Annotated in this window: 50 protein-coding genes and 2 tRNA genes (2 of these 52 running past the window's edge); 35 read left to right on the top strand and 17 right to left on the bottom strand. The window is 62.1% G+C overall.

Annotated features, from left to right (window positions below; genetic code table 11):
* The 4 genes from ACVIHF_RS23485 to ACVIHF_RS23470 form a co-directional block, all read left to right on the top strand.
* Positions 1-106: the 3' end of a TRAP transporter small permease gene (locus tag ACVIHF_RS23485; protein WP_057020631.1), read on the top strand. Its footprint begins 467 nt before the window's first position; the window shows 106 of its 573 coding nt (coding positions 468-573); the start codon falls outside the window, past its left edge; it ends in the stop codon at positions 104-106.
* Positions 106-1,389, top strand: a complete 1,284-nt coding sequence (locus ACVIHF_RS23480) for a TRAP transporter large permease (protein ID WP_168857133.1) — start codon at positions 106-108, stop codon at positions 1,387-1,389. The genes ACVIHF_RS23485 and ACVIHF_RS23480 overlap by 1 nt, the downstream gene beginning before the upstream one ends.
* Before the next feature lie 162 nt (positions 1,390-1,551).
* The gene (locus ACVIHF_RS23475; protein ID WP_028332421.1) at positions 1,552-2,142 is read left to right on the top strand and encodes a Spy/CpxP family protein refolding chaperone; all 591 of its coding nucleotides are present in this window, start codon (positions 1,552-1,554) and stop codon (positions 2,140-2,142) included.
* Between the two features lie 164 nt (positions 2,143-2,306).
* Positions 2,307-2,382, top strand: a tRNA-Lys gene (locus ACVIHF_RS23470).
* A gap of 638 nt (positions 2,383-3,020) precedes the next feature.
* On the opposite strand, the gene ACVIHF_RS23465 is transcribed toward ACVIHF_RS23470, so the two are convergent.
* Positions 3,021-3,254 carry a helix-turn-helix domain-containing protein gene (locus ACVIHF_RS23465; RefSeq protein WP_253589666.1) on the bottom strand — a complete coding sequence of 78 codons (234 nt, stop codon included), beginning with the start codon at positions 3,252-3,254 and terminating at the stop codon, positions 3,021-3,023.
* An 89-nt stretch (positions 3,255-3,343) separates the two neighbouring features.
* Between ACVIHF_RS23465 and ACVIHF_RS23460 the strand changes: the two genes are divergently transcribed.
* The 3 genes from ACVIHF_RS23460 to ACVIHF_RS23450 all read left to right on the top strand — a co-directional run bounded on the left by ACVIHF_RS23460 (position 3,344) and on the right by ACVIHF_RS23450 (position 5,126).
* Positions 3,344-3,619 (top strand): DUF2285 domain-containing protein, encoded by a 276-nt coding sequence (locus ACVIHF_RS23460; RefSeq protein WP_253589667.1) that lies wholly within the window; start codon positions 3,344-3,346, stop codon positions 3,617-3,619.
* Positions 3,620-4,162: 543 nt separating this feature from the next.
* The gene (locus ACVIHF_RS23455; RefSeq protein WP_456780046.1) at positions 4,163-4,798 is read left to right on the top strand and encodes a hypothetical protein; all 636 of its coding nucleotides are present in this window, start codon (positions 4,163-4,165) and stop codon (positions 4,796-4,798) included.
* Positions 4,799-5,036: 238 nt separating this feature from the next.
* Positions 5,037-5,126 (top strand) — tRNA-Ser (locus ACVIHF_RS23450).
* Positions 5,127-5,183: 57 nt separating this feature from the next.
* Here the strand turns inward: ACVIHF_RS23450 and ACVIHF_RS23445 are convergent.
* Positions 5,184-5,423, bottom strand: a complete 240-nt coding sequence (locus ACVIHF_RS23445; RefSeq protein ID WP_456780047.1) for a hypothetical protein — start codon at positions 5,421-5,423, stop codon at positions 5,184-5,186.
* Entirely contained in the window at positions 5,420-5,887 is a 468-nt protein-coding gene (locus tag ACVIHF_RS23440) for a hypothetical protein (protein WP_456780048.1), read from the bottom strand. The genes ACVIHF_RS23445 and ACVIHF_RS23440 overlap by 4 nt, the downstream gene beginning before the upstream one ends.
* A 454-nt stretch (positions 5,888-6,341) precedes the next feature.
* Here ACVIHF_RS23440 and ACVIHF_RS23435 point away from each other — a divergent pair, with 454 nt between their 5' ends.
* From ACVIHF_RS23435 to tenA, 6 genes are all read left to right on the top strand, one after another.
* Positions 6,342-7,382 carry a 2-keto-3-deoxygluconate permease gene (locus ACVIHF_RS23435; RefSeq protein ID WP_225164475.1) on the top strand — a complete coding sequence of 347 codons (1,041 nt, stop codon included), beginning with the start codon at positions 6,342-6,344 and terminating at the stop codon, positions 7,380-7,382.
* A 15-nt stretch (positions 7,383-7,397) separates the two neighbouring features.
* Positions 7,398-8,705, top strand: a complete 1,308-nt coding sequence (locus ACVIHF_RS23430; RefSeq protein WP_456792620.1) for a four-carbon acid sugar kinase family protein — start codon at positions 7,398-7,400, stop codon at positions 8,703-8,705.
* A complete protein-coding gene (gene pdxA / locus ACVIHF_RS23425) occupies positions 8,702-9,700 on the top strand; it encodes a 4-hydroxythreonine-4-phosphate dehydrogenase PdxA (RefSeq protein ID WP_456792619.1) in 999 nt (332 codons plus the stop codon). Before ACVIHF_RS23430 ends, pdxA begins: the two co-directional genes overlap by 4 nt.
* A gap of 151 nt (positions 9,701-9,851) precedes the next feature.
* Positions 9,852-10,619 (top strand): DeoR/GlpR family DNA-binding transcription regulator, encoded by a 768-nt coding sequence (locus ACVIHF_RS23420; RefSeq protein WP_310880616.1) that lies wholly within the window; start codon positions 9,852-9,854, stop codon positions 10,617-10,619.
* 139 nt (positions 10,620-10,758) lie between these two features.
* The gene (locus ACVIHF_RS23415; RefSeq protein ID WP_456780052.1) at positions 10,759-11,541 is read left to right on the top strand and encodes a C13 family peptidase; all 783 of its coding nucleotides are present in this window, start codon (positions 10,759-10,761) and stop codon (positions 11,539-11,541) included.
* A 699-nt stretch (positions 11,542-12,240) separates the two neighbouring features.
* A complete protein-coding gene (tenA, locus tag ACVIHF_RS23410) occupies positions 12,241-12,915 on the top strand; it encodes a thiaminase II (RefSeq protein WP_456794116.1) in 675 nt (224 codons plus the stop codon).
* 573 nt (positions 12,916-13,488) lie between these two features.
* Here tenA and ACVIHF_RS23405 read toward each other — a convergent pair.
* The gene (locus ACVIHF_RS23405; protein WP_456792618.1) at positions 13,489-14,988 is read right to left on the bottom strand and encodes a CoA-acylating methylmalonate-semialdehyde dehydrogenase; all 1,500 of its coding nucleotides are present in this window, start codon (positions 14,986-14,988) and stop codon (positions 13,489-13,491) included.
* A 32-nt stretch (positions 14,989-15,020) separates the two neighbouring features.
* Entirely contained in the window at positions 15,021-16,649 is a 1,629-nt protein-coding gene (locus tag ACVIHF_RS23400; protein ID WP_456792617.1) for a GMC family oxidoreductase, read from the bottom strand.
* Positions 16,650-16,674: 25 nt separating this feature from the next.
* Here ACVIHF_RS23400 and ACVIHF_RS23395 point away from each other — a divergent pair, with 25 nt between their 5' ends.
* The 9 genes from ACVIHF_RS23395 to ACVIHF_RS23355 all read left to right on the top strand — a co-directional run bounded on the left by ACVIHF_RS23395 (position 16,675) and on the right by ACVIHF_RS23355 (position 26,543).
* The gene (locus tag ACVIHF_RS23395) at positions 16,675-17,649 is read left to right on the top strand and encodes a LysR family transcriptional regulator (RefSeq protein WP_456792616.1); all 975 of its coding nucleotides are present in this window, start codon (positions 16,675-16,677) and stop codon (positions 17,647-17,649) included.
* Between the two features lie 196 nt (positions 17,650-17,845).
* Positions 17,846-18,997, top strand: coding sequence for a transporter substrate-binding domain-containing protein (locus ACVIHF_RS23390; protein ID WP_253609930.1), 1,152 nt, complete (start codon positions 17,846-17,848; stop codon positions 18,995-18,997).
* 15 nt (positions 18,998-19,012) lie between these two features.
* A complete protein-coding gene (locus ACVIHF_RS23385) occupies positions 19,013-19,603 on the top strand; it encodes an ANTAR domain-containing response regulator (RefSeq protein WP_092083068.1) in 591 nt (196 codons plus the stop codon).
* Positions 19,604-19,946: 343 nt separating this feature from the next.
* Positions 19,947-21,197, top strand: coding sequence for a transporter substrate-binding domain-containing protein (locus ACVIHF_RS23380; protein ID WP_456792615.1), 1,251 nt, complete (start codon positions 19,947-19,949; stop codon positions 21,195-21,197).
* Between the two features lie 77 nt (positions 21,198-21,274).
* Positions 21,275-22,168, top strand: a complete 894-nt coding sequence (gene urtB, locus ACVIHF_RS23375; RefSeq protein WP_253607646.1) for an urea ABC transporter permease subunit UrtB — start codon at positions 21,275-21,277, stop codon at positions 22,166-22,168.
* 5 nt (positions 22,169-22,173) lie between these two features.
* Positions 22,174-23,331, top strand: a complete 1,158-nt coding sequence (gene urtC / locus ACVIHF_RS23370) for an urea ABC transporter permease subunit UrtC (RefSeq protein ID WP_438073212.1) — start codon at positions 22,174-22,176, stop codon at positions 23,329-23,331.
* 2 nt (positions 23,332-23,333) lie between these two features.
* The gene (gene urtD, locus ACVIHF_RS23365; RefSeq protein ID WP_456792614.1) at positions 23,334-24,083 is read left to right on the top strand and encodes an urea ABC transporter ATP-binding protein UrtD; all 750 of its coding nucleotides are present in this window, start codon (positions 23,334-23,336) and stop codon (positions 24,081-24,083) included.
* Complete coding sequence (gene urtE, locus ACVIHF_RS23360) at positions 24,080-24,778, top strand: urea ABC transporter ATP-binding subunit UrtE (protein ID WP_456792613.1); 699 nt, start codon at positions 24,080-24,082, stop codon at positions 24,776-24,778. The genes urtD and urtE overlap by 4 nt, the downstream gene beginning before the upstream one ends.
* Positions 24,779-24,800: 22 nt before the next feature.
* Positions 24,801-26,543: a nitrilase-related carbon-nitrogen hydrolase gene (locus tag ACVIHF_RS23355; protein WP_456792612.1), complete on the top strand. Its 1,743-nt coding sequence runs from the start codon at positions 24,801-24,803 to the stop codon at positions 26,541-26,543.
* A 310-nt stretch (positions 26,544-26,853) separates the two neighbouring features.
* Here ACVIHF_RS23355 and ACVIHF_RS23350 read toward each other — a convergent pair whose 3' ends face one another.
* From ACVIHF_RS23350 to ACVIHF_RS23335, 4 genes are all read right to left on the bottom strand, one after another.
* Entirely contained in the window at positions 26,854-27,150 is a 297-nt protein-coding gene (locus ACVIHF_RS23350; protein ID WP_456792611.1) for a hypothetical protein, read from the bottom strand.
* Between the two features lie 423 nt (positions 27,151-27,573).
* Positions 27,574-28,572, bottom strand: coding sequence for an SIS domain-containing protein (locus tag ACVIHF_RS23345; RefSeq protein WP_456792610.1), 999 nt, complete (start codon positions 28,570-28,572; stop codon positions 27,574-27,576).
* An 11-nt stretch (positions 28,573-28,583) separates the two neighbouring features.
* Positions 28,584-29,540 (bottom strand): N-acetylmuramic acid 6-phosphate etherase, encoded by a 957-nt coding sequence (locus tag ACVIHF_RS23340; RefSeq protein ID WP_456780060.1) that lies wholly within the window; start codon positions 29,538-29,540, stop codon positions 28,584-28,586.
* A 19-nt stretch (positions 29,541-29,559) separates the two neighbouring features.
* Positions 29,560-30,498, bottom strand: a complete 939-nt coding sequence (locus ACVIHF_RS23335; protein ID WP_076834256.1) for a BadF/BadG/BcrA/BcrD ATPase family protein — start codon at positions 30,496-30,498, stop codon at positions 29,560-29,562.
* Positions 30,499-30,617: 119 nt separating this feature from the next.
* Between ACVIHF_RS23335 and nagA the strand changes: the two genes are divergently transcribed.
* The 4 genes from nagA to ACVIHF_RS23315 all read left to right on the top strand — a co-directional run bounded on the left by nagA (position 30,618) and on the right by ACVIHF_RS23315 (position 36,270).
* Positions 30,618-31,793: an N-acetylglucosamine-6-phosphate deacetylase gene (gene nagA / locus ACVIHF_RS23330; RefSeq protein WP_456780061.1), complete on the top strand. Its 1,176-nt coding sequence runs from the start codon at positions 30,618-30,620 to the stop codon at positions 31,791-31,793.
* Positions 31,794-31,955, top strand: coding sequence for a hypothetical protein (locus ACVIHF_RS23325; protein ID WP_156436543.1), 162 nt, complete (start codon positions 31,794-31,796; stop codon positions 31,953-31,955). It abuts the gene before it with no gap.
* A gap of 301 nt (positions 31,956-32,256) precedes the next feature.
* Entirely contained in the window at positions 32,257-32,682 is a 426-nt protein-coding gene (locus ACVIHF_RS23320) for a YybH family protein (RefSeq protein WP_253607656.1), read from the top strand.
* Between the two features lie 228 nt (positions 32,683-32,910).
* Positions 32,911-36,270 (top strand): adenylate/guanylate cyclase domain-containing protein, encoded by a 3,360-nt coding sequence (locus ACVIHF_RS23315; RefSeq protein WP_456780062.1) that lies wholly within the window; start codon positions 32,911-32,913, stop codon positions 36,268-36,270.
* Between the two features lie 68 nt (positions 36,271-36,338).
* On the opposite strand, the gene ACVIHF_RS23310 is transcribed toward ACVIHF_RS23315, so the two are convergent.
* Both ACVIHF_RS23310 and ACVIHF_RS23305 read right to left on the bottom strand, forming a co-directional pair.
* Positions 36,339-37,649: a patatin-like phospholipase family protein gene (locus ACVIHF_RS23310; protein ID WP_456792609.1), complete on the bottom strand. Its 1,311-nt coding sequence runs from the start codon at positions 37,647-37,649 to the stop codon at positions 36,339-36,341.
* Between the two features lie 917 nt (positions 37,650-38,566).
* Positions 38,567-39,460, bottom strand: coding sequence for a LysR substrate-binding domain-containing protein (locus tag ACVIHF_RS23305; RefSeq protein ID WP_456780064.1), 894 nt, complete (start codon positions 39,458-39,460; stop codon positions 38,567-38,569).
* 169 nt (positions 39,461-39,629) lie between these two features.
* Here ACVIHF_RS23305 and ACVIHF_RS23300 point away from each other — a divergent pair, with 169 nt between their 5' ends.
* Positions 39,630-41,018, top strand: coding sequence for an MFS transporter (locus tag ACVIHF_RS23300; protein ID WP_456792608.1), 1,389 nt, complete (start codon positions 39,630-39,632; stop codon positions 41,016-41,018).
* 52 nt (positions 41,019-41,070) lie between these two features.
* On the top strand, positions 41,071-42,114 hold the full coding sequence (locus tag ACVIHF_RS23295; RefSeq protein ID WP_456792607.1) for a CapA family protein: 1,044 nt from the start codon (positions 41,071-41,073) through the stop codon (positions 42,112-42,114).
* Positions 42,115-42,481: 367 nt separating this feature from the next.
* On the opposite strand, the gene ACVIHF_RS23290 is transcribed toward ACVIHF_RS23295, so the two are convergent.
* From ACVIHF_RS23290 to ACVIHF_RS23280, 3 genes are all read right to left on the bottom strand, one after another.
* A complete protein-coding gene (locus ACVIHF_RS23290; RefSeq protein ID WP_229158476.1) occupies positions 42,482-44,641 on the bottom strand; it encodes a N,N-dimethylformamidase beta subunit family domain-containing protein in 2,160 nt (719 codons plus the stop codon).
* A 177-nt stretch (positions 44,642-44,818) separates the two neighbouring features.
* A complete protein-coding gene (locus ACVIHF_RS23285; protein WP_456792606.1) occupies positions 44,819-45,763 on the bottom strand; it encodes a phosphotransferase enzyme family protein in 945 nt (314 codons plus the stop codon).
* Positions 45,764-45,799: 36 nt separating this feature from the next.
* Positions 45,800-46,609, bottom strand: a complete 810-nt coding sequence (locus ACVIHF_RS23280; RefSeq protein WP_245311788.1) for an HAD-IIA family hydrolase — start codon at positions 46,607-46,609, stop codon at positions 45,800-45,802.
* A 341-nt stretch (positions 46,610-46,950) separates the two neighbouring features.
* Between ACVIHF_RS23280 and ACVIHF_RS23275 the strand changes: the two genes are divergently transcribed.
* The 4 genes from ACVIHF_RS23275 (at position 46,951) to ACVIHF_RS23260 (ending at position 52,337) form a co-directional block, all read left to right on the top strand.
* Positions 46,951-48,513, top strand: coding sequence for an ABC transporter substrate-binding protein (locus tag ACVIHF_RS23275; RefSeq protein WP_092083051.1), 1,563 nt, complete (start codon positions 46,951-46,953; stop codon positions 48,511-48,513).
* A 101-nt stretch (positions 48,514-48,614) separates the two neighbouring features.
* Positions 48,615-49,595 (top strand): ABC transporter permease, encoded by a 981-nt coding sequence (locus ACVIHF_RS23270; RefSeq protein WP_092083050.1) that lies wholly within the window; start codon positions 48,615-48,617, stop codon positions 49,593-49,595.
* Between the two features lie 2 nt (positions 49,596-49,597).
* The gene (locus ACVIHF_RS23265; protein ID WP_456792605.1) at positions 49,598-50,515 is read left to right on the top strand and encodes an ABC transporter permease; all 918 of its coding nucleotides are present in this window, start codon (positions 49,598-49,600) and stop codon (positions 50,513-50,515) included.
* Position 50,516: 1 nt separating this feature from the next.
* Entirely contained in the window at positions 50,517-52,337 is a 1,821-nt protein-coding gene (locus ACVIHF_RS23260) for an ABC transporter ATP-binding protein (RefSeq protein ID WP_229158481.1), read from the top strand.
* A 4-nt stretch (positions 52,338-52,341) separates the two neighbouring features.
* On the opposite strand, the gene ACVIHF_RS23255 is transcribed toward ACVIHF_RS23260, so the two are convergent.
* Positions 52,342-53,748: an amidase gene (locus ACVIHF_RS23255; RefSeq protein ID WP_253607665.1), complete on the bottom strand. Its 1,407-nt coding sequence runs from the start codon at positions 53,746-53,748 to the stop codon at positions 52,342-52,344.
* Between the two features lie 201 nt (positions 53,749-53,949).
* Between ACVIHF_RS23255 and ACVIHF_RS23250 the strand changes: the two genes are divergently transcribed.
* The 3 genes from ACVIHF_RS23250 to ACVIHF_RS23240 are packed head-to-tail and all read left to right on the top strand — an operon-like array spanning position 53,950 to position 55,861.
* The gene (locus ACVIHF_RS23250; protein ID WP_063790183.1) at positions 53,950-54,906 is read left to right on the top strand and encodes a phosphotransferase family protein; all 957 of its coding nucleotides are present in this window, start codon (positions 53,950-53,952) and stop codon (positions 54,904-54,906) included.
* The gene (locus ACVIHF_RS23245; protein ID WP_456792604.1) at positions 54,903-55,694 is read left to right on the top strand and encodes a phosphotransferase; all 792 of its coding nucleotides are present in this window, start codon (positions 54,903-54,905) and stop codon (positions 55,692-55,694) included. The genes ACVIHF_RS23250 and ACVIHF_RS23245 overlap by 4 nt, the downstream gene beginning before the upstream one ends.
* Positions 55,691-55,861: a hypothetical protein gene (locus tag ACVIHF_RS23240; RefSeq protein WP_456792603.1), complete on the top strand. Its 171-nt coding sequence runs from the start codon at positions 55,691-55,693 to the stop codon at positions 55,859-55,861. Before ACVIHF_RS23245 ends, ACVIHF_RS23240 begins: the two co-directional genes overlap by 4 nt.
* A 26-nt stretch (positions 55,862-55,887) precedes the next feature.
* On the opposite strand, the gene ACVIHF_RS23235 is transcribed toward ACVIHF_RS23240, so the two are convergent.
* Together ACVIHF_RS23235 and ACVIHF_RS23230 are read right to left on the bottom strand one after the other, a co-directional pair.
* Positions 55,888-56,679, bottom strand: coding sequence for an inositol monophosphatase family protein (locus ACVIHF_RS23235; RefSeq protein WP_168856097.1), 792 nt, complete (start codon positions 56,677-56,679; stop codon positions 55,888-55,890).
* A gap of 67 nt (positions 56,680-56,746) precedes the next feature.
* On the bottom strand, positions 56,747-57,671 hold the 3' portion of the coding sequence (locus ACVIHF_RS23230) for a helix-turn-helix domain-containing protein (RefSeq protein WP_253607666.1). It continues 107 nt past the right edge of the window; 925 of the gene's 1,032 nt are visible here — the last part of the coding sequence; its start codon lies beyond the right edge, outside the window; the stop codon is at positions 56,747-56,749.

The following is a 57,671-nucleotide window of genomic DNA, read 5'->3' as shown; positions in this document are numbered from 1 at the left end:
GTGCTGGAATTACTGGTGGACCGACGACCTGCCGCACCATGACGCCTCCCATGTCGATGGCGTCGAGACCAGCAAGACCGCGCCCGTCGCGCTTGGAGAAGCGTGATGAGCGCCGCACTTATTTTCGGACTGCTGTTTGCCCTGATGCTGACGGGCATGCCGATCTCGATTTCGCTCGGCCTGACCGTGCTCACCTTCCTGTTCACCATGACCGAGGTGCCGATCGAGAGCGTCGGCCTGAAGCTGTTTTCGGGCCTCGACAATTTCGGCATCATGGCGATCCCGTTCTTCATCCTGGCCGGCACCTTCCTGACCCGCGGCGGCGTCGCGCGGCGCATGATCGCGTTCACGACCTCGCTGGTCGGGCATCTGCCCGGCGGCCTTGGGCTGGCCGGCGTCGCGGCCTGCGCGATGTTCGCGGCGATCTCGGGCTCGAGCGTCGCCACCGTGGTTGCGATCGGCTCGATCATGATGCCGGCGATGGTCGATCACGGCTATCCGAAGCGGTTCGGCGTCGGCGTGATCTCGACCTCGGGCGCTCTCGGCATCCTGGTGCCGCCCTCGATCATCCTGGTGCTCTACGGCGTCTCCACCAACACCTCGATCGGCGCGCTGTTCATGGCCGGCATCGTGCCGGGCGTCGTGCTCGCGCTGATGCTGGCGGCGGTGACTTTCTTCGTCGCGCAGCGCAACGGCTATCCGAAGATGCCGCGCGCGACCATCGGCCAGCAGTTCAAGGCGTTCCGCGAAAGCATCTGGGGCCTGCTGCTGATCGTGATCGTGCTCGGCGGCATCTATGGCGGCATCTTCACGCCGACCGAAGCCGCAGCGGTCGCCGCGACCTACGCCTTCTTCATCACCGTATTCGTCTACAAGGAGCTGAAGCTCTCCGAGGTGCCGAAGGTGCTGCTGCAGGCGGCGAGCATGAGCTCGATGCTGCTCTACATCATCACCAACGCGGTGCTGTTCTCGTTCCTGATGACGCACGAGCAGATCCCGCAGGAGATGGCGGCCTGGATCATCGACAAGAACTTCTCGGTCTGGATGTTCCTGCTCGTCGTCAACATCATCCTGCTGCTCGCCGGCAACGTGATGGATCCGTCGTCGATCCTCCTGATCATGGCGCCGATCCTGTTTCCGCTGGCGACCAAGCTCGGCGTGCACCCGGTGCATCTCGGCATCCTGATGATCGTCAACACCGAGGTCGGGCTGTGCCACCCGCCGGTCGGGCTCAACCTCTACATTGCGAGCAGTATCGCCAAGATGGGCATCAGCGAGATCACCATCTCGGTGTTGCCATGGCTGTGCGCGATGCTGGTGTTCCTCGGCCTGATCACCTACGTGCCGGAGATCTCGCTGTGGCTGCCGCGCTTGCTCGGCATGATCTAGCGCAAACAACAGACATCCAAAGCGCGACCTCGCGCCTTGGATGTTTCTGCGGTGCAATGAAAGCGGATTACATCTTGGTAACAGAGCTCTCTCTGTCCAATCCGTAAGTTGAAGGCGCGGGCGGGCGGCATCATCTTCGAGCAACCTTCAAAGGAGGTTCGTATGAAGAAAGTTCTGCTCGCCGGCATCGCGGCGCTCACGATTGCCGGTTCGACCGCGGTCTATGCCCAGCATCGTCCCTGGTTCCACGGCCATATGCGGATGAGCCCCGAGGATCGGGCCGCCTTCCTCGACGCGCGGATCGCCGCCGTCCACGCCGGGCTGAAGCTCAACGCCGATCAGGAGAAGCTGTGGCCGCCGGTTGAGGCCGCGGTGCGCGACTTCGCGAAGATGCGGCTCGATCGTGCCAATGCGCGGATGGCCGCCGAGAAGACCGATGCGGACAAGTCGCAGAAGCCGGATGATCCGGTCGCCCGCCTGCGCGAGCGCGCCGGCAACATGGCGGCGACCGCGACGTCGCTGACGAAGATCGCCGATGCCGCCGACCCGCTCTACAAGACGCTCGACGACAACCAGAAGCGGCGGCTGAGCATGCTGACCCATATGGAAGGGCGCGGCTTCGGCGCCGAAGGCTGGCGCCGCCACCGCCTAGAGCGCGGCATGGACCGCTGGGAGCGCGGCGGCCGCGGCTTCGATCACGACCGTTTCGACCGCGACGATGGCCCTGATCAGGAGCGCTCCGGCCGGCTCTGAGCGCTGTCCGCCGGCACCCTCGCCAAGTCTATGAAAGGCCGCCGGATTCCGGCGGCCTTTCGGTTGTCAGAAAGTCGGGAAAACTTGCTTGAGCTTGCTGGACATCGGGGAATCGCTTTGCTAAACGACCGCTCTCTTGCGAGGGTCATTTCCGGACAAGTTCCGGGCGCATAGCTCAGTTGGTAGAGCAGCTGACTCTTAATCAGCGGGTCCCAGGTTCGAGCCCTGGTGCGCCCACCAAGGAAAAGGCCTTCTTTTCCAGTACCTTCGCGAGATGGCGGTCGAGACCAAAACGAGTCTCGTGCGACGTTTTTTGTGGACGGCCGTCGCGCGACCGCATTGCTACGCGACTTTCCCTTTGTCTCTGTATCTTCACCCCATTCGATACAGCGCGCAGATCGGATGGTATAGGTCGATAATGTGCTCGTCGTAGAATAGGATATTAGGGCGAGCAAAACGGACAATCTGCTGGCCCGTCGCCGCAGGGTACGGCTTGCTGCAAAACCAGAACCGGACCGTTCGGGTCGGGCGTTCGATTCGCTCCCCCGCTACGCGTTCCCACTGTTTCCTGCCAACCTACGATCTTCCCTGATCCCCCCACGCTTGTGGCAGCACCAGAAGCCACCGTCGCGCTACGCCTTCGCATCTGGTATCAGGCAGGAATATCCTCGTTTGGCGAGGCGCTCGTGGTACATGCCGGCATGGAGCGTGCCGTCTCCCGCCATCACACCTATCGTAGCGCCCACCAGCCCTCGGTCCGCGAGCGCGTCTGCGACGGCGTCCACGATGTGGAGGATCGGTACCGAGGTTCTGACCTTCCGCACATTGTCCGAAGGCGGGACAGCCTAGCCGCGACACGGATGTAGACGTTCGCATGGTCACGCCGCGCCAATGTCAATTTCGAGTTGCTTCAGAATCTTGCTGGGGGTCGTGTCAAGTGCTTTCGCCAAGCGAAAGAGCGTGACGATCGTGGGGGATTTCAGCCCTCGTTCGATCTGACTCACATACGTCCGATGAATAGTCGCCCGATCGGCCAGCTCTTCCTGCGAAAGGCGAGCAGAAAGCCTTAGGCCAGCAATGATTTTTCCGAAGGCCAGATTGGGGCTTTTCACACCCTCACAGTGTTGCCTTGAACACTAAAGGACTACAGACTATAGTATTCAAGCTCGCAGCCTTGGGGGCGCGGCTATTGGAAGGGATTATGCAGGAGACACCGCCGCTCGATCCTGATGTGGCTGACCTGGCTCCCACTGAGCCGGCGCCGACATTCTACGATGAGCAGCACGTTGTGACTTACATTCGCCTTCTGCAGGCCGAGGGTGAGGGGGCGGACTGGCGGGACGTGGCCCGAATCGTCCTACATATCAATCCGGAGCGTGAGGCGGACCGCGCGCACAACGCATACCAGAGCCATCTCTCGCGCGCTAAATGGATGACGGAACGGGGACGTGTCTTACGTGGTGTAGGGTCGAATTAGAAGAAATCCGTCGATTCAAGCGCGGATATAGAAATCGTATCCCCCAGCCAATGTGTGGTGATCCGGAGGCACCACGTGGTGTCAAACTAGGGACTTCCCACTACGCGGTCGTTTGTAACTATTGCGCCGCAATCCTTGTTGGCTGCTGCATATCGGAGGACGCAAAGCCTGAGTTCGACAGGCGGCCCCAGTGACAACCCGCTTCAGATGGTCATTGACGGTTGCGAACAGGTATGCGTCGAATGCCATTGGCACGGCGGTAGCCCTCGCCAGAGCGAGTTCGCGGAGGTCTTCCGAATAGGGTCGCATCATCCATGCTGGCCGCCGTTCCCCAGCGTGGAGTTTGAATCAGAAATCGTCTCTGGGAATCTCGATTCCGGCAAAAGAACATGCTCTAGGCGCGAGCCAATCGCGAGTCGCGTCAGGATCAGCCGAGCAAGTGTCTACCGCGTTGTCGGACGCGAATAAGGATGCGTGGCTGTTAACCACTCTTCTGTGCATCGTGTATGTAGGCGCAAATCTTCAAATCATGAGAGATCAATAATGCAGGTGGGGAAGAACGAGACGCTTGCTGGAGTTCGCTTGATCAAGTTGCGGGACTTTCTCAGGTTTCACGAGGTAAGCTTTCCCGCTGAGGCCATTGGAGAGCAGTTCAAGGTCAATGGCGGCCGGAAGCAGGAAATCGAAGAGGCCCTGGTCAGGGCGGGCTATGTGACACGTCACGAGGAAGACAAAACGCGCTATCTAGTTGCACCTCTTGGGATGCAGCTATGCAATGCGAGGTTCATCTCGCGTATTTCGAGAGAGAAGGCCGAAGCCTTACTCCAATCCTTTCTGGTTCGCGTGGTTAGCATCAATGAACGCGACGAGCTCACGCACAAGGTTACTGGGGTGCGCGTATTTGGCAGCTATCTCACCGATAAGGCGGATTTGGGCGACATTGATCTCGCGGTTGCGATCAAAGCTCGGCGTGAATCCCACGTCAAAGAAAGCGTAGAGCGGGCGAACCAATCGGTTAGGGCAATCCGCAGCTTTCTCGACAGGATCACCTTCGGTCGTTCCGAAGTGAAAAAGCTTCTGAAAGGCGGCAGTCCCTATCTGTCCGTCCATGAATTCGATGAGGTGGATGAGTTGGGAATTCCCTACAAGGTGCTGTTCCCAAGCAATGGGGCCAACTAACAGTTCGGGGACTGCGTAACGGCAAAACGTGCCTTGAGCCCGATCGCCTGCCAGATACTCCAGAGCCCGGCTTCCGGCAGGAAGTTGGGCTCTTCCTACCCGCAAACCGCAGGATCGAAACCAAGGCGCCGCGCGGCACGATCGCGACTTCTCCTGCACCCGCCACGAGGGTTAACAGGCAATGCAACGAACGATTATGACCGTGCGACGGATGCCCATTTTCGGTCGGACAAGCCCGGGGATGCGACCGGCAAGTCATTGATTGTTCTCAATCCATGGTTGACTCTTAATCAGCGGGTCCCAGGTTCGAGCCCTGGTGCGCCCACCAAGCTTTTCAATAGCTTAGGTTAGCCCTCGTAGTTGTCATTCCGACAAACGGCCGCGTCTATTCCGACAAACCGGCTGCTTTTGTTCGCTTCTCGCGGCGCTTCCGGGTCCCCGAGATCAGCTGTTTACGGGTCCGCTTTGCATAGATCGGCAATTGCCGTGCAGACCTGTGGCGGCCGGCTGCGCGCAGTTCCGCGTCGGTCAGGTCGCTGTCGGCACCCTCGGTGAAGCCGCCGTGGCGGAACGAGGTGAATGAAAGCTCGGATCGAATGCCGGCCGCGGCGACAATGTCCTTCACGACGCTGCGCAGGTAGCGGAGGTCCGTGCGCTCAGTATCCACGGTGGCGGAGTACGCGACTTGCGGTGCGCGTGATCGCGCCTGAAGACCAGACCCGAAACCGTGACCTGCTTGATGGCATCGAGCTCGGCCATCAGTTCGGGGAAAAGTGATTCGCCCCGATCATCGAAAAGCGGCCACCAGGCTTCCTCGCCGTTCTTCGGATGCACGATCTTCACGCTATTGGGCCGCTCCTTGGGGCGGTAGTGCGAAATCTCAAAAGCTCCGACGACATGCTCCTCGCGCTGCAACCACTCCGTCAGCCCGTGAGACCGCCAGCTGTCGAAGGCCGGCAGAAGAACGTACTCGGCGCGCTCAACGGCCGCATTGTAGTTCTCACCGAGTCCCTTCGCCTTGACGTGACACCCTTGCGCACGTGCCCACGTTGGAGGCTCGAAGAAGTAGGCCCATCGGCCGTTGCGCAACGGCTTTCGCCTGCAATACCGAGGCAATCTCAGAGCGGTCTTGGGAGGTTTCGTACTAGCGCCCGAAGAGAGCCTGCGCGAGCGCGACGACTTACAGGCCGACGTTCCGCTGGCCGAGGCGGTGTCCCGCCTGCGGGCGAGGGCCCGGCCGGGCACCCTTGCGGCCGAAGCATGCGACGGTCGGGGCTTCGGTGGGTGTTGCCCCAAGTAAGCGTTTCGAGCATCTGCGCGATGAGCACCATGCCCAACCTCTCATGACCCAATTCCCTGGCATTCTCCCGCGAGCAAAATCAATCGCATCTGACGGAGCGAATGATCGGGTCAGTTTTGCGCAAAATGCGCAATAGGTCTTGAATACTGCGCGATATGAGCATATACGGCCACCGTTTGCTCGTTTTTATAGCAAAACGCGCAAAATGATCGGAAGTGCGCGGTGTGCGGGAGGACAACAGAAATGCAGGTTCCAATTAAGCGGGCGATCGAGAGCGTGCCGGGCGGGATGATGGTGGTCCCTCTGTTGGTCGGGGCGCTTATTGCCACCTTCTTTCCCGATACCCCGAAGTTTTTTGGCTCCTTCACCGGCGCACTGTTCTCTGGCGCGCTGACAATTCTCGCCGTGTTCTACGTTTGCATGGGCGCGAGCATCGACTTCCGCGCGACCCCCTACATTGTGAAGAAGGGCGGCACCCTGCTGATCGTGAAGGTTGGCGTGGCCGTTGTCCTCGGCCTGATCTTCGGCCGCATTTTGGGAGAGACACCGGTCGCAGCTGGCATGTTCGCGGGTGTCTCGACGCTCGCGATCGTTGCCGCCATGAACGACACCAATGGCGGTCTCTATATGGCGTTGATGGGCCAATATGGACGTCCGCGTGACGTCGGCGCCTATACTGTCATGTCGCTGGAGAGCGGTCCTTTCCTCACTATGATCACTTTGGGCGTCGCCGGCCTCTCGGCATTTCCATGGCAGACCCTTGTGGGCGCTATCCTGCCTCTGGTGGTGGGTATGATCATCGGCAATCTCGACAGAGAGATGCGCGACTTCCTGAGCCGCGCGGTGCCTGTGATGATCCCGTTCTTCGCCTTCGCGCTCGGCGCCGGCCTCGATCTGTCGAAGGTTTGGCAGGCCGGCCTGCTCGGCCTCGGCATGGGAGTGGCCGTGGTGGTTGTGACCGGCATCCCGCTGTTCCTCGCCGATCGCATCACTGGCGGGAATGGTGTCGCGGGTGTTGCGGCGGCCTCGACGGCCGGTAATGCGGCGGCCGTCCCGGCGATTGTCGCCGCGGCGAATCCAGCCTATGCGGACGCGGCGCGGCCGGCGACTATCCTCGTCGCGGCGTGCGTCGTGGTTACCGCAATCCTCGTGCCGATCGTCACCGCCTGGACAGCCCGCGTTGTTGGTCGCGACGTCGAGGAGCCTGCAGAAGAGAACAACGTGGCTTCTGCCGGCAAGATGCCCCCCGCGGCGCGCTCGGTTGTCACTGAGGCAAGTCACTGAAGCAGGTCGCTGAAGATGGCCCCTAAAGCGTTTTCGAGCGAAGTGGATACCGGTTCGCGTCAAGAAAACGCGTCAAGCCAAAGCTGGCTGATCGTCGCTGACGATCTCACCGGTGCCGCGGACTGTGCGATCGCCTTCGGCAGAAGGGGGCGTGCGGCTGCGGTGACGTGGGGTGAGGTGACCGACGCGTCGGGCTACCAGCTGCCCGTCCTGGCCTACGATGCCGCGAGTCGAGGCCTTTCGGCCGGGGCCGCTGCAGCCCGCCATGCCGATGTGCTGGCGCGCCTTTGCGAAGGCGGACGTATTCTTTTCAAGAAGATTGACTCGACGCTGCGGGGGCAACCTGCAGCGGAGACTGCCGCCGCGCTTGCGCATCTCAAGTCACGGTCGGGTCCGGCCTTTGGCGTGTTCGCGCCGGCCTTTCCGGCCACCGGCCGGACCACCATCGACGGGCGTATCCTGGTCAGAGGCCGCCCCCTCGAGGAGGCCGAGGTCTGGCACCGCGACCACACCTACCCGAATGCCGATCTTGTCGACGTTCTCGCGACCGCGGGCGTTCGCGGTGAGAAGGTCAAGCTCGCTGCCGTGCGCGGTGGCGATCTCAAAGCCACGTTCGCGAGGCTCGCCCGGGAGGGCGACGTGGTCGCGGCCTGCGACGCCGAGACTGAACACGATCTGCGTTTGATCGCGGAGGCGAGCCTGCATGCATCGCCCGCAACCTTCTTCATCGGCAGCGCCGGCCTCGCGCACGCGCTGGCCGGCCTCGAAGTGAGCCATGGCGTCGAGCCGCTGCGCATTCCGACGAGCGCATCCGGCACCCTGATCGTGGTGGGCTCGCTCGCCGGCGCATCTCGCGCCGCCGCGCGCGAGCTGGAGGCGACCGGCACCGTGGCGCATTTCCCGGTCGCGCCGGAGACGCTGCTCAACGATGGTGCCGGCCGGGCGGCGCTCGCCGCGGACGTGATGAAACGACTTGCCGGCGGCGGCGATACACTGGTTGAGATCATGATGGATGATCACCCCGACATGTCGCTCGGCCCGCAGCTCGCCAAGGGGCTCGCCGACGCTCTTGAGGCCGTCGCACCCGCGATCGGCGCCTTCGCTGCGACCGGCGGCGAAACCGCCGCGGCGATGCTGTCGCGCTTCGGCGTCAACGGCATCCGTCTTGCCGACGAAATCGAGCCGGGCGTGTCGCTCGGCCTTACTCTTGGCCGATTGTCTGTTCCGATCGCCACCAAAGCGGGCGCGTTCGGTGACGAGAACAGCCTCATCCGCATCAGCGAGCGGCTTCGCGCCGTCCGAACCAGAGGAAGTTTCATATGACTCGTCCGACCATTGCGATCACCATGGGAGATCCGGCCGGTATCGGGCCCGAGGTGATCATGAAGGCGCTGGCGCAGCCGCAGGTGCAGGCGATCTGCAATGCGCTGGTGATCGGCGACTCCAACCGTCTGCGCAAGGCCGGTCAGATCGTCGGCGTGCCGCTTGAGGTCGATGCGTTGAGCGACGCGAAGCAGGCGAATTTTGCTTCGAAGGCCGTGCAGTGCGTTGACCTGAAGCTGGTGCCAGACGATCTGCCGTTCGGCATGGTGTCGGCGACGGCAGGTGAGGCGGCATATCGCTACATCGAGAAAGCCGTGCAGGTGGTGCAGGCAGGGCTCGCGCAGGGCATCTGCACCGCGCCGCTTTCCAAGGAAGCGCTGCATGCGGCCGGCCACAAATATCCCGGCCATACCGAGCTCCTGGCGCATCTGACCGGCACGCCGGAAGTATCGATGATGCTGGTGTCGCCGAAACTCCGCGTCATTCACGTGACCACGCATATCGGCCTGCTCGATGCGATCGAGAAGATCGAGCCTGGCCTCGTCGAGCGTGTCATCGCACGCGGGCATGACGTGCTGGTGCGCGCCGGCGTCGTCAATCCGAAGATCGGCGTCTGCGCCATCAATCCGCATGCCGGCGAGAACGGGTTGTTCGGTCGCGGCGAGGAAGCCGCGAAGATCGCGCCGGCCGTGGAAGCCTGTCAGCGCAAGGGCTGGGACGTGCACGGCCCCCTGCCTGCCGACACGCTGTTCTTCCTGGCCGGCCGCGGCGACTACGACATGGTGGTCGCGATGTATCACGATCAGGGCCATGGACCCATCAAGGTGCTGGGGCTGGAAGCCGGCGTGAACATCACTGTTGGTCTGCCGGTGATCCGCACCTCGGTCGATCACGGGACCGCCTTCGACATCGCGGGCAAGGGCATCGCCGACGAGCGCAGCCTGATCGAAGCGCTGCGGCAGGCGGTCGATCTCGCGCCGAAGAAGGCGGCTTGAGGGGGCTGCGCGGGCTCCTCAGGATGAGGAGCGAGATGCGCGTTAAGCGCTGACATTGCGCGGTCGATGCATCGTGGTATGCATCGGCCGTGCCGCGAAGCCGATACGGTCGAGCTCGGCTGACGGCAATGAATCCGGGGGCTGAGGTTCGATGTCGATGCGCAGCAAGGAGCGTCACGCTCGTCTGTTGGAAGCACTGAACGCGGGAGAGATCGATGTCGACGATCTCGCGCGGCGCTTCGACGTCTCCGCTTCCACCGTGCGGCGCGACTTGCAGCATCTTTCCAGGAACAATGCCGTGCGCCGCACCTATGGCGGCGCCATTCTCACCGCCCACGCGAATGAGACGACGCTCGAGCAGCGCCTCGCGGTTCAGGGCAAACAGAAGCAGGCGATCGCGCGCGCGGCGATCGATCTGATCGAGGACGGCGACACGCTGATTCTCGATGCCGGCTCGACGGTCGCAGCCTTCGGCCGACTGCTGCAGCATCGGCGGCTGCGCATCATCACCAACAATCTTGCGCTGCTGCCCTTCTTCGCCAAGGCTCCGAGCATAGAGCTTGTGGTGCTGGGCGGCGCGCTGCGCACCACCAGCATGAGCACCATGGGGCCGCTCGCCAATGAGGCGCTGCGCCGCATGACCGCGGACCGCGCCGTCATGAGCGCCGACGGCGTGGTGAATGGCCGTGGCCTGTGCGAAGCGGATCTCGAACAGGTCGCACTGAAGTCGCTGATGATGCAGCAGTCGAAGGAAGTCATCGTTCTCGCCGACGCCAGCAAGCTCGGCCGCGCCGAACAGATGGCCTGGGCGCCGCTGCCGCCGCGCTGGACTCTGGTGACTGATGTCGGCGCATCTGAGGAGCAGTGCAAGCGTCTCGCCGACGCGGGAGCGCGCGTGATCGTTGCCGGCGTTCGCTGAGCCGGCATCGCAATTTTTCGCGTGATCGGAGAAAAATATCGACCGAGGCGGGGTTGCGCAAGGAATCGCTGAACCGGGGCGCAATGCCGTCAACTTGAATCGCCATATGCTAGGTGGCGATCACCAAACGAGGTTCGCCATGGCGTGCAAGTCTTGGAGTGGTTCTTGGAACGGCACTTGGATCGGCTCTTGGATCAGCCGGCTTGGCGCGCCGCTCGTCGCTTTTGTTTTGACCGTCGCGCCGTTGGCTTCGCCGGTGCACGCCGTTGAGGACGCTCGCAAGGTGAGCGTGGTGTCGTTCGGCCTTTTCGGCGATCAGGGCGTGTTTAGACGCGAGGCGACCGGCGCAGCACAGGTCGTAGCGGGTCGTTTCGGGAGCGGCCCAGTCAACGTGCAATTCAATTCGAAGAAAGGCGGAGGTGCAACGATTGAAGGCCTGGCTAAGTCCTTGCAGGCGGCGGCCAATGGGATGGACGCCGAGAATGATGTTCTGTTCTTGATTCTCACCTCGCACGGCTCCCCCGACGGGCTTGCAATCAAAGCCGGGCGGCTTACGCAAACGCTCACGCCGCCCCATCTCGCCGCCATGCTGGCGCGGACCGGCATGCGATACAAGGTGGTGGTCATCTCTGCCTGTTATTCCGGGGTCTTTATCCCTCGTCTCGCGAACCCCGATACGTTGGTCATCACCGCGGCCGATGCCGACCATTCATCGTTCGGCTGTCGGGACAAAGCCAAGTGGACCTACTTCGGCAACGCCTTTTTCAATGTCGCACTCCGGCAAGCCAGAAGCCTGAAGAACGCCTTTGTCGTTGCACGCTCGCTCGTCCAGCAGCGAGAACTGCGCGCTCGCTTCGAGCCGTCGAATCCCCTGATGGCAGGCGGCGCAAACGTGCAGCCGTTGCTCATTGCGCGTCCTTGAGGACCGGCCGCGTTTGCGGCCGGCGCCTGTGGGTGCCGTCCACCTCGTCCATGTTGATCTGGTCACCGCATCGCGCCGCATGTCTGCTACTGGGCCCCTTAGCGGACTTGATTGGCGTTATGGCTGACTTCCGCTTTGCCGGAGATAGCCGACTTCACCGCCAAAGGGAGAGACTGCTTCTGTCGGTGCCTCTCCGTCGGCCGAAGGCGAGGATCGTGGATGGCACTGTCGCGTCCACTCATCAGCAGGTGAGCTTACCTGACGCCGTTGCGCACGTATCTGGTGCGGTTTCTGGTGCGGTCGTCGCGCTGCGGGCAACGAGAACGAAGTAAGCTATTGATCTCATTGGTGGACCCGGCAGGACTCGAACCTGCAACCAGACCGTTATGAGCGGTGGGACAATCGTCGCCGCTGTTAAGTTTTCTGCCTTTTCGTCGAATTCGACCACGTTCGCCACCCTTCGTGCGGGTTGTTATTGGCGCGAAACTGGTGCGGATTGTCTGTAGTCGAATCTTGGACCAGGACGTTGCGTTCTGTAGGTGATAACGTGAGAACACACTCAAGCCCAGCGATCGACGGCAAGCGACCTCCATACGGTAGCGTGCCGGCAGATCGCCGCGGCCGGCCAAGGTCAGCCTCATAATGCAGGCTATGGGAAGTAATCAAAAGCGGTTCATGACAAGCCAGGCGAAACATAACGTGAGTTTCTGGGAGCGTCTAAAGACAGAGGCATCTGCTGAGTGGCGCGCCTACACCGAGCATCCCTTCACGAACGGATTGGCAGACGGCTCGCTCGCCGAACCGGCATTTCGTTATTATCTTGCTCAGGATTACTTGTTCCTCATCGAGTTCGCGCGCGCCTACGCGCTCTCGGTCTACAAATCGCCCAAGCTTGCCGACATGCGTGAAGCAGCGGCCGGTCTTTCGGCCATCCTTGATGTCGAGATGAACCTTCATGTGACACTCTGTGCCGGTTGGGGTCTGTCCCCAAGCGACCTTGAACAGACCCCTCCGGCGGCCGAGATGCTAGCCTATACTCGCTACGTGTTGGATGCTGGAATGCGCGGCGATCTGCTGGCACTCAAGGTGGCGCTGGCCCCATGCGTGATCGGGTACGCGGAGATCGCGAAGCGGCTGGCTGCACAACCCGATGCGAACGCTGCGACGAACCCCTATCGCGTGTGGATTGCCGAGTACGCTGGTGCGCCATACCAAGAGGTCGCGGCGAAAGCGGGAGCACACTTGGAACGTCTCGCTGATCTCTACGCCACCCCGGCCGGCGAGGCAGAGCTGATTGCGATCTTCAAGGAAGCTACTCGTCTCGAGGCAGACTTCTGGGAGATGGGCTGGCGCGCGGGCCAGCGTGTCGAATAGCGCTTCGGAAATTGTCAGGCTTATAACCTGAAGGTCATCGGTTCAAATTTGTTGGCAAAGCTATCCGCAGATTTGGTCTCAACTGGGCTCTCTTTGATCATTTTGGACACTTGGCCACGCTGAAGAGCACGGGTGGTTCCGAAGTGCACTTTGCAGTGCGGCTCGGCTTTGCAACGCTTTGAAATCGTAGCAAATGCGAACGCTCCGACCTGTCTCCGATGACGTTCGCGTCATCGGATCCGGCGCCGAATCGGCCACGGGGAGCTGAATCAAAATCAATCGCGGATGGCAGGCCTCAAGTGCCGACCATCATCTTTCGTGGCATCGCCACACCACGGTGCATCCCGACAACGGCGACCGGAGCATCCATCGGTCCGCCAAAAGCGGGTGTCCGACAACGAGGGTACTTAGCGGACGAGTACCGCACGACCGATACCCCCACCTGTGAACTTCCTGACGACGCGCCAATGTTGGCTATGAACCTTCAGCTGCTGCTAGTCGATCAACGGTGATGCCCACATCAGGTGCCTGTAGCTCACGTCTTGGTTGCCGCGCTATTTGGCCGCTTGCCCTTCATCCCAACGTTGGCATCACGTACTCCGCGCCACTGCGAATACCGGTCGGCCAGCGCGTCGTAATCGTCTTCAACCTGGTATAGAACCGCACGCCTTCTGGTCCGTGCATGTGGTGATCGCCGAACAGGGAGGCTTTCCAGCCACCAAATGAATGGAAAGCCATCGGAACAGGAATCGGCACATTGATGCCGACCATCCCGACCTGGATCTGGTTGGCAAACTCGCGTGCCGCGTCGCCGTCGCGCGTAAAGATCGCGGTGCCATTGCCGAACTGGTGCGCGTTGATCAGGGCGGCGGCCTCGTCATAAGACGAGGCGCGTACGACCGTTAGGACCGGTCCGAATATCTCTTCGCGGTAGATCGTCATATCGGATGTGACGCGATCGAACAGCGTGCCGCCGGTGAAGTAGCCTTTCTCGTAACCCTGGCGGCGAAATTCACGACCATCCACCAGCAGCGTCGCACCTTCGGCGACGCCGGCATCAATGTAGCCTCGTACCTTGTCGCGATGTTGCTGGCTGACAAGCGGACCCATCTCGCTCTCCGGGTCCATGCCTGGACCGATGTTCAACGCATGAATCCGGGGTACGAGCTTTTCGAGCAAGGTCTTTGCCGTCGTCTCGCCGACAGGGACCGCAACCGAAATCGCCATGCAGCGTTCGCCGGCCGAGCCATAGGCCGCGCCCATGAGCGCGTCGACAGCCTGGTCCATGTCGGCATCCGGCATGATGATCATATGGTTCTTGGCACCGCCCAGAGCCTGGCAGCGCTTTCCGTGCAGAGTTGCAGTTTCGTGGATCGATCGTGCGACAGGTGTCGAGCCAACGAAGCTCACCGCTGCGACATCAGGATGCGTCAACAGCGCGTCGACCGCTTGTTTGTCGCCGTGAACGACGTTGAACACGCCGTCCGGCAGCCCGGCCTCTTTCAACCATTGCGCCAGGAGGATGGACGCGGAGGGAACCTTCTCGGAGGGTTTCAGGATGAATGTGTTGCCGCAGGCAAGTGCCACCGGAAACATCCACATCGGAACCATCGCCGGGAAATTGAACGGCGTGATGCCCGCGACGACCCCGAGCGGCTGGCGCAACGAATGACTGTCGACGCGCGTGCCGACGTTCTCGGTGATCTCGCCCTTCAAAAGCTGTGGCGCGCCGGTGGCAAACTCCACGACTTCCATTCCGCGCTGTACTTCCCCCTTTGCGTCGGAAAAAACCTTGCCATGCTCTGACGTGATCACGGCCGCGAGCTCATCGAGCCGTTCCTCGAGGATACGGAGGAAACGATTGAGGATGCGCGCGCGCCGCAGCGGCGGAGACTTGGCCCAGTCGGGAAAGGCGGTCCGTGCGGCCGCGACCGCCGAAGCGACATCGTCGGCGCCGGCAAGCGGCACGGTCCCGGATTGCTCGCCTGTCGCAGGATTGTAGATCGGCGCGGCACGGCCGTGCAAAGACGTGACCGGGGCGCCATTGATGAAATGCGGAACGGGATGGGTCATTTGCGGAGTCTCCTCGATGAAACGAATGGCGGCTAGGCGATGCGGGACCGATCCGCGTCGTCGAGCACCATGCTGGCGCCCTTGCGCGCGATCATTGCGGTTGGGGTGTTGGTATTTCCCGATGTGATGGTGGGCATGATCGAGGCGTCGATGACCCGGAGCCCGTCGATGCCTCGCATGCGAAGGCGCGCGTCAAGCGGTGACAGCGGATCCGCCTCGGGCCCCATCCTGATGGTGCCGACCGGATGAAAGATGGTCGTGCCAATGTCGCCGGCAGCGTGCGCGAGTGACACGTCATCGTCGGCGACGTACGGGCCGGGCAGAAATTCCTCGGGTGCGTAACGAGCGAGCGCCGGCTGGCGCATCAGCGTGCGGGTGACCCGAATGGCGTCCGCCGCGACGAGCCGGTCCTCGGGCGTGGCAAGATAATTTGGCGCGATGCGTGGCGGGGCATTGGGGCTGCTGGACTCGATCCGGACCGTGCCCCGTGATGTCGGCCGAAGATTGCAGGCGGCGACCGTGATCGCAGGAAAGCGGTGCAGCGGTTCGCCGAACTTGTCGAGCGAGAGAGGCTGGATGTGAAACTGGATATTGGCTCTCTCATGCGTGGGGCTCGATCGGGTGAAGATGCCGAGCTGTGAAGGCGCCATGGTGAGCGGGCCGCGCCGGCGGAAGACGTAGTCGAGCCCCATGAGGGCGCGGCGGCCAAGCGAATGGTACGTTTCGTTCAATGTGCGAATGCCGCTGACCTTGTAGATCGCGCGCTGCTGAAGATGATCCTGCAGGTTGTGTCCGATGCCCGGACCATCAAGCGCAATCTCGATACCCAACGGGCGGAGCCAGTCGGCGGGTCCTACGCCGGAGCGATGCAGGATCTGCACGGAGCCGAGCGCGCCGGCACACAGGATGACTTCCCGCTTGGCAGCGACATCGACGGATTGACCGTCTCGGACCAGACGCAGGCCGGTCACGCGACGGTTTTCGATACGGAGCCTGTCCACGCAGACATTGGTCTCGAGGCGGAGGTTTGGTCGGCTCAAGGCCGGCTTCAAAAAGCCTCGCGCAGAGGACCATCGTCGTCCGCGCTTCTGGTTGACGTGGAAGTAGCCGGCGCCCTCGTTGTCACCGGTGTTGAAATCCAGGCTGCGCGAAATGCCCATGTCCTCGGCGGCCGTCGCCACGGCGTCGAGAACCGGCCACGACACGCGCGGCGGCTCGATCCGCAAGCCGCCTCCCGTGCCGTGGAGGTCGCTCGCGCCCATGAAGTGATCTTCGAGATTGCGAAATTCCGGCAGCACATCATCCCAGCCCCAGCCCTCCAAGCCGAGCTGACGCCATCCGTCGTAGTCCGCTGCCTGGCCGCGCATCGAGATCATCGCATTGATCGCGGACGAGCCGCCGATCACCTTGCCGCGGGGATAGGCCAGCGCGCGTCCATTCAATCCCGGCTCCGGGTCCGTCTTGAACATCCAGTCGGCGCGCGGATTTCCGATGGCAAACAGATAGCCGACCGGAATGTGAAACCAGATCCAGTTGTCCCTCCCGCCTGCTTCGAGCAGAAGGACGCGGTTGCGCGGGTCTTCGGACAGCCGGTTTGCGACGATGCAGCCTGCGGTGCCTGCACCGACAACCGCATAGTCAAAATCCCCGTCGATCCGCATCAGGCCTCTCTTCTCTCTCCGCGCAATGTTGCCGCTGGATGGCATGGCGGATTTGTGCTCTCAATGCCAGAAACTGCGACTTCTATTTGCAAAAATGCGAGAGCCCCGAATGGATTGGGATGATCTGCGAGTCTTCCTCCAGGTAACGCGGAGCGGCCGGATGTCCGAGGCCGCGAAACTGCTCGGCATCGACGATTCAACGGTCGGACGTCGTGTCCTCCGCCTCGAGCGGTCGGTCGGGATGCCGTTGGTCGAAAGGGCGGGGCGGCGGACGGCGGTGACCGAGCAAGGCCGCCGGCTCGCGGACATCACGGAGGAACTGGAGTCGATCATCCTGCGCGACATCGCGGGGTTAGCCGACGCGCAATCAGTGGTGAATGGGCGCGTTCGGATTGGTGCGCCCGAAGGGCTGGGGGCCGGATATCTCGGCAGCAAGATCTTCCTGTTGTCCGCCGCGCATCCCGAGCTCGAAATCGAACTGGTCGCCTTGCCGCGGACCTATTCGTTGGCGGCACGCGAGGTCGACATCGCCATCACGCTTGACCGGCCGGTGGCGGGGCAGGTCGCGGCTCAAAAGCTGACCGACTACACGCTCGACCTCTATGGTTCGGATATCTACTTCCAGCGGATGGGCCGTCCGAGGTCACTGCAGGATCTCAGAAAGCACGTCTTCGTCGGGTACATCCCCGAGCTCCTTTTTACCCAGCAGCTCAACTTTCTTGACCTGGGTGACGGTGTGGAAGTCGTGCCGACGATCCGCACCAGCAGTGTGATCGCACAGGTCGACGCGGTGGTCAGCGGCGCGGCTATCGGCGTTCTGCCGCGTTATCTCGCTCGCGAGCGACCGGGGTTGAAGGTTCTGCTCGGGGACAAATTCCAGGCAACGCGCAGCTACTGGATGTCTGTCCACGATGATACCCGTCGACTTCGCCGCGTCCGCGTGGTGCTCGAGGCGGTCGCTGCCGCGGTTCGGTCCGACCGCAGGTCCTTCCTGCGATGAATTGGACGCCCGTCGTATTTCGTGCGGCGGCTCGCATTCGTCATGGCCGAAGTTTTTACGGTTGCTGCATTGCAACGAGTCCCGGCCTCTGACATACTTTGGATGCGGCTCGCATGGTCGAGATCGCCCTGAACGCGAACAGTGTGGTTCTCGACCTCTGCTAAGGGGGACGGGGACCATTTTTTTTGGGTGAACGCTGATGGATATGGAGACTTGGCGCGTCGGTGTCTTGTTTTCTGAGACCGGAGTGACCGGTGCGATCGAGCGCACGCAGCGGGCGGCTACGCTTCTTGCGATCGATGAAATCAATGCCGCGGGCGGAGTCTGCGGACGGCGCATCGAGCCGGTGGCTTACGATCCCGCGTCGACACCGTCCCGCTACCGCGAGCTGACGGTGAAGTTGCTCGACGAGGATCGGGTGCGCGTCATCTTCGGCGGGCACATGTCGAGTACCCGAAAGGCGATGCTGCCGATCGTCGAAGCGCGGAGCGCGTTGATGTTCTATCCGACGCTCTACGAGGGCTTCGAGTATTCGCGCCACTGCATCTATACCGGCGCAGCTCCCAATCAGAATTCGGTTCAGCTGGTGGATTATCTCACCAGGAACCACGGCAGTCGCGTATTTCTGGTGGGGTCGAATTACGTCTACCCTTACGAATCGAACCGGATCATCGCGGACCTGTTTGCGGGTGCCGGAGGTCACTCGGTCGAAGAAATGTATGTGCCGCTCAATCTGACCGCCGGCCACATCGCAAAGATCCTCGACAGGGTGCGCGCCACCAGACCCGACGTGATCTACTCCACCATCGTCGGCGCCGGCATCGTGCCGTTCTACACCGCCTTCAAGGAGGCCGGATTTGACGGCCGGCAGCTTCCGATCGCCAGTCAATCGACCAGCGAGGCCGACGTCGTTCTCATGCGGCCCGATGTTGCCGAAGGCCACGTCACGGCGGCGCCATTCTTTCAGTCCGTCGATACGCCGGCGGCCCGCGCGTTCGTTGCGGCCTATCACAAGCGGGTGGGGAACGATTGGCCGGTGACGGCGCCGGCGGAAGCGGCTTACTTCTCGGTTCACCTCTTCGCGGCGGCATTGGAGCGCAGTCGTAGCGATCATCTCGAAGAGCTGCTGCGGTCGCTCTGGGAAGTGGAGTATGACGCGCCGCAAGGACCGGTCCGGATCGACGGTAACACCAACCACACGCATCTATGGCCGCGCGTGGCACGCGTCGATGCCACCGGAAATTATCGCGTCGTTCACGACGCCGGCGTGAGGGTGGCACCCGACCCGTTCATGCTGGAAGTCCGCTTCCAGCACGAATCGGGGAGTGCATGGGCACTGTCCTACTGAGCGAGGCCGAACTCCATGTCTGTCGCTCTTCTCAAGGACCTTCGCGATCTCGATGTCGCTGTGATTCATCCATTCGATGCCGATGGCGAACGGCTCGTCGAGCATCTGCGCCGCATCGGGTGCATGGCGAACCTGTTGTGGCCGGTGCCGCCGTCGGTGCCGCAGGGATGCGATATCGTCTTTCTCTCGATGGAAGACGAGGCGCGCGAGGAAATCGGGCAATTGCTGAGGTCGATGCCGAATCCGCCGCCGACCATCCTCGCCATTGTGAGCTACGAGAATCCATCGATGCTGCAAATGGTGCTCGAGAGCGGGGCGTTGTCCGTGATCGAGCGACCGATCAAGCCGTTTGGCTTGCTCACCAATCTCGCCATTGCCCGCAATCTCTGGCTGCAGCGGCAACGCCTTTTGAAGGAAGCGCGCAAGTACAAGAGGAAGGTTCTCGGCGATCAGAAGATCGCGCGCGCCAAGGCGATTCTGATGGCGGCAAACAATTTGAACGAGCAGGATGCCTACGCGAAGTTGCGTCAGGAGGCGATGGCGCAGCGTCTTCCGATCGACGAGATCGCGAACGCGGTCATTAATTCCGAAACGCTCTTGCGTTAGATAAAAAACGATGCTTGTATCCGGCAACATCTGAAACAGATGTTCCTGGCGCATCCCCTCAATCCTTGAGGCCATGTTCTAGGTGTGTAGCGCGCAAGCCGCGTTACACTGCGGCGATGAAGCCCGCCCAGTCCTCTGACCGAGGATGGTGCGGGTTTTTTGTTTGCCTGCTGACAAGGCCGTCAGCCCATTCACCTCGAGATGATCGTCACGTCGACATGTTTGTTCGACCGATGGCGCTCGCCTTGATCCCGGCGGGTGCTGGCGGAAGTTCGCCGGCGCGGGACGAAGGGAGACGGATGTTTTTCCGCTTTCATCGACTTTTGGAAACAGGGGAAGTTCTATGAACGTAAGTCGCCGTCATCTTCTGAAAGCCGCCGCACTCGGCTCGGCCAGTCTTGCCGCGCCGCAGATCGCGAGCCGTGCCTTTGCCGCCGAACCGATCAAGGTCGGCGCGCTCTATTCGCAAACAGGCAATCTGGCCGTGGCGGAGAAGCTTCTCGCCAACGGCGTCTCGATGGCCGTCGCCGAGATCAATGCCGCGGGCGGCGTGTTTGGTCGTCCCGTCGAGGTGGTCGTCGAGGACGGCGCGTCCGATCCGAAGACGTTCTCCGAAAAGGCCTCCAAGCTGATCGTCAAGGACAAGATCATGACGGTCTTTGGCTGCCACACCTCGGCGAGCCGCAAGGCTGTGCTGCCGATCTTCGAGAAGCGCGGTGCAATGCTGTTCTACCAGACCCATTACGAAGGCTTCGAGTGCTCGCGCAACGTGATCTATTCCGGCGCCGTGCCGAACCATCAGCTCGCGAACTACATCCCGTGGATCGTGAAGACCCTGGGCAAGAAGAAGTTCTTCATCGTCGGTTCGAACTACATCTACCCGCGCGAGATGGCCAAGGTCTCCAAGAAGCTGATCGAGGCCGCAGGCGCCCAATGGGTGGCCGACGAATATCTCGAGCTCGGCCATTCCGAGTGGGCGGTCATGGTGAAGAAGATCAAGGAGTCGGGTGCGGACGTGGTGCTGTCCAACGTCGTCGGCGACTCCATCATCGCATTCTATCGGGAATTCAAGAACCAGGGCATCTCGCAGGCCGAGATTCCGATTTGCGCGACGGTGACGTCGGAGATCGAGATCGCCGCCATGGGCGCGGATTACGCCGCCGGCAGCTATACCTCGTTCCCGTATTTCATGTCGCTCGACATGCCCGGCAACAAGATCTTCATCGAGCGTTTCCGCAAGTTCGTCAACGATCCGAAGCAGGTCACCTACCATTCGCTGGAAGCCGCCTATTTCCAGGTGTTCCTGTGGAAGCAGGCGGTGGAGAAGACCAAGGATCTCAGCGCACAGGGGATCCGGACCGGCATCGCCGGCGAGAGCTACGAGGCGCCCGGCGGCACGGTGACGATCGACGCCGACAATCTGCATTGCTGGCTGACCCCGCGCATCGGGCAGTGGCAGGCGGACGGCCAGAGCAAGGTGGTCGATGCCTATCCGCATCCGATCAAGCCGCTTCCGTACTTCGCCTATGGCGAAACCGAATCGAATCTCTTCTGCACCTCGAAGGGGCTCGATACGTCGAAGCTCAAGATCTGAGCTCATCATTCAACCCGTGAGGCGATCGCCGCCTCACGGACCCTCGCAGCGGCAGGTGCTGGATTGCGGTACGCCTCATGATCGACGTTCTTTTCATCGGCCTCAGCCTGGGCTCGATTCTACTGCTGGTCGCGCTCGGTCTTGCGATCACCTATGGCGCCATGGGCGTCATCAACATGGCGCATGGCGAGATCGTGATGGCGGGGGCCTACGTGGCCGTGCTCTCCGGGATCTGGTTGAAGACCAGCTTCTATGTGGCGTTACCGCTCGCATTTCTCGCCGCTGCAGCCCTTGGCTGGATCATCGAACGTCTGGTGGTGAGCCGCCTCTACGGACGGCTTCTCGATACGCTGCTTGCGACGTGGGGAGTCTCCATGCTGATTCAGCAGGCGATCCGGCTCGAGTTCGGTTTGACGTTCCTGGGAATCCACATCGACGGACTGGGGACCGGTCTGCAGAACGTCGCAGTGCCTGCTGAACTTCAGGGGGCGGTCAACATCGCGGGCGTCGAACTCAACGCCTATCGCGGCTTCATCGTGCTTGTGACCGTGGTGCTCACGGCGCTGACCTGGTTCATCATGTATCGGACCTCGCTCGGGATGAAGGTCCGAGCGATCATCCGCAACCCGAAAATGGCGGCCGCGTGCGGCATCGACGTGAGGAAGGTCAATGCGCTGACCTTCGCTTACGGTTCGGGATTGGCCGGTGTCGCCGGCGTCATGATGTCCGGGTTCAAGGGGGTCTCGCCCGATCTCGGCTCCAGCATGGTCGTGGACGGCTTCATGGTCGTGGTCACCGGCGGGCTTGGAAGCCTCGTCGGCACGATCATGGCGTCCGGACTTCTCGGCGAGACCAATGCGCTCGTCGCCGTGGCGACCAACGACATCCTGGCGCGTGCCGTGGTGTTCGCAGCCGTAATTCTCGTCATCGTTCTGAAGCCCGAAGGGCTCTTCTCGTTCAAACGGCGCTGAGCTCCATGACTCTCGATCGCAAGCTGACACTTTGCGCCTACGCGCTGTTCATCGCCGCAATTTTCGCGGTGCCGCTGTTCGTTGACGAATTCGGACTGAACCGGATCGCCAAGTTCCTCGTCTATGGCATGCTCGGCATCGCGATCGCGCTGTCGTGGGGTTATGCCGGTATCCTCAATCTCGGGCAGGGGCTCTTCTTCGGGCTCGGCGCGTACATGCTGGCCATGTCGTTGAAGCTGGCCAGTCCGACCAGCCTGCAACAGGGGGCGGACAGACCGGTACCGGACTTCATGCTCTGGAACGCGGAGCCCGGTGCGCCGACCGAGCTGTGTTGCATCAACAAGGCATCATTCCTCTGGCTGCCATTCCAGCATCAGGGCTTTGGTCTCGTGATGGGAATTGTGCTGCCCGTGGTCGTGGCGGCCTTGCTCGGCATCATCGTCTTCCGCAAGCGGATCGAAGGTCCATTTGTCTCGATCATTACGCTGGCCCTGGTGCTCCTCGTTCGCCTCGTGCTGGTCGACGCGCAACCGGTCACGGGTGGCTTCAATGGGCTGACGGACCTCGCCTCGCTTGAGATATTCGGCTTCGAGTTCGATCCTTACAGCAAGGGCACGTACTGGCTGGTCGCGAGTATCTTGACCGTGACCCTGGTGGCGACGCGCCTGATCGTCGAGACCCGGGCCGGTCTGGTGTTGCAGGCGGCGCGGGACGACCAGCGGCGCGTTCGCTACCTCGGCTTCGATGTCTCGCTCTACCAGACGTTCTTCTTCTGCGTGGCGGCGGCGATCGCCGGCCTGGCGGGCATGCTCTACGTGATCGTCGCGCAGTTTGCCTCGCCGACCTTCATGGATCTCGCCTTCTCCGTCACGATGGTGGTTTGGGCGGCCGTGGGTGGCCGTGCCTCGATCCTGGGCGCGTGCGTCGGAGCAATTCTGATCAATATGATGGAGGCCGGCATCAGTGAAACGGAGACGCTGGTCGGAGCCTGGAAAGCGATCATTGGCCTGGTCTTTGTGCTGACCGTGCTGTTCCTGCCTCGAGGTCTCGGTGGGCTCCTGCATGGTCTGATCGGACGGCTTGGCGCGGTCGCGCGCGGCAAGCCGCGTGTTGCTCACGTTCCGGTCTCCAGCGCGGCTGTCACCGAAACGAAGGAGGCTTGAGGATGTCGGCGGTCGCTATCACGATCGACGGACTCGGCGTGAACTTCGGTGGCTTCAAGGCGGTCGACAACGTCTCGCTGACCGTCGATGACGGGGAGCTTCGTGTTCTGCTCGGCGCGAACGGGGCCGGGAAGACCACGCTGATGGATCTGGTCAGCGGAAAGACACCGAGCACGGAAGGGCGCGTCTGGGTCTACGATACCGAGATCACAAACTGGCCTGAGCACCTGATCGCGCGTGCAGGTGTCGGCCGGAAATTTCAGATCCCGAGCGTCTTTCGCGACCTGACCGTGAAGCAGAATCTCCAGGTCGCGAGTTGCCGACGCACCAGCGTGATGGCGAACCTCGGTTTCGGCCATCCGGCGATCGCGCGCGAGAAGGTCGATCGCGCGATCGAGCTGATCGGGCTCCGTGACCAGATCAATACTGCCGCGGCCGATCTCAGCCATGGCCAGACGCAATGGCTCGAGCTCGGAATCCTGATGGTTCAGAACCCAAAAGTGATCCTGCTGGACGAGCCGACAGCCGGCATGACGCAAGCGGAAACGATGCGAACCGCGGAGATCATCAACGGCATGAAGGGTCAGCACACGATGCTCGTGGTCGAGCACGATATGGGCTTCGTGCGCGAGATTGCGCAGCGGATCACCGTTCTTCATCTCGGTCGCGTTCTGGCCGAGGGCGAGATTTCGGAGATCGAAGCGAACCCGAAGGTCCGCGCGGCCTATCTCGGATCAAAGGGGTTGTCGTGACGCTCCAGCTTTCCAATATCGACAGTTTCTATGGCCGTAGCCACGTTCTCCACGGCTTGTCGCTTACCATTCCGGCGGGACAGGTGACGAGCGTCGTGGGCCGGAACGGCACCGGCAAGACGACGCTTTTGAAGACAATCATGGCGCTGACGGATCACGCCGACGGGCGGATCGTCCTCAATGGCGAGGATCTGTCGGCCAGGCCGACGCATTTGAGGGCCGCCGCCGGGATCGCCTACGTGCCGCAGGGGCGCGAGATCATCGCGGACTTCACGATACGGGAAAACATCCTGATGGGCTGCTTTGCCCGCCGCGACGGCAAGCGTGTGGTGCCGGACTTCATTGGGGAGCTGTTTCCCTATCTCATCGAGAACCTCGACCGGCCCGGCGGCTTGCTTTCCGGCGGGCAGCAGCAACAGCTCGCGATCGCCCGCGCGCTCGCAGCCGACCCGAAGGTGTTGCTGCTCGACGAGCCGAACGAGGGGATCCAGCCGTCGATTGTCGAGGAGATCGAGCGCATCATCGTTCGCCTCAATCGCGAGATGGGGCTCACCGTCGTCCTCGTCGAGCAGAACATCGACTTCGTTCGCTTTGCGTCTCACAGCTTCGCGATGCTCGAGAAGGGGCAGATCGTGGCGTCTGGGCCGATCGCCACTCTCACCGACACGCTCGTTTACGAGCACATGGCCGTCTGACGGCATCCTCCGGAGTACATCAATGACGACACCCACGAGCTACCGCGCCGCAACGGTTCAGTTCGAGCCGACCATGTATGAGAAGGAGCGCAATATCGAGCGTCTGCTCAAGCTCTGCGCTGAGGCTGCGGCCGAGGGAGCGCGCCTGATCGTCACGCCCGAGATGGGGACGACGGGGTACTGCTGGTACGATCGCGACGAGGTCAAGCCGTTCGTCGAGACCGTGCCTGGCCCGTCGACCGACCGTTTCCAGCGGATTTGCGAGCAGCATGATTGCTACATCGTGCTCGGGATGCCCGAGGTCGATCCTGCGACCGAGCTCTACTACAATACGGCCGTCCTCATCGGACCGAACGGGATCGTCGGCCGGCATCGCAAATCGCATCCCTATATCGCCGAGCCCAAATGGGCGGCGAACGGCGACGTCGCGCATCAGGTCTTCGATACCGAGCTCGGTCGGATCGGAATGCTTGTGTGCATGGATCTGCACTTTTTCGAGACCGCACGCATCGAGGCGGTCGCGGGCGCCGACGTGATCTGCCACATCTCGAACTGGCTGCAGGAGCGCACGCCTGCGCCTTACTGGATCAATCGGGCATTCGAGAACTCATGCTACGTGATCGAGGCAAACCGTTGGGGATTGGAGCGTACGGTACAGTTCTCGGGTGGTAGCTGCATCATCGAGCCGGATGGTCGCGTCGCGGTGTCGATCGATAGCGGGGACGGCATCGCTTATGCGCAGGTCGATCTGGGCAAGTCGCGCAAGCGGGAAGTGCTCGGTGAGAAGGTGTTCGAGAAACGGCGCCCGGAGCTCTACCCGGAGCTGATGACCAACAGTTTTACCTGGAATCCGGGAGACTTTTTCAAGCTCTACGGCTACCAGCCCATTCCAAAGGGGAAGTTGTCGCAGCTCGCGGTCGTGCAATTTTCGCCGGCAGACGATGTTGCTGCAAACCTGGCGACCATCGAACATCGCGCCCGCGATCTTGTCGCAGCTGCCCAACCCGACATGATCGTGTTTCCTGAGTTGTCATTGACCGGGTTGACCGATCCGGCCGCGCGCGCCGAGGGAGTGGAGGGGCCCGCCGTCAAGGCGTTGACCAGGATCGCCATGAAGCTGCGAACGTATATCGTTGCCGGTCTTGCCGAGCGCGATGGCGATGGCATCTACAACGCGGCGGTCCTTGCGGGGCCCGAGGGCCTCGCCGGGAGCTATCGCAAGATCCACCTCGGCAACGCCGATATGGGATGGGCGACGGCGGGCGACAGATGGAAGGTCTTTGATCTCGCGTTGGGCCGGGTCGGCATCGCCATCGGCCACGACGCCCTCTATCCCGAGGCCATCCGCTCCCTGGCGCTTCGCGGATGCGACATCGTCGCTTGCCCGTCGGCGATCGCGGGCGTCTTCACCGGATCGCACGCGGGGACTGCCATCCCGCACAACTATCCGATCCCGAAAGGCGCCGATCCCTATCATTGGCATGCGTTCCGCACGCGCGGCGGCGAGAACAACATCTATCTGGCGTTCGCGAACGTGTTCGATCCTCCGCGCGGCTTCCTGGGGGCGAGTGCGGTGTTTGGTCCGGACAATTTCGTCTTCCCGCGGCAGGAAACCGCGATCCTCGATCAGGAAGAGGGCGCCGTCGCCACCATCGATACGAGCAATCTCGATACGCCGTATCCGACCAATATCGTGCGACGGAAGGATCTCGTTATGATGCGCTTGCCACATCACTACTTGCCACTTGTGACGTGGCACCAGTAGCAAAGTGGGAATGATCCTTTCGATTTCCTGCGACAGATGTCGCTTTCGCTCGACGGAAGCCCGAGGTCTGTCAACATTCCTCTGCGTAAAGCTCCGCTCGCCATGCACACTCACGTCCCAATCTCGGGCGTTAGTTGATGAAGAACTGTTGGCACTAGACGTCTCCCTAACTGATCCAGCGCCGATAGTGCGCTGTTGCGCCCGTGCTCCAGCGTGACGTCGTGACACTCGTGCTCGAAGTGGGTGCCTTGCCGAGCGGGAACGGCGTCGCGGGCCGACGCGACGCCGTCGTCTACATCGATGGCCGTGGCTAGAACTTAACCGTAACGCCGCCGTAAACGGTCGATTCAGGGCAGGTGTTGGTGCTCTGGCCTGTAGCGGCGATCGTGCAAACGCCGGGTGCGGCGTTATGGTCGAGGCCGAACTTGTTCTGCCAGCAGCGATAGGCGACCCATCTGCGGATCCGGCTAGTTTTTCCAAATGCCCATTGAAATCGCTGAATGATCGAGCGGATTTTGATTCCGCCATTCTGAATTTGCTCAAGCTGCGCGTTGGTACTGAGAATCCAGGAGCTTACGGTAGCTTCGATTGCTCGCTTGGAAGCCAAGCATTTTCAGAAGCATCGCTCTGCCGGCAACCATGCGCTGACCTTGCATTTCGGCAGCGCAAAGAGGCACGATTTCGCTGTCTCTTGATCAGCGGCTTCTTCGAGGTGTGCCCGACTGGCGAGCGACAAAAGACGCCCGGTTCGCTAACCGTCTACCCAAGCGATCTGTCTCACACCGTCGGATAATTGTTGCGCTCGAGCCTGCGCGCGAACGAAAAGTGCACGTATCTGGTGCGGTTTCTGGTGCGGTCGTCGCGCTACGGGCAACGAGAACCGAGTAAGATATTGATCCTCTTGGTGGGCCCGGCAGGACTCGAACCTGCAACCAGACCGTTATGAGCGGGAGAATAGCGATCAGCCTCGTCGCCTTTGCCGCGCATTCGGTCGCTTCTGCTCGCGTTTTGGTCGCCAGCCAGCGATCAGTCAAAACGTCTCGGTAATCTTGCTCAGGCGAGGGGGACGATCCGGGTCAAATCCGCGCGCGCATGCCGCCTGCTCGATCATCCGGTAGGCCGGAACGAGCATGGTGATCGGGTCGGTGGCGGGGTCATCCTCGACCAACCAAGGCAGCGAGCCATGCGGTCCGCCGCAGAGATGCAGCGCGATCTTTTGCTCACGCAATTCCTCTGCCAGTGCGTCCACCGTGGCCGCCGTTTCATCCATGAGGCGCATCATGACAACTGGCGTGCGCGATGATAGCGCGGCACGTGGCCCATGCTGCAGCTCGGCGGCGCTCAGTCCGATCGAGGGCAGGCGCATGATTTCCGAAAGCTTGAGCGCGATCTCCTTCGCCGAGCCCAGGCCCAGGCCCCGAGCCGCCACAAACACAGCTGATGCCTTGACGAGATCATCGGCAATCTCCGACCAGTCGAGCACCAGCGCGCGGTGCAGGCGCTCGGGCAGCCGGTCGAGGGCTGACCGCAGCGCACGATCTTGCGCCAGCTCGGCAACCAGTCCGGCACTGGCGGCCATCGAGCCGATCACGGTCTTCGTGGCCGCTACGGAGTATTCTTGGCCGGCTTCGATCGGAACGACGAATTCCGCTTCGTCAGCCACCGGCGACGACGTCGCATTGACGATGGCAATCGTGCGTGCGCCCGAGGCTCGTGCCGACCTGGTCGCTGCGACGAGATCCGGGCTGCGCCCCGATTGCGAGATTACGATGAACAGCGCATCGCGGAGCATCAAAGGTGTGCGAAATGCCGTGATCACCGAGGGAGCACTTGCTGAAACGGGAAGGCGAAGCCGCGTCTCGACAAGATATCTCAAGAAAACACCGGCATGCCCGGAGCTTCCCCGACCACACACGACGCACAAAGGGGCGGAGTCAATCCCAATCCGCTGTGCGATGTCGCGCATGGCGGGTCGGCTGCGAACAATGTTAGCGACAACATCCGCGCTTTCCCCGATTTCGCTCGCCATCGCGGATGTCGTCACGGCTCAACCACTCCGCCTCGGCCGCGTCCCGCCGCTCCCTTTGGGAGTCGGTCACGATGCGAGTCACGATTCTTGGCAAGCTCGACAAACACTTGCCGAAGGTTGCCGTCACAGTTCTCCAGAACGGTCTTCGCATCAACCCTGTCGACACCGAGCGCCAGAAGGACTGCAATCTTGATGTCTCCCTCGGCCTGCTCGAGCGAGCGTGCCGCGTGCGACGGATTACAGCGCGCGATTTGCGCCACCATGGCCTCGGCGCGCCGCTTCAGCTTGGCATTGGTCGGCGGCATGTTCACCATCATGCCGCGATATACCCGGCCAAGGCGCAGCATGATCCCCGAGGAGATCAGGTTGAGCACGACCTTCTGCGCGGTGCCCGCCTTCATCCGCGTGGAGCCGGCGATCAGCTCTCGGCCGGTCTCGACCAGGATCGGAAACTTTGCCAATGCCAGCAGTGCGGTGCCGGGATTGTTGGCGACACCAATCGTTACTGCATCGAAAGACGCTGCCTGCTGCAGCGCCGCGACCGTGAACGGCGTTGTGCCGCTGGCGGCTACCGCAATCACCACGTCGTGCGGCGTGAGTCGTGCGGCGCTGATCTGCGTGACTGCATCATCGACATCGTCCTCCGCGCCCTCGATGCTGGTGACGAACGCGCTGTCACCGCCGGCAACGACGAAGCGGACGCGCTCGCGGGGCCAAGCGAAGGTCGGCGTCAGCTCGGCGCCGTCCTGGACCGCCACGCGGCCTGACGTGCCCGCGCCGACATATACAATGCGTCCGCGGTCGCCCAGCACCGTCTTGGCCGCTTCGGCTGCTGCAGTGATCGCGGGAAGGGCATGGCCGATCGCGGCGACCGCCGCAAGCTGGCCCTCCCACATCGCTTCCATCGCTGACGTCAGCGACCATGCATCAAGGTCGGTAAATCTGGGATCGACTTCTTCGGTGGCCATATCGGTGATCCAAGCACCATCAAACGCGGAACTTCGAAGCCTGTTCATGGTCAGTTTCTCTCTTGGGCGGGTCCAGCTTGCGCAGGTCGAGCCGCCCTCGGGCCACAAGCAGCGCGCCGGCCGCTGCGTCGGCGTCAGGACGCCTCAGGCGAGCGCGCAGGTCAGGCGTTAGCCAGGGCGTAATCGCATCCGCGAGCCCGCCCACCAGCGCGAGCCGGTCAATTCCTTTAGCCAGGAACAGATCAAGCAGATCGCCAATGGCATCGGCCGCGCGTTCGACAATGCGGCGGCCGACCGGATCGCCCTGATTGGCATGCCGCATCACGGTCGGCGCGAACGCGGCGTAGTCGGTGGCCCGAGCTTCTTCAGACCACGCCACGGCCTGATAAGGATCTTGATCGAATGCGCCCAGCACCTCTGCAAGCAATGGTGTCAGCTCGCCGCGGCGATCCGCGGCCCGCAGCGCCAGTCGAACGACCTGCAGGCCAATGTCGGCGCCGCTGCCTTCGTCCGAGACTGGGAAGCCGTAACCGGCGATGCGGATCTCGCTGCCGCCAATCAGGCCGACACCCACCGAGCCCGTGCCGGCCACCACGATGGCCCCGTCCGCGCCGCTATGGGCGCCGAGACAGGCAGCTAGGCCATCGCTGATGAAGATAACGGACGCAAAGGGATGCGGGATCTCTTTGAGCGCCGCTTCCGCGCCCCGGCGACCAATGCCGGCGAGGCCAATTCCGGCGTGCATCCGCGCGAAATCCTCGCGCGTCAGTTCGGACTGTGCGGCCGCCGCTTCGGTGGCCTCCATGATGGACCGCCAGGCCCTGTCGAAGCCAATCCGGGTCGTGGCAGGCCCCGAGCTTGCTTCACCGAGTACCCTGCCGTTTTCGTCCTCGATCCGGGCGCGGCAGCGGGTTCCGCCCCCATCGATGCCGAGATAGGTGGTACCTTTTGTTTCCATGAGAAGTTAACGCAAGGATTTAGCTCCGGGTCCCTGAAGCCCGTTGTGTACATATAGGGACCTGTACAGCACGGGACTCGCCTCACGAGTCCGTGATTGCCATTCTCGGATCAGCACTTATGGGCCAAGCTGGGTCTTCCGTGGTTTTCTCGATTGCTGCGCAGCACATCTTTGACGGTGCCGACATGCGCGGGCCGGGGTTGGTCAGGATATCGCAGGGGCGGATCGAAGGCATTACCGAGGAAGCGCGCGCCTCGATCCACCTTCCCCGAGATGCGATACTTGCACCCGGATTCGTCGATGTTCAGGTGAACGGAGGCGGCGGCGTTCTTCTCAACGACCAGCCAACGGAGGCCGGCGTTCGCCGCATCGTCGAGGCGCACCGCAAGGCCGGCACCACGGGCTGTTTGCCAACCCTCATCACCGATCGAAGCGAGGTCATCCAACGATTGGCTGTAGCAGCTCAGGCGTGCCTCGAAATTCCTGGCGTGCTCGGCTTTCATCTGGAAGGTCCGGCCCTCAACAGGTCTCGCAAGGGCATTCATCCGGAAGCCGAGATACGCGTGCCCGATCGGCGCGATCTCGCCGCCATCAAAAGCTTCGGGGACCGCGGTCGCTCCATGGTGACCTTGGCCCCGGAATGCGTGCCCGCGTCCATGATCGATGAATTGATCGGCGCCGGATTGCGTATCGCGGCCGGCCACAGCGACGCCACCGCAGCCGAAATCGGGCAGGCGGTCGATCGCGGTGTCTCGGGGGTGACCCATCTGTTCAATGCCATGTCGCAGTTGAACGCCCGAGAGCCGGGCTTGGTGGGCGCCGCGCTGGGAGATGACCGGTTGTTTGCAGGGATCATCTGCGACGGCATCCACGTTGACCGTGCCGGCTTGCGTGTTGCCTTGCGCTGCAAGGGACGCGATCGATTGATGCTGGTTACCGATGCCATGCCATTGGCGGGCACGAGCGACCGGAAATTCCTGCTGCAGGGAAGGGAGATCACGTTGCATGACAATCGCCTGACTGACCGGGATGGCACGCTCGCGGGCGCTCACCTCACCATGATCGAGGCGGTGCGCAACGCTGTTGCGCTTATCGGAATCTCCCTTGTCGATGCTCTTATCATGGCTTCCCGGACGCCCGCGGCATTTCTAGGCCTTGGGTCCGAGCTTGGACGGATCGCGCCCGGATACCGCGCGGATCTTGTCGCCTTTAATCCGAACTTTGAGGTCATTGGTACATGGATAGGCGGTGTTGGTTCGATGGGCGAGGCGAACAAGGCTTCCGAGCGAGGTTAGATGCGCAACCAGCCCATCGTCGTGCAGAAATATGGTGGTGCCTGCCTTGAAACACCGGCGAAGATTCGCGCGGTTGCGCGCAGTCTCGCCGACCTGCACGGCAGTGGGAAAGGCACCTCTGACCGGGAAAAATGCGCCTTGTCCCTTCATCCTTCCAAGTAAGCTGTTGCAATCGCAGCAAATGCGAACGCCCTCCGAGCGCACCATAATTCCAGAGCGGGGATACGACGTCGCTATTGGCTTCACACTGGCCAAGCATCCGGCTTGAGAATTGGTGAGAAATTGCGCGAAGTCACTTGCTACCATAAGGCGCGCGTTGCGCTGGTTAGTCAATGTTGCTGACGGTAATTCCCCGGAATTGCTGGCGCGCCAAACCCGGTCTGGGATACCTCATTCAACGCATCCGGTTCTTGTCAAGTCAACGTCCGCCCTGCATTCGCATCGAACATATTTGGAGATGATCATGCGTAGCATAGCCTTGATGATTGCATTCGTGATCTCGTTTACCGCACCGGCGTTAGCTCAAAAAGCCGAGATCGAGGCCATCAATGCGAAATGGATTGAATTGTTCAACAAGGGCGACTTCTCGGGAGTTGCGTCACTCTACAGCACGGATGCGACCGCATTCCCGCCAGGTACCGCGATGGTTCACGGCCGATCAGCCATCGAGGCAATGTGGAAAAGCATGGCGGAACAAGTTGGCGATCCGAAGCTCGCAACCCTTGACGTTAAGCCCCTTGGCCCAACCGCGGCGCGCGAGATTGGGACGTTCGCCCTCAAGACCAAGGGACCGACACCGAAGGATGTGACTGGAAAGTATGTCGTGGTTTGGGAGAAGGTCGGCGATGATTGGAAGCTGACCACCGACATCTGGAACGAGGGCAACTAGGCAACTCTGTTCATTGCTGTGCTTCGCGCTTACGTTGAGTTGGCTGATGCACGGTCGAAGGCGCGCGCGATCGGGGCCCCATGGCATCGCTTGGCAGCGCCCAGCTTTCGCCGGAGCCAATGTGTTAAACTGGCTGAGATGTCTCGCGATCGGTGCTTCCATTTGCAGATGTGCCTTCGCAGGTCTCTGCAATGTGCTACCCTTATCCCTATTGGCCATAGGTATACCATGACAGGTATTGCAGAGTGGCTGGCATCGATCGGTTTGGGAGAGTACGCCGATCGTTTCGCAGAGAACGCTATCGACCTCTCGGTCGTCGGCGATCTCACGGAGCAGGACCTCAAGGACCTCGGCGTCCTGCTTGGGCACCGGCGCAAGATGCTGCGCGCGATTGCGGCACTTGAGGATGATGTCGCTGCATTGGACCAAGCGGCTGCCAAACCAGCGCCGCGAGACGGCGCCGAGCGGCGCCAAATCACGGTCATGTTTTGCGATCTGGTGGGCTCGTCCGCACTTTCGGCCCGGCTGGACCCGGAGGACTTGCGCTCGATAATCGGCGACTATCACGCCTGCATCGCTGAGGTTATCGCCCGGAGTGAGGGCGTTATCGCGCGCTACATGGGGGATGGCGTGCTTGCCTATTTCGGCTACCCCCTGGCGCACGAGGACGATGCCGAGCAGGCGACACGTGCGGGGCTGTCACTGGTCGATGCCGTGGCCAACCTTCAGACAGATATCGGCACCAAGCTGCAGGTTCGCGTTGGCATCGCTACCGGTATGGTCGTCGTGGGCGATCTGATCGGCGAAGGCGCCGCCAAGGAGCAGGCGGTGATCGGTGAGACACCGAATCTGGCTGCTCGTCTGCAGCAGTTCGCCGAGCCCGGTACGGTGCTGATCTCCGAGAGTACGCGCCAGCTCACCGAAGGATATTTCGAATACTGCGATCTCGGCTCCATCGCGCTGAAAGGATGGGCGGAGCCAATACCTGCCTGGCAGGTGCTCGGGACGACTGGAGTCGAAAGCCGCTTTGAGGCTCAGCACAGGACTCGATTGACGCCCTTGATCGGGCGAGACGAGGAGATCGAGTTGCTGTTGCGGCGCTGGCAGCACGCCTCTTCGGGCGAAGGTTGCGTAGTGGTTCTAACTGGTGAGCCAGGTATCGGTAAGTCGCACATCGCGCTGGCGCTTCAAGAGCGGCTCCAAGCCGAACCACACATTACGGTCCGCCATTTCTGCTCGGCGCACCATACCAACAGTGCGTTGTATCCGTTCATCGACAATCTCGAACGTGCTGCCCGGTTCGAAAGAGGCGAAGCGCCGACGGAGAAGTTTGCCAAGCTTGAAGCTCTGCTGTTGCGGTCTGGCGCCGATGCAGATCGTGTGGTGCCGGCTCTAGCAAACCTTCTGTCGCTACCGGTCAGTGACCGCTACCAGCTGTCCGAGCTCAGTCCGCAGAAACGCAAGGAGATGACGTTGGCGGCATTCTCGGCTCAGCTCGAAGCGTTGGCGGCGCGGCAGCCAGTGTTCATCATCTTTGAGGATGCCCATTGGTCGGACCCGACTTCGATGGAGCTGCTCACGATTACACTGGAAAAGGTACCACGACTCCGAGTGCTGCTGCTCATCACCGCGAGACCAGAGTTCACGCCGCCCTGGCCTGGTCATGCACATGTGACGACCGTCTCGCTTACACGTCTGAACCGGCGCAACGGGGCGGCCTTGATCGAGCGCGTCACGGCAGGCAAGACGCTCCCGGAGGAGGTCTTGGACCAAATCCTCGCTCGCACCGACGGCGTGCCCCTGTTCGTCGAGGAACTGACCAAGGCGGTGCTCGAAACCGGCTTGCTGCAGGAGCGAGACGACCATTACGTGGTCAGCGGTCCGCTACCCTCGTTGGCGATTCCAACGACATTGAACGCATCGCTGATGGCTAGGCTCGACCGATTGGCCCCCGTGAAGGAAGTTGCTCAGATCGGCGCCGTTGTGGGGCGCGAGTTCTCGTACGAACTGCTGAGCGTGGTCGCCAAGCTGCCAAGGCAACGGCTTGAGGAGGCGCTTGCCCAGTTGGTTCAGGCGGAGTTGATATTCTGCCGAGGCGAGATACCCCGGGCGGTCTACACCTTCAAGCATGCGCTCGTGCGGGACGCTGCCGAAGCGGGACTTCTGAAGAGCCGACGCGCAGCGCTGCATGCCGCCGTCGCCAACGCTTTCGAGCAACGATTCCCGGAAATTGTGGAGTCTCAACCCGAGACTCTCGCACTCCACCTTACCGAGGCGGGATTGTTCGAAAAGGCGGGACAATATTGGCTCCAGGCAGGCAAGAAAGCGGCCATGCGCTCCGCCAACCTCGAAGCGATCGCACACTTGCGCAAAGGCATTGAGGTCTCGGCCCATTTGGCCGACGGTGCGCTTAAAGACCGGCTGGAGCTTGATTTCCAGTACGCGCTCGGGCCCTGCCTCATTGCCACCCAGGGGCCGGCCTCGCCCCAGGCGGTGGCGACCTTTGCGCGAGCGCGCGAGCTGTGCCAGCGGCTCGGAGATCCCCCCGAGCGACTACAAATCATGTTTTGGTTGACCACCGCGAGCGTCATTCGCGGCGAGTTGCCGGTCGCCGAGGAAATGATCTCGGTGTTGCTCGATCTTGCGGAGGGTCGGGGTGATCGACCAACGTTGCTCAACGCGATGCGTGGGCAAGGGATGATACGCCTTTTCATGGGAAATCTCGTAGGTGCCCAGGAGGTGATCGAACGGGCCTTCGAAGCGTTCGAAGCGAGCAGCGAGCATGATAGATTGGCGGCGCGTGCTGCCGGCCAGGATGCGGGTGTGGCCGACCTGGCTCTGATGTCATGGGCGCTCTGGCTGCAGGGCCGTGCTGATACGGCACTCGCGCGTGTAAATGCCGCCCTTCAGCGTGCCGACGTCATCAGTCATCCGCATTCGCAGGCCTATGGATGCTATTATGCATCCATTCTCCACGCTCTTCGGGGTGACTTCCGAAAGGCACACCGTTATGCTGATCGTTGTCTCGCCTTGTCGGAAGAACTCGGATTCCGGCAGTGGCGAGGATTGGCTCGCGCCATCCGGGGGATAAGCGCCACCTTCCTTGATCCTTCGTCCGCTGCGCTCGAGGAAATCCGCGCGGCGATGAACGAATATCGCGGCGCGGGCTATCAGCTTGGCATCACAGCCCTGTATGTGCTCCTGAGTGCCGCTTTGTTGTCGAGCCATCAAAGCGAAGCCGCGCTCGAACTGATTGAGCAGGGTCTCGCTACAACCGGCCGCAATAGCGAACGGATATTTGAGGCCGAGCTGTATCGATTGAAGGCGCGCGTATTGCTCGTCCGCGATGCACCGGAGGCCAGCACCGATGCACGATCACTGCTCGATCACGCATTGACAACTGCAAAAAGCCAACGCGCCAAGGCCCTTGAACTTCGAGTAGCAGTAGACCTCGCCAACTTGTGGATCGATCAGGGCAGAACCAGCGAAGCGCTCGACCAGCTCGTGCCCATCTACGGCTGGTTCGTCGAGGGTCTTGAAACGCAGGATCTGAAGCAGGCAAAGGCATTACTCGACCGACTGCAGTAATTGCGCCTCGACTGCGGATATTGGAGCTTGGCTCAGCAGGTCGGCCTCAAGGCTGCTTTACCTTGCCGTTACGCAGCCCGCCTTCGACATTCGTGATATGCCTCCTTAACCTCTCGCCATCCCGCCTCATCGCTTTCCGCAGGATTCTCATTTATGAAATGTGGCCCGTCATGCGGCGGACGTTTTCCGTCTTCGTAGTATGCCTTGATTGCTTGTTCAGCAGCGATCCTTCCCAACTTTCTCCCGCTGTCCAGGTTGCTGTGGTTCCATTTGAAACTGATGTGCCCCGGCACATGAATCTCGACGATTGTGCCCTTCCACGGATGCTCTCCGGATTTTGGCTTGTCGTACCGCACGTGGTATTTGAAGAGCTTGACATCATCTTCGCCAACGGTCGCTGCGAACAATTGGCAGAGATTGGCCAGGGCATCGTGAAGGTTTTCCGGTTTGCGGACTTGCTTTGAATCGACGATCCTGCTCACCCATATCTCGTCCAGCTCATCGCCCGGCTTATGATGCTCCTGGAGCAAGCTCTCGAAGTTGACCGTATCGACCAGTGCTCCTTCGCAGTAGGTAACTCCGTCGATCTCTACGGTTTCTTCGACGAAGGGAAGGGCTGAACACGCACATAAGCTGGATGCGCTGATAGGCACTTTGTACTCTTTCCCGTCGACCTTCTTGTTCTCATCGACCTTCTTGGGCATTGGGCGGTTGGAAAACAACGCGAGTTTATGCTCATCGAGATTCCAGGCGTTGTGGAATATGAATGGCTTTTCGGGTCTTCCCAGCGCGTCGAAATTTATGCTCTTCATAAACTGGCTGTGTGGATAGTTAATCCTGGAGAGGCCGGTGACTTGGGACAGATACATCATTGACGTTAGGTAACGAACGAAAGGATTTGGTGCCAGCACCTGATTAAGAACCCATCTGTTTACGTCTCCCTCATCCGGGCTCGTGAACTTCTTCCCGCCGTCCGTGTCGGGCTGTTGAGCGAACCAGAGCGACATGGATTCCCTGAAGGCATTCGCGACCCTGTTTGGGTCCCACAAATCCTTATAGGTATTGGGATCTGCGACGAAGTTGGTCAGAGCCTTGCCGATGCTTTCCCAATCCGGGCCGAACACCGTGTTTATGGGAAAGCGCCTATAGCTTTCGTCGTCCCGAAACACGCCATTCTTGAAGAATTGATGGGTCTGTTTCGCCCTGTCCTTATTGTCAACGTTGTCAAACTGATTGTAGACGATCCCAACCCAGGCGCCGATGCAGGACAATGCCCACACGTCAAAGGTTATACCTGCGTTGGCAAGAGCTTCCAGAACTCCAATGTGCAGCCCTGCCGCCGGACCACCACCGCCGAGCGTAATCGCCCTCTTCACCATTGGTTCCTCCATCAAATTTTTTGCATGGCTTATTCTCTGATCAAGTTTCTGAACCGCGTAAAACTAAAAGACTGGTCGTTTGCTGGGTCCGCGGGCTTTCGGCCGCACCGAATGCCGTTGAATCCAACTCGACAACTCATTGATCGCAGCGTTGCGAAACACAATACGTGCGACGGAACGGTGGACGTCGAGGTTCGGCGCCTTCTCGAGCCTGCTGATCGCACTGGGCGCACGCCGGCCAAGAGCTCGAGCAAGCGTATCGCGGTCTGGCCCGCCCATTTGTGAACCAATTCACGGAAGATATTTATCGCTGATGTTAGTAGGGGAGATGTTGTCCAATTGTGGCTTCCGCTTCTGGCCCATCGCGACATATTGCGCTGCCGCACGAACTTGGTCGCTATAGGAGCAAAGCGGACGTAGTCACCAGTCACATGAGGCCGTCGGATCTATAGGCCACTCTATACGATGGGCAGGCCGAATGCGCCGCGTGGCAGGCTCAATCTCTTCAGACAGACGGGTCTTCTTTGGCCCAGGGGCCGCGCGGAGGATAAAGCACGTCCAGCCTGTCGCAGACCTTGGCCAGACTGTTCCCGGTAATTCCGAATTCCTCGGCCGGCCGGATCCATTCACCAAGCCATTGATGTAGAAGCAATAAAACATCAGCGCCAAGGCGTGGCGAGATCCCCCTAACCTTCGCGGACCAGCCGCCTTCGCTTCTGGCAGATGCCCAGCTCGATACGAGTATAGGCCTGACGAACAAAATAAGCCGAGATTTCGAGAGGAAATCCCTGCCTAGCTAGAGCAACGTGACACCTGAAGTGCGTCGCCAAGGCAAATGGCGATCCAAGCGCCGTCGGCGAGCTCGCAGCGATGCTGATTTGACAATGGCAGAACAAGATCTTGCCGATGGAGAAACGTCAATTCTGTGTCCTGGTTTCGGACAGCAGCCAGTCGCGGAATGCAGCAATCTCCGGCCTGCCAACGTCGGTTTCGCGGCCGACGAGGTGGTAACTGTCGGCGGTTCGTGCCACCAGCGGATGGATCGCCAATAGTCGCCCCGCTTTGAGATCGTCCTGGACCAGTTCCAGATGCGCCACCGCGATGCCGAGCCCGTCGATCGCCGCTTGATAGGCTAGCGAGGAATTGCCGAACGACAGTCCTTCGCGAAAGCTCCCGGGTGTGACGTCCGCCGCCTCAAACCAGATCCGCCAATCGTGCGGGCGCTTCATTGAATGAAGTAACGTACGGTCGAGCAGCTCTCGTGAATCGTGCACGGGTGGATGCTTGTTGAATTCGGCGGGGCTACAAACCGGCAGCAGCTCGATCGGAAACAGCGTGTCGTAACGCACGCCGGGCTTTGGAATGGCGGGAGTCTGGATGGTGAAGTCCACCTCGCCAGCGCTCACATCGACGAGATCGTTGGCGATCGTGACCTGCACATTGATGCTTGGGTAAAGGGTATGGAAGCGCGCGAGCCGCTTGACCAGCCATTTCATCGCCACCGTGGGAAACAGCCGTATCCGCACCACGCGATTCTGCTTGTCCCGGCGGCTGACCTGGGTCGCGAGTTCGATGCGATCAAAGGCTTCGGCAATGGCCTGCGCGTACTGTTCGCCCTGCGTCGTCAGCTTGACGTCGCGTTGATTACGGACGAACAGGCGCAGGCCAAGGAAGGCTTCGAGTTGGGCGATATGCCGGCTGACGGCGCCCTGCGAGACGTTGAGTATTTTGGCGGCGTGGGTGAAGTTCTCGGAGCGGGAGGCGACCTCGAAGACGCGAAGTGCATTCAGCGGGGGCAATTTTCGGGCCATCAGCGCCTCCCACTGAGGGCTGATCGCGTCCGCGCCGCATTCTCTGTGTTGCTCTGAAGATAAGTCATCGTCGTGATGAGTAAATTAGCATACTCGGCCCAAAGCATTCCGCTTATTTTGCCCGCATAAGCGGCGCTGAACGCCGCTACTTGCGGGAGAAACGCTTTCTATGACCACCCCCGTTAACGCCGCGGGCCGGCTTGACCGGCTCCCGATGGGCGCATTCCAGTGGCGGATTCTCAGCCTGATCGGCCTCGGGATGTTCTTCGACGGTTTCGACAACCAGATGGCCGCCGGCGTGTTGGGCGCCCTCGTTAAGGAGGGCTGGTCGAACATGGAGACCAATGCCCACTACATTTCCATCACCTTTGCCGGCCTCGCCATTGGCGCGCTGATGACGGGGTTGGTCGGTGACCGGTTCGGCCGGCGTTTTGCCTATCAGTTCAATCTTCTGATTTTCGGCAGCATGTGCCTGCTCTCGATGCTCGCGCCCTCGATGACCTGGCTGATGGCGATGCGTTTCTTCATGGGAGTAGGGATCGGCGCAGAATATGTCTGCGGTTACGGCATGGTCAGCGAGTTTGTGCCGCCGCAACGGCGCGGTTGGGCGCTTGGCCTGATCAGCCTGGTGTCGATGGCATCGACATTCGCCGTGAATTTTACCGGACTATTCGTCATTCCGGCACTGGGATGGCGGCCGATGTATCTGATCGGCGGTTGCGGCGCATTATGGGTCTGGTTCCTGCGCCGCAAGCTTCCGGAGTCGCCGCGCTGGCTCGAAGCGCGCGGCCGTTATGAAGAAGCCGAAAAGATCATGCAGGATATCGAAGCTGAAGCCTCGAAGGCGGGGCCGCTCTCGCCGGTGACATCAGTGGCCGCGCCTGCGCCGGCCCGGGTACCGATCTCCATCCTGTTCTCGCGCGGCGTCGTCACCCGCACCTTGCTCGCGATGGCGGTTTGCATCACCTGCCTGGTCGGTTCCTACAGCTTCTCCTATTGGGTGCCGACCTTCTTCGTCAAACAGGGGCTGAGTGTCACGAAGTCGCTCAGCTTTGCGACCGTCATGGCGCTGGGCAGTTCGCTCGGGCCGCTGGTCGGCATGCTGACCTCCGACTGGATTGGACGCCGTCGCGGCACCATGTTTGCGGCCTTATGGTGTGGCGTGTTCGCGCTGGCGTATTCGCAGCAGAGCGACCCCGCCTGGGTGCTGATCTTTGGCTTCCTGTTGCAGGGCGGCATGAGCCTGATGATCGGCTTCGGTCTCGGCGGCTACACGCCGGAGTTGTTTGCAACCGAATATCGCTTCCGCGGCTCTGGCATCGCCCAAATGACGGGGCGGATTGCTGTCATCGCATCGCCCTACATGGTTGTGTCGCTCTATGACAATTATGGTCTCCCATCAGTGCTCTACGCCATTGCGTCGCTTTATCTGCTGTTAGCGCTTGGTATTCTCTTGTTCGGTATCGAAACCAACCAGCGCTCCCTGGAATCGATCGCGCCAGCGCGCGATGGCGAAGCGGCGGTGACAACATCGCGCTCCGCTGAAAGCGCGGCCTGATCTGATCGCAATCCCGACATCCACACCAGAGCTCACGAAAAAGGAACTGCACATGGATCAAACGCTGCTCATCTTGGGCGATACCAACATCCAGAACCGCGAAGATCCTTTCAGCGCATTCGTCAATGTGCGTGACGTGCTGACATCGGCCGATGTCTTGTTCGGACAGCTGGAAGGTCCGCTTGCCGAGCCCTCGATCGATCCCGCGCGGCCCGATATCCCGCACAAGAAGGGTTGGCGCCATTCGGGCGCCAAGGTAGGTCCGGCGCTCAAGAAGGCGGGCTATGTCGGCGTGAGCTGCGCCAGCAACGTCGCCTATCCCGCGAGCGCCGCCGTCGCCAGCGTCAAGGCGCTGGATTCGGCGGGGATCCTCCACTGTGGCGTTGGCGAAACGCTGGCCGAGGCCAGGAAGCCGGTAATCATCGAGAAGAACGGGGTTCGTTTCGGCTTCTTGAGCTACACATCGGTGTTCTGGCCGAGCAATCACGCCGCGTCAGCCAACAGCCCCGGATGCGTCACCATCAAGGCCCACGCCGCCTATGAGCCGGGCCCGCGCGCGCTGGAAATGCCGGGTGCTGAGCCGATCACGCATACATTCGCAGACGCCGACGAACTCGAGGCCATGCGGGACGATGTCCGCGCTCTGCGGACCAAGGTCGACCTTGTGATCCTTTCATGCCATTGGGGCGTGTCGTCCAAAGAGGAGCCAGTCGCATATCAGCGCGAAATAGCCCGAGCCGCCATCGACGTGGGGGCAGACATGGTGTTCGGCCACCATCCGCATGTGGTCCAGGCCGGCGAAATCTATCAGGGTAAGCCGATCTTCTACAGCCTTGGCAATTTTGCGTTCGACTGGGACGTTATGCGCGGCCGTCATCTCGATGGTCTGGCGCTGCGGTGCTTGATCGCGGGGAAGAAGATCACCGAAATTGAATTACTACCGGTCCGTCGCAACGAGCACAACGATATCTGCGTACATAGTGCAGACACCGGCGCGGGCAAGGACATCCTCGGCCGTTTCGAGCAGCTGAGCAGGAAACTCGGAGACTCAATCGTCTTGTCGAGGGCCACTCACCTGCGGCTTGAGGGTATGTAAGGTTAACGCGGCTGCTGACTCCCCCGAGCCGTTGTTTTGCCGAGCGATATCCAATCAGGGGAGCAAGAGGCCTCGCTCCTGACTGCGAGGAAAGCGCCTGCCGCCTGTCAAACATTCTCCTTGGGCGGAAAAGCCCTGGATTTTCCATGTACCACCGTATCGCACTCACCATGCGATGCTCGTCGCCTTTGTGAACTTGCGCGCGAACGAAAAAGAAGCACGTATCTGTGCGGTCGCCGCGCTGGGAGACAACGAGTATCCAGTAAGATGTTGATCTTCTTGCACTCAAACCTGCAACCAGAACGTATGAGTGGCCGAACGAGGGTCGTTGACCTTTCGTCTCAGGGGCGAAGTCGCACTGACGGTCTCATGCTCCGAGCACCGGCTCCTTGCCGGTGAAGGCCCTGAGTATATTCGCCGTCAGGCGCGAAAGACCGTTGTCGCAGCCGTTCCAGGCCAGCGCGCCGGCATAGGCGATGGAGCCGACCGAAAACACCCAGCCGCCTCCATCGATCGGAAACAGGACCATGTCCGATCTCACCACGTCAGGCCGCTGTGCGCCTCCCTGATCCGGGAGCGAAAGAGTGAGATCCTCGATGACGAGCTGATACTCGTTGCCAAGCCCGGTCGAAGTCCCGAGCACGTAGGCATGCTCGGGACTTCCGAGCGTAACGTCGTACCTGTCGACCTCGTCTCCCACCGCTCCACCCAGCACATAGCCGTAATCGCCGACGATTTCCTCAGTGATGCCGTCGAACAATTTCGCGGCGGGCGAATTGTAGCTCGCCTCCAGACGCCGATAGCCGCAGCCCTTCGACCATCCCTCCGATGCGAAGCCCACGCCCAGCATCTTGTTCGGGGCGCGGCCGCGCGTGCGCCAGATGCCGCCGGCTTCAGTCGTCGCAACATGGGTCCGTTCGCCATAGGGGGCATCCCAGCAGCGCGTGCCGCTGTTGTCGCGGCGCACCTCGATGACCCAGGGCTTTGCACCGAGCCGGCTCGTTACCCAGTAGAAGCCGTTGCCGCCAAGATACATGACCCGTCCGCCGTCATGCAGGTATCCGTCGAGGATATCGAGGCCGGTTCGTGTCCAGTATTCCGGGTGCGAGCCCGTGACGATCGCTGCGTACCGGTCGGCCAGGTTGCGGCCGCCACGTTCGAAATCCTCGTCGGTTGCGACATGATATTCGATGCCGAGGTGCTCCAGCCATTCGACGATGTACATGTCGACGGGAAAGTGACGGTATGAGCCCGTTAGCCAGTTCGGAAAACCAGGGCGGACGTTGAACAGCGGTCGTCTGCGGCCCGAATAGCGAACCGGCGTTCCGTCGGCATGGGTATCGTAGCAGGAGCGGCCCGGCTCGGGATGTGAGAACAGGTACTGTTCGTCCTCGGGCACCACCTTGTCATGAGGCATCACCGATGAGAAATCGAGCGAAGCCAGGTGGTCGTTCGCATAGGCCAGATAGGTGTTGGTCGGCACCAGGAACAGCACGGGTGCCGAGGTGCCCAGGACCGGTCTGACAAACAGCGGAAAATGATTGCGGCGTCCGCCGGCCTCGAGCCGAACTGCGTAGACTCCGCTTTGAAGGTCCTCCGGCAGGCGGAATTCGAGATTATACCTCCAGCCGGCATCCACCATGTCGTCGTCGTGGAATTGCAGCGCACAGTACTGCTCGGGAACTTCGACGAAGGAGTCGCTTCGCCCGTCCCAGTTGCGTCCGGTCACACCGCGCTCGACGCCGTTGACAAGGTGCCCCTGTTCGCCTCCAGCGTCCGGCTCAATCGTCTCCGACGCGAAGTCCCTGCCGAGTTTCCATGCTGCCCATGCCGGCTGCGTGGGAGTCTTCCCCGCGTGCCATGCGGCGATCATCTCGGCGGATGGCTTCGCGAGGTGCAGCGTTGGCGAGTCGATCTTGCCATTATATGGCTCCAGCGGCGACCCGGACCGGCCGATGCCGGCCGCCGCGAGCAGGAGCGTTGCCGCATTTGCCGTCGCGCCGGTTGCCGCGCGGAGCGTGCGTTGTGCCCCAACCTTGGCATCAAGACGCCTGAGGTCGATGCAGACCTCGCCGTCGCCGATGGTAGTCAGGATCGAATACCAGTGTTTGGCGATGATCGCATCCGGCAAGACTGCGAGCGTTGCGCTGCCCATTCGAAGCGCAAGACCGCCTGAGATGATGACGAGCGCGACGTCGCCAATCGACCAGATGGCCTGGGGCGCGCTCCGCTCGGGGACGGTCGGCCATGCCCAGCAATGGACGCTGATCGCCGCATCGTTGATCGGTGAGGGAAGCGGAAATTCGGCGTGCGAGCCGACCACCGTGGATTGCACGCCGCCGGAAACGGTGCGGTCGAGCACCGACGAGAAATCGACCACCTTGCCCTCGATCGCTTCGTCGCGCCCGGGACCCGAGACCAGTCGCACGAGGCTTGCGCGGACGGTGGCGTGCGGCGTGCTGATCGCGAGCCGGACGACATCGCCGGGCTCGCAGGACCACTCCTCGAAATAAGCCTGGATATCCATCTGACGCCGCCCACGCTCGCTGGTTAAGTCCGCTTCGGACGCGCAATGTCCGAGCGCGCGCCCATCATTCGCGGATCAAAGCCGGCGGGGAAACATCTGTTGCGGCATTCTGGAGTCCGGGAGCAACAACACTGGAGAAGCGGACAGGCGCGCCGCGGCTGGTCCCGAAAGTCCGCGTCACAATCCGCGCAGGAACCGGTCGCCGAGCGCGACCGTTCCGTCGGTGTAGCCCGTACCCAGGCGTCGCGCGGTTTCGGTGTCCGAATGCGAAGCGAGCCAGGCCGTCAGCAGCATGCGCCTGAGCATCACGAACGCAGGCAGCATGGCCTCGTCGTCGCGCGAGACCGGTGCGACGGTCCGGTATCCCGCAAGCCACGACTGCTGGAGCAGGTCCATCACCGGCTCGTGCTCGATGAAGCTGACGGCCGCGGCGAAGTCATAGAAGAACCACGAGAAGCCGCAATCGTCGAAGTCGATGACGCCGAGCCGGTCGCCTTCGACGAGCAGGTTGGCGAGGCGGAGGTCGGCGTGAACGAGGCCAAACCGCTGCTCGCCCCGTCCGTAAGCCTCGACGCGCCGTTCAAGTTCGTCGGCGACCCTTTGCAGTAGCCTGCGGCCATCGTCGCGCAGGCCAAGACCGGCGCGCCAGTCACCCCATAGTGGCCGGCGGCCCAGCATGGCATCGAAATCCCAGACCTTGCGCTGGAACGTTGATGGCATTGTCCATCGGCGGCTGTGCGCGTGAAGCCGCGCGCTGGTCGCGCCGAGCTTGCCGAACCAGGTGGCCAGATCGTCCGAGGCGTCCGGCTCCTTGCCGCTGAGGAATTCGAATGCAACGACGTGTCGTGTCGCGCCACTCAGGGGAATGGGGCATAACAGGTGTCCCTCCCGATCGGCGACCGGGCGCGGCGTGAGCACCACGTTGTCTGCGATCACGGCGTCGATCCAGGCGAGCTCGGACGCAATCTCGTCAGGCGAGTGATAGCCGGGCCGCTGCACGCGCAACACGAGTTTTTGCCGAGCGGCCGGATCCTGCGCGAGAAAGGGTGGTGTTCTCGGAATGGCTGAGAAAGGCGAGCGTCGATTGCGATGATAGTCCCCAGCGCGGCAGGCTCGCGGCAAGAGAGGCCTGCATGCTCTCGATGAGGCCGGGAGTCATCATCGCGGCCAACCGACCGTCTCGGGTTCCGCGAGGTCAAGAAGGCTCGCGATGATGCGATCGGGAACGACGTCCGCCACCGCATTGAAAGGGACGTCGCTGGCGAGCAGGATCGACCGCATGCCGGCGGCCTTTCCTGCTGCGATATCGGTGCCGATCTGGTCGCCGACCATGACGGTCTCATGCCGGGCGGTGCCGAGATGCGCCAGCGCCTGTTCGATCAGGAACGGTTGCGGCTTGCCTAGCACGATCGGCTTCGTATTGGGAACGGCCGCTGCAACCGCGGCCGTGATCACGCCGACGCAGGGATCGTAGCCGTCATGAACCGGCGTCAGGACATCGGGATTGGTGGCGATGACGGTTGCGCCGGCGAGTGCGGCCCTGACCGCGGTGCGCAGCTTGGCGTAGTCGAGCGTGGCATCGAAGCCGAGCACGACGATCTTGGGCTTGACGTCGGTCAGGTGATAGCCAATGTCCTCGATCGCCTCGAGCAGTGGTCGTTCGCCGATCGCAAACACGGGCGTGGTGCGCGGCCAGCGCCGTTCGAGCAGGGACGTGACCGCCGAAATCGTCGTGAAGACCTGTGACGGTTCGGCCGGAATGCCGATGCGGCTCAGCTTGGCGGCAAATTGCGCGGCGGATTTCGTCGAATTGTTGGTGACGAACGCATAGGGCAGGCCCCGCTCGCTCCATCCGCGAAACGCCTTGACGGAGTCGTCGATCGGAGTGTCGCCGCGATAGGCGACGCCGTCGAGATCCGAGATGACGCCGCGAATGGGATGGTTGGCCGGAGCAATGCGCTGTTCCAATGCTGGGATTCCGTTCAGTTCCGCGAGCGTGATCATATGGTTGCCTGCATGGCGTTGCTGCTCTGTGCATCCATGATTTGTGTGCTGCACATTGGAAAGGCGTCCTTGCCTTGCCGTTGTGCGCCATGCTTCCGGGAGCGGAAAATCTCCGTGCGCGACTGCGGCGCCCCGGGAGTGTCAGCAACGGAATCGTGGAGCAGCAGGAATCGGGCGATTGCGGCCTTTGGTCTAGGCTTTGCAGGCGTGAAAGCCACGATTTGTGCAAGACGATCGAAACGGCTGAGTGCCTTGCGGCCTCGAGAGCAGTTTCAGCGTTGCCGAAATCATCGAGGGATTACCATATGATCAACCGCAGAGACTTGATGTTAGGGGGATTGGCCGGGGCCGCGGCGTTCGGCTTCGGGCGGGTCAATCCCGACTTTCTTGTGAATTCCGCCTTTGCCGCCGAAGGCAAGACACTGCGCTTTCTCGGCGCGGAAGCGCTGACCGGCAACTGGGACCCAACCACCCATACCAATCTCGGCCAGCTCATCGTCGAGGGCTTCGTGTTCGGCTATCTGACGCGGGCGCCGATGCGGCCGGAGAAGCCGGACGAGCTGATCTTCGAGCTGGCTGAATCGATGAAGCCCATCGACACCTATACGATGGAGGTGAAACTCAGAAAGGGCGTCAAATTTCACGACGGGACCCCGTTCACAGCGGCCGACGTCAAGGCGACCTATGAATATGGCTGCCAACCCGATCGTCCGGCGCAGTGGTACCCCGGTCTCGTCACCGTCGACGTCGTCGACGACTACACCTGCCACATCAACACCAAGGCGCAGGGCTATCCGGCGACGCTCTACTACTACCTGTCGTCCTTCCTGCCGATCATGTCGGCCAAGGACGTTGCCAACAAGGCGCAGCTCTCGGCGCGCATGAACGGCACGGGCCCCTACAAATATGTCGAGCAGAAAGGTGACACCACCGTTCTCGCCGCCAATCCCGACTTCTTCCTCGGCGCAGCGAAGATCCCGGGTGTCGAGTATCACTTCGTCGGTGACACCACGACGCGCACGCTGTCGTTGTTGAACGGCGAGGCCGACATCATCGAGCGGCTCGAGCAGGAGCAGGTCGAGACCATCTCGAAGGATGCCCGCTTCAGCATCCACAAGGCGGTTTCGGTCGAGAACAAATACCTGTTCTTCCGCTGCTCGAAGAAGCCGTTCGACGATCCGCGCATTCGCCTCGCCGCATGCTACTCGATCGACCGCAAGCAGGTGCTCGACGTGCTCGGCGTCTCCGGCATCTATTCCAAGGCGCACATCTCGCCGGTCAAGTTCGGCTATGCCGAGGTGGCCGACTATCCTGAATTCGATCCGGACAAGGCGCAGAAGCTGCTCGCGGAGGCCGGCTTCCCCAAAGGCCAGGGCCTGCCCGAGCTCACCTATTACACGTCGGTCGGCTTCTATCCGAAGACGAAGGAATATGCCGAGTTGATTACCGGCATGCTCCAGGAGCAGGGGTTCAAGGTCAATCTGCAGACGCTCGAAGTCGCGGCGTGGGGTAATTTGCTTTACGACAAGCCCGGCGGCGGTGAGGGCAACATGATCGACTGCGGCTGGTGCACCGGCTCGCCCGAGCCGGATCTCGTCCTGCGCACCCACTTCCACTCCTCCTCCAAGCGCATCACCGGCATCGTCGACAAGGACATCGACGCGGTGCTGGACAAGGAGCGCAACGCCACGACAATCGAGGAGCGCAAGAAGATCCTGCAGACCGAGACGCTGCCGACCATCGCCAAGAAGGCCCCGGCGCTCGCGTTGTTCACCTCGGTCTTCATCCATGCCTACAGCAAGAAGCTGGATGGTCTGTACATCTATCCGAACGGCATGCAGGACATGACCAAGGCAACATTGGCATGATGATTGCTCGGCCGGCCGGGTACGCCCGGCCTGCCGGTTCGCGAACGCAGGCCGGACTGGTCGGGTCTGGTCCTCATGAATTGCAAGGGTAGCTCTTCTCGATGTTGATCCTGGAATTCCTGGTCAAGCGGATCGCGCAGGGCATCCTGATCGTCTTCATCACGTCGTTGATCATCTTCACGCTGCTGCGCGTGGTGCCGGGCGATCCCGTGCGCCTGATCGTCGGCGGCATGGCGCCGGCCGACGTGGTCGAGAAGGTCGCGACCAAGATGGGGCTGCGCGACCCCATCATCGTGCAATATGGTCGGTACATGCGCGGGCTGGTACAGGGCGATCTCGGGCAATCCTATTTGCGGCCGCGCAGCGGCATGATCGCGACCGGCGGGCAGTATGTTGACCCGACCAAGTCGGATATGGCGCCGGTGATCGATCTCATCCTCGAACGCCTGCCGTTCACGCTGCAACTGGGCGGAATGGCGCTCGTGTTCGCGCTGCTGCTGTCGTTTCCGATCGGCATCGCGGGCGGGCTGCACCAGCATCGCTGGCAGAATGCGTTGGCGTTCGGAATGCAGTCGCTGTTCGTCTCGATTCCGAATTTCTGGCTCGCGATCGTTCTGATCCTGTTTCTGTCGGTGAAGCTGAAGCTGCTGCCGGCGCTCGGTTACCAGGGATTTTCCTATGTCATCCTGCCGGCCTTCGTGCTCGCGGTGGAGATCGCCCCCTTCATCATCCGCACGCTGACGACCTCGCTCGGCGAGGTCATGCAAGCGCCGTTCATCGATGAGGCGCGGGTGCGCGGCCTGTCTCGCCGCCGCATCGTCTATTCGCACGCCCTGCGCAACGCGGCAGTGCCGCTAGTCAACCTGCTCGGGATCCAGCTTTCGACGCTGATCGGCGGCGTTCTCGTGATCGAATACATTTTCGACTATCCTGGCCTCGGCAATCTGACCGTGGTCTCTGTCGTCGGGCGCGACTTTCCGGTCATCCAGGGCATCGCCATCACGACCAGCGCCGTCTTTGTCTTCATCAATATCATCGTGGATTTGGTCGCCTATCTGGTCGATCCCCGCGTGGAGATCTGAGCATGACGGCCACCACGATCATCGCCGAGGAGCCCGCCTTGCCGGCGGCCCCAATCCGTTCCGTCAACCGCCGCATCATGGCCGCCGCCTGGCGCATGCCGAGCTTCAAGATCGGTTTCTTCATCTTCATGGCGCTGGTGCTGGCCTCGGCCATCTATCCCGAGGTGTCCTCGATCAGTGCGACCAAGATGGTGGTGAAGGACAAGTTCATGTCGCCGGTCTTTCTCGGCGACAAATGGACCTGGGATCATCCGCTGGGTACGGATCAGCTCGGCCGCGACATGCTGATGCGCAGCCTGATCGGCCTGCGCTATTCGCTGCTGGTCGGCGTCGTCACGGTCCTGCTCATCTTTGTCATCGGCTGCGGCCTTGGCCTGTTCGCCGGCTTCAAGGGCAAATGGTGGGACACCGTCATCATGCGGATCACCGATGCCCAATTGTCGATTCCGATGATCATCCTGGCGATCACCATTCTCGGCGTGTCGCGGCCAACGGTGCCGACCATCATAATCGTGCTGGCGCTGTCCGGCTGGCCGCTCTACGCGCGCGTGGCGCGCAGCGCCGCGGTCACCGAGCGCGGCAGGGAATATGTCCGCGGCCTGCGCGTGCTCGGCGCCGGGGACTGGCGGATCCTGTTTCTGTTCGCCGCGCCGAACATCCTGCCGCCGATCGCATTCGTCGCCGTGCTCGACGTCGCACGCATGATGATCTTCGAAGCGATCCTCGGCTTCCTGGGGCTTGGCATCCAGCCGCCGACGCCGAGCTTCGGCAGCATCATCGCCGACTCCCGCAAATACCTGATCAATGCCTGGTGGATCGCGACCACGCCGGGCGTGTTCCTGGCTATCGCGCTTACCTCGATCAACCTGATGGGGTCGGCGCTCGAGAAGGCGCGCAACCGCATCTATGGGGGTCTCTGAGATGGATCTCTCGCTCATTCTGGAGGTTGACGACCTCACGGTCGGCGCTTCGGCGCCGGGCGCCGCGCCGATCCTCGATCACATCTCCTTCCGCCTCAACACGTCGGAGATCTTCGGCATCTATGGCGAAAGCGGCGCCGGCAAAACCGTGCTCAGCCGCGCATTGGCGAACTGGTTGCCGGAAAGTCTGGCGTATCGCTCCGGACGGGTCACGTTCGCCGGCCACGACATTCTCGGCGCCGGGGCGCGCGAGGTGCGGATCGGCCGCGACATCGCCTATATCGGCTCCAAGCCGCAAAGCTCGCTCGATCCGACGATACCGGTCGGGACCCAGATCGCGGAAAAGCTGCACAGCGTCAGGCCCGAATGGAATCCGCGCGAATGCCGCGAGCGGGTCGTGCAGCTCCTCGGCGAGGTCCGGATTCCATCGCCGAAGGAGCGCTATTGGGACTACCCGGCAAAATTTTCCGGCGGCATGATGCAGCGCGCGATGATCGTGGACGCGATTTGCGCCGAGCCCGCCGTCCTGATCGCCGACAACATTACCCAGCCGCTCGATGTCACCATCGCGGCACAGATCGTGGCGCTGCTCCACGACCTGTGCCTGCGCCACAGGATGGCGACAATCTATCTGTCGTCTTCCTTGCCCACGCTCGGCCAGTTCGGCGACCGCACGGCCGTGCTCCATCAGGGCCGGTTCGTCGAGCAGCAAGCGTTTGCCGGCCTGCTCGCCTCGCCACAGACCGACTACACGCGCAAGGCCATTGCCAGTGTGCCGCGCATGTGGGCGACCACCGAGGGCCCGCTGGCCCGCCGCAAGGCGCAAGACGAAGTGCCGCTGATGAAGGTGGAGCACGTTGTTCGGACCTATCGCGCGCGCAAGCGGGGGACGTTCAATACCTACAGCAACGTGCAGGCGGTGCGCGGCGTAACGCTCGACATCATGCCGCGCGAGAATTTCGGCATCGTCGGGGAATCCGGCTGCGGCAAGTCGACCCTCACGCGCCTGCTGGCCTGGCTGGAGGTTCCCGACAACGGCAGCATCGTCCTCAACGGCACGTCGCTCGGGGCGTTGTCGCCGCGCGAGCTGATCCGCACCCGCAGCGAATTCCAGCTGCTGCTGCAGGATCCGTACAACGCGCTGCCGCCGCGCACCACCGTCGGCCGCATGATCGAGGAGAGCCTGCTGATCCGCGGCAATGTCGCCCGCGCGGACCTGCGCAGCCGGGTCATCGCAGCGATGGCCGAGGTCGGTCTTGCCGCCGAGCTCTATGACCAGCTCCCGAACACGCTCTCCACCGGCGAGCGCCAGCGCATCTCGATCGCGCGTGCCCTGATCCTCGATCCCAAGCTGCTGATCCTCGACGAAACCTTGTCCGCGCTGGATCAACGCGAGCAGTCAAGGCTGATCGACCTGTTCTCGAAGCTGCAGGAGAAGAACGACCTCACCTATGTCTTCATCTCCCATGATCTCGCAATGGTGCGCAGGGTCTGCACGCGCATTGCCGTGATGTATCTCGGTGAGATGGTCGAGATCGCCGACAACCGCGAGCTGTTCTTCGATCCCCAGCATCCCTACACCAAGGCATTGCTCTCGGCCGCCCCGACGCTGGAGGAGAAGCCGTTCAACCCGGCGGACTTCTTGCTGGAGGGCGAGCCGCCGAGCCCGATCGATATCCCGGCGGGATGCAGCTTTGCCTCGCGCTGCCCGAAGGCGTTCGGCCGCTGCCGGCTGGAGACGCCGAAGCTGGTCGAACACGCGCCGGGGCGCTTCGCCGCCTGCCACCTTCTCGACGGCGAGCCGGCGCAGGCCGCGGCCTGAGCGCTCAGGGCCGTGGCTTGAAGGGCCAGTCCATCGCGAACGAGCGCATGTCCTCCAGCGCCTTGGTCACCTGCAGCACGCCGAGATCGTCGAAGCGGTGCCCGGTCACTTGGACGCCGATCGGCAGATGGCGGGAATCGAATGCCATGCAGACGGTGGAGGCGGGCTGGCAGGTCTGGTTGAACATGGCGGTGAACAGCGTGTGCGCGAGCGGCATCTCACGCGACACGCCGGGCTCCTCGGCCGGGAAATTCACCACCGGCAGCGTCGGGGCGATGACATAGTCCCAGCCCTCGAAGGCCGCGAGCAGCGCCGCCTTCATCTTGGCGATCTGGCCCAGCGCCCGGTAGAGGTCGGCGCCCGAATGTTTCGCCCCGCCAAGGCACCATGCGCGAACGTAGGGATTGATGTCGCGTGCGGTGTCGCCATGCGGCGGCAGCGATGCATATTCGAGATAGCCGCGCACCTGGAGGAACAGGTCGATCGGCGCATAGGCGTCGTCGGTGAGCGGAGAGGTGAACGGCTCGACGATCGCGCCGGCGCCGGCGAGCAGCTTGCCGGCCGCATCGACCGCGCTGCGAACCGTAGCTTCGGCCTTCATGCCGAAGCCCATGTCGGTGAGGACGCCGATCTTCAGTCCCTTCACGTCGCGCTTCAGATGCTCGTGATAGCGCACGCCATCGGCGGGCAGGCTCCAGGTGTCGCGCTCGTCCTGCCGCGTCAGCACGGTCAGCAGGCGCGCGATATCATCCACGCTGCGACCCATCGGGCCTGCCATGCGCATGGTGTCGGCCGGCAAATGCGGCACACGGCCATGGGTCGGCTTCAGTCCGGCCAGTCCGCAATGGGCGGCCGGAAGGCGGACCGAGCCTGCGATATCCGTGCCGACGGAAACATAGCCGGCGCCAGCGGCGACGGAGGCGCCTGCGCCGGCCGACGAGCCGCCGGTATTCCAGGCGAGCCCCCAGGGGTTGCGGGTAACGCCGTGCAGCGAGCTGATGCCCGACGCCATCAGGCCGCAATCCGGCATCGTGGTCTTGGCAAAGATCACCGCGCCGGCCTCGCGGAGCGCGATCGCCGGCGGCGAATCGTAGTTGGACGGCGGCAGGGCACGGTTGGCGCCGATGCCGTGAAAATAGGGCCAGCCGATCATGGCGACGCTGTCCTTGACCGTCATGGGGACGCCGTCGAGCGGACCCAGCGCGGCTCCCGCCTTCCATCGCGCTTCCGAGCCTTGCGCGCTTGCGATGGCTTGCTCCGGACGGAAGCAGAACAGCGCATTGATCGCGGGATTGACCGCCTCGGCATGGCCGAGCACGGTTCGCAACACCTCCACCGGCGACAATGCGCGCGATGCGTAGGCCTCCGTCAGCCCCGCAAGGCTCATCCCGATCAGTTCCGCAGCAGACATCTTGGCCTCGACAAATGGCGTTCTGGATCAGTGTCCGGATAGCGAAAGTCGCCCCTGTCGGGGTAGTGCCGCTGCCGTAAGGGCATGATTTGGTGGAGTGCGAGGCATCCCTTTTGCATCTGTCTTGATCGAATTTGTCATCAAACCGGGAGGCCCGCGACAGGCGGGCCGAACGACACCCGCGAGAGATCAGAAGTCGTCATGAGCCAATCTGGAACGCAAATCGCCACGGTCCGGAACTACATTGCCGGGCTCCCGGGATGGGGGACGGGCGATATCGTGATCGAGCCCGCCATTCCGGTCCTCGCCTCGCCAAGCTGGCGCGGGGTCGACGGCGCTCCCTGGCGCGCCACCAGGAACGGAAGCGGCGAGAGCATCTTCATCAAGAACATGGATGTGGATGCCAAGCTCTACATCGACGTTGCCTGCGCGTTCGAAGCGGCCCGGCGCGCATCCGATCTCGGTATCGGTCCCAAGGTGCTTGCGGCGGATCCGGACGCGGGACTTCTGGTCATGGAAGATCTCAACCGTGGCTGGCGGGTCGGCACGCTGGAGCGGATGCTGGAGCCGAAGATCGTCGACGCGGTCATCGCGGCGCGGCGCCTGTTCCAGGCAGGGGCGCCTCTGCCGCGGCGCATGGGAGTCTTCGACGAGATCGAGCACTTCTACGAGGCGGCAAAGGCCGCGAAGGCGCAACTGCCGTCTGATGCGGAATGGCTGGTCAAGGAGCTGCGTTTTGCGGCCGATGCCTTGAGGAAACTCGACATCAAACCGGTGCCAATCCATGGCGATGGCAATGTCTCGAACATCCTGATCAGCGACACCGGCGAGGTTCGCCTGATCGATTGGGATCGCGCCACGACGGCCGACCCGCTGGAGGACCTCGGCAGCTTCCTCGTCGAAGCCTTCGCGCAGGAGCCGGAGGCGCGCGACGCCTTCAGCCGCAACGCCGGCGGATTCGACGAGCGCGCATTCAGCCGCGCCCGCATCTACGGCATGGCGGATGATCTGCGCTGGGGCCTGATCGGCGCCGTGCTCGCCGCGCGGTCGGCGCGCAACACCTTTGAGTTTTACAAGTTCGCCAGCTGGCGCTTCGTACGTTGCCGCATGACGGTCCGGGAGCCGCGCTTTGGCGAGATGCTTCGGAGGATCGCATGACTGTCCGCAGGAAGCTCGGCGAGGGAGCGACAGTCCACGAGCGCAACATCGAGGCAGCGATCGCCCGCGTGCCGCAATGGCACGGCAAGGGGGCGGCCTATACCCCGCTGGTCGGCGGCCTCATGAATCAGAACTGGCTGGTCGAGATATCCGGCGATGGACGGCGCTACTTCATCAAGGTGCCCGGCGAGGGCTCGGAGATGTTCATCGATCGCGTGACCGCCAACGAGGCTGCGCGCAATGCCCACGCCATGGGCGTTGCGCCCGAGGTGATCTTTTTCGACGCCACGGACGGGCTCGAGATCAGCGAGTTCCTCGAAGGCTATCGCGCCTGCACCAATGCCGATTTCGGCGATGCCGCCATCCAGGCCGACGTTCTCGACCTTTACCGCCGCCTGCATGCCGGCCCGAAGCTCGGCCAGACCAAGACCATCTTCGACATGATCGAGGAACATATCGAGCAGGGCAGGGAGCTCGGCGCGCATTTCCCGCAGGACATGCCCTGGCTGATGCATCGCTACAATCAGGCCAAGTCGGCGTTCCTGGCGTCGGGTCTCGATCTCGTGCCGTGCTTCAACGATCCGATGCCGGGCAATTTCCTGATCTCGGCGGAATCAGGCGCCCCAAGGCCGATGAAGCTGATCGACTATGAGTTCGCTTCCAACAACGAGCGTAGCTATGAGCTCGGCGTCCTGTTCGCCGAGATGTTCTTCGACGAGCATCTGACGGAGGCCCTGATCGAGCAATATCTGGGCGAGGTGCGGCCGCAGATGGTCGCGCGCGCGTGATACTCAACCGGGCGCTCGCCGACCTGAAATGGGCGTCATGGGCGGTCGTGAACAGGAAGCTCAAGGACTGGGATTTCGACTATCAGAAGTACGGCGTCTGGAAATACATGCGTGCCCGCGACGTGATGTACGATCCCCGCTGGGATGGCTGGTTGCGGCTCGTCTGAGCCGCGCGACAGGAGGGCTTCCGCAGTTATTGATTGAGGATCGCGAGCGCCTGCTCGAGCAGGCTGTCGTTCGCGGCCGCGATGATCCGGCCATCGGATTCCGGCGACAGCGGCCGCCCCTGCCAGTCGCGGACGATGCCGCCAGCGCCCTCGACCACCGGAATCAGCGGCATGAAGTCGAACGACTTGAGGGAGGTTTCGACCACGAGATCGCAGTGGCCGGATGCGAGCAGGCCATATTGGTAGCAGTCGCCGCCAAATCGCCGGAACATGGCCTTCTGGCTGAGCGCATCGTAGCGGGCCCAGTCGCTCGGCGTGAAGAAGTCCGGCGATGACGTGTAGATCTGCGCGTCTTCCAGTCGCGTGGTGCGGCTCACCCTTGCCAGCTTGCCGTTGAAGGTGGTGCCTTGCCGGGTGCCGTACCACCGCTCGGCCAGCGCGGGCATATCGATCATGCCGGCGGTGATCGATCCATCTCTCTCGTCGGCGAGCGCGACGAGCGTGCCGAACAGCGGCATGCCGGAGATAAAGCTCTTCGTTCCGTCGATCGGATCGAGATACCACGTGTAGCGGTCCCCGGCCGTCGATCCCATCTCCTCGCCGAGGATGCCGTGATCGGGGAAGCGCGAACCGATCAGCTGCCGTAGCTCCATTTCGATCGCACGATCGGCGATCGTGACCGGCGTCAGGTCCGGCTTGCGCTCGAAATCGACGCGGGAACGGAAGTGCGTCACGGCGATCCGTCCGGCCACGTCGGCAAGCTCGTTGAAGAACGAAGCGAGCTCGCTTGCGGATAATCTGTCTTGAATGTCGTCCAATGGTCGCTCCGGGCGGGAGGCGCGCCGACGTCGCGGGACGCACGACGCCTTGCCTTGGGATGGGGCGTTACGCGGTCTCGTGGACCGACTGCTTGTCGATCTCCCAATAGGGGGAGTCGAATCCGTTGCGCCGCGCCACTCGGGCGGCAGGGCTCCTCGGCTGCGGCGAGCGCACGCCAGCGGCCGGCTGCGGCGCCGACACGGGCGCCTGGCGAACGTCGCGCGGCGCCACCTTGAAGTGCCGGCTGAAGCAGCGGGAGAAATGCGACACGTTCTTGAAGCCGACTTCGTAGGCGACCTCCGAGACGGTCCGCCGGCCCTTCGGATCGGCGACTAGGATTTCATACGCCCGCTGCAGCCGCTTGGTCTGGACGAACTGGCTGACCGTGGTCTCGTTGTCGTTGAACAGGCTGTACAAATAACTGAGCGAGATGCGGCTCGACGCCGCGATCTTCTTCGGCGACAACGACTGGTCACCGAGATGGCCCTCGATGAAGTCGACGATCCGGCGGCGGAGGTGATAGCGCGCGTTGCGCACATCGGTTGCGGCGCCGCGATCCTCCGATCCGATGGTCAGCGCGACGAAGCTGATCATTTCGGTCGCGAGCGCCTGGGGGTTCGGCGGCGGCGAGGCGACGAACAGTTCGGCCACGCTGCGGATCATGCCCGCCAGCAGGTGCGTCATCTGTTCGTTTGGCTTGAAGCGGCGACTGATGTGATCTTCAACCGAGACGAGCCGGCCGCGCAGCTCGGCGGCCGGAATCCGCAACATCAGGAAGCGCGCGGTCTTGTCAGACGACAATTCGTAGAAGGCGAGCTCGCTGAGCAGGACATATTCGCCGGGACGTGCGATCCCGTTGCGGCTGTCCTGGCTGAATGCGACGCATCCTGTCTGCGGAAACACCAGCACATAGGCGGCATCGTGGATGCAGGCAACGCGTTCCCAGTTGCGGGCAAAGGCGTGGTCCGGCCCGACGAGTTCGAGATCGAGG

It is taken from the genome of Bradyrhizobium sp. USDA 4506, assembly GCF_054058795.1.
Note: the sequence above shows the minus strand (reverse complement) of the source record. Positions and strands in the feature narration are given on the sequence as shown.

Excerpts from the sequence above, each read along its gene's own strand:
- ACVIHF_RS23295 (WP_456792607.1), top strand. The coding sequence starts at position 41,071 with ATGGATCAAACGCTGCTCATCTTGGGCGATACCAACATCCAGAACCGC.
- ACVIHF_RS23245 (WP_456792604.1), top strand. The coding sequence starts at position 54,903 with ATGACTGTCCGCAGGAAGCTCGGCGAGGGAGCGACAGTCCACGAGCGC.
- urtB (WP_253607646.1), top strand. The coding sequence starts at position 21,275 with ATGATCGACGTTCTTTTCATCGGCCTCAGCCTGGGCTCGATTCTACTG.
- ACVIHF_RS23310 (WP_456792609.1), bottom strand. The coding sequence starts at position 37,649 with ATGGTGAAGAGGGCGATTACGCTCGGCGGTGGTGGTCCGGCGGCAGGG.
- ACVIHF_RS23380 (WP_456792615.1), top strand. The coding sequence starts at position 19,947 with ATGAACGTAAGTCGCCGTCATCTTCTGAAAGCCGCCGCACTCGGCTCG.
- ACVIHF_RS23305 (WP_456780064.1), bottom strand. The coding sequence starts at position 39,460 with ATGGCCCGAAAATTGCCCCCGCTGAATGCACTTCGCGTCTTCGAGGTC.
- ACVIHF_RS23405 (WP_456792618.1), bottom strand. The coding sequence starts at position 14,988 with ATGACCCATCCCGTTCCGCATTTCATCAATGGCGCCCCGGTCACGTCT.
- ACVIHF_RS23320 (WP_253607656.1), top strand. The coding sequence starts at position 32,257 with ATGCGTAGCATAGCCTTGATGATTGCATTCGTGATCTCGTTTACCGCA.
- pdxA (WP_456792619.1), top strand. The coding sequence starts at position 8,702 with ATGACTCGTCCGACCATTGCGATCACCATGGGAGATCCGGCCGGTATC.
- ACVIHF_RS23315 (WP_456780062.1), top strand. The coding sequence starts at position 32,911 with ATGACAGGTATTGCAGAGTGGCTGGCATCGATCGGTTTGGGAGAGTAC.
- ACVIHF_RS23265 (WP_456792605.1), top strand. The coding sequence starts at position 49,598 with ATGACGGCCACCACGATCATCGCCGAGGAGCCCGCCTTGCCGGCGGCC.
- urtD (WP_456792614.1), top strand. The coding sequence starts at position 23,334 with ATGTCGGCGGTCGCTATCACGATCGACGGACTCGGCGTGAACTTCGGT.
- ACVIHF_RS23395 (WP_456792616.1), top strand. The coding sequence starts at position 16,675 with ATGTTGCCGCTGGATGGCATGGCGGATTTGTGCTCTCAATGCCAGAAA.
- ACVIHF_RS23255 (WP_253607665.1), bottom strand. The coding sequence starts at position 53,748 with ATGTCTGCTGCGGAACTGATCGGGATGAGCCTTGCGGGGCTGACGGAG.
- ACVIHF_RS23300 (WP_456792608.1), top strand. The coding sequence starts at position 39,630 with ATGACCACCCCCGTTAACGCCGCGGGCCGGCTTGACCGGCTCCCGATG.
- ACVIHF_RS23340 (WP_456780060.1), bottom strand. The coding sequence starts at position 29,540 with ATGGCCACCGAAGAAGTCGATCCCAGATTTACCGACCTTGATGCATGG.
- ACVIHF_RS23345 (WP_456792610.1), bottom strand. The coding sequence starts at position 28,572 with ATGGCGAGCGAAATCGGGGAAAGCGCGGATGTTGTCGCTAACATTGTT.
- ACVIHF_RS23415 (WP_456780052.1), top strand. The coding sequence starts at position 10,759 with ATGGCGTGCAAGTCTTGGAGTGGTTCTTGGAACGGCACTTGGATCGGC.
- ACVIHF_RS23480 (WP_168857133.1), top strand. The coding sequence starts at position 106 with ATGAGCGCCGCACTTATTTTCGGACTGCTGTTTGCCCTGATGCTGACG.
- ACVIHF_RS23270 (WP_092083050.1), top strand. The coding sequence starts at position 48,615 with ATGTTGATCCTGGAATTCCTGGTCAAGCGGATCGCGCAGGGCATCCTG.
- ACVIHF_RS23260 (WP_229158481.1), top strand. The coding sequence starts at position 50,517 with ATGGATCTCTCGCTCATTCTGGAGGTTGACGACCTCACGGTCGGCGCT.
- ACVIHF_RS23250 (WP_063790183.1), top strand. The coding sequence starts at position 53,950 with ATGAGCCAATCTGGAACGCAAATCGCCACGGTCCGGAACTACATTGCC.
- ACVIHF_RS23455 (WP_456780046.1), top strand. The coding sequence starts at position 4,163 with ATGCAGGTGGGGAAGAACGAGACGCTTGCTGGAGTTCGCTTGATCAAG.
- ACVIHF_RS23385 (WP_092083068.1), top strand. The coding sequence starts at position 19,013 with ATGTCTGTCGCTCTTCTCAAGGACCTTCGCGATCTCGATGTCGCTGTG.
- ACVIHF_RS23475 (WP_028332421.1), top strand. The coding sequence starts at position 1,552 with ATGAAGAAAGTTCTGCTCGCCGGCATCGCGGCGCTCACGATTGCCGGT.
- ACVIHF_RS23335 (WP_076834256.1), bottom strand. The coding sequence starts at position 30,498 with ATGGAAACAAAAGGTACCACCTATCTCGGCATCGATGGGGGCGGAACC.
- nagA (WP_456780061.1), top strand. The coding sequence starts at position 30,618 with ATGGGCCAAGCTGGGTCTTCCGTGGTTTTCTCGATTGCTGCGCAGCAC.
- ACVIHF_RS23420 (WP_310880616.1), top strand. The coding sequence starts at position 9,852 with ATGTCGATGCGCAGCAAGGAGCGTCACGCTCGTCTGTTGGAAGCACTG.
- urtC (WP_438073212.1), top strand. The coding sequence starts at position 22,174 with ATGACTCTCGATCGCAAGCTGACACTTTGCGCCTACGCGCTGTTCATC.
- ACVIHF_RS23290 (WP_229158476.1), bottom strand. The coding sequence starts at position 44,641 with ATGGATATCCAGGCTTATTTCGAGGAGTGGTCCTGCGAGCCCGGCGAT.
- ACVIHF_RS23275 (WP_092083051.1), top strand. The coding sequence starts at position 46,951 with ATGATCAACCGCAGAGACTTGATGTTAGGGGGATTGGCCGGGGCCGCG.
- ACVIHF_RS23460 (WP_253589667.1), top strand. The coding sequence starts at position 3,344 with ATGCAGGAGACACCGCCGCTCGATCCTGATGTGGCTGACCTGGCTCCC.
- ACVIHF_RS23325 (WP_156436543.1), top strand. The coding sequence starts at position 31,794 with ATGCGCAACCAGCCCATCGTCGTGCAGAAATATGGTGGTGCCTGCCTT.
- ACVIHF_RS23355 (WP_456792612.1), top strand. The coding sequence starts at position 24,801 with ATGACGACACCCACGAGCTACCGCGCCGCAACGGTTCAGTTCGAGCCG.
- ACVIHF_RS23435 (WP_225164475.1), top strand. The coding sequence starts at position 6,342 with ATGCAGGTTCCAATTAAGCGGGCGATCGAGAGCGTGCCGGGCGGGATG.
- ACVIHF_RS23400 (WP_456792617.1), bottom strand. The coding sequence starts at position 16,649 with ATGCGGATCGACGGGGATTTTGACTATGCGGTTGTCGGTGCAGGCACC.
- ACVIHF_RS23430 (WP_456792620.1), top strand. The coding sequence starts at position 7,398 with ATGGCCCCTAAAGCGTTTTCGAGCGAAGTGGATACCGGTTCGCGTCAA.